We start from the raw sequence: 57,671 nt of genomic DNA on the forward strand, positions 1-57,671 counted from the left end.
AGTCTTACAGGCAGGTTGCCCACGTGTTACTCACCCGTCCGCCGCTAGACTCCGAAGAGTCTCGCTCGACTTGCATGTATTAGGCACGCCGCCAGCGTTCGTCCTGAGCCAGGATCAAACTCTCCAATAAGATGAGACTTCCATCGTGGGGTGTTTTCCCCCGCGATGGTTAGTCGAATCGATCGGGTATTTACGGGCAGTTTATCCGTTAGGATATTACTGCTCGTTAATAAGCGAGAAAGTTGATTAGCTCATTTGTTACGTTGGCTCATGTTCTTACTATATTAATAGAAGAAACACGATTAATATTGTTTGTTTGCACGATTTTGTTTGTTTAGTTTTCAAAGAACAATATATCACTTTAATTAGCGACAGCGAAATCAATCTTAACACTTCGACTCGCAGAAGTCAACTTCTTTTTAAAATTGACTTAACCGCCTCAGCGACGAATAATAATATAACAAATACCCTGCAGGTAAGTCAACTTCTTTTCGCAAAAAAGTTTAAATATAAAAGAAGTTTTTAAAAGTATCATACTCTAATAACTTTAGTGAAAATTGTTTTCCATAGATAGATCCTGTATATACGCCCAACAGAATTGATTTGAAGAGATAAGATAAACACTTTATATTTTAAATTCCATGTTTGTCCATTTCTTTAATGCTTTTTTAACATACTTTATATAACACTCTAAACCTACATTTAATTGGAGGCTCTTATGTCTAATCAAATTAATATTTTCAATCTGCACGTAAACGGTCTGGCACAAAATGCAAGCATTAATATAGGAAGAACCTTACACAATAGCCATACTGCAAACTTAAAATTATTTGGTGCTAATTTTTCAATGGGCAATTTTTCACCTAGTCATTCCCTGATTATTACGGTGATTCAAGATTCTGATATAAGTGATCAAGGTCAAAATGAAAATCCATCTTCATCAAGCAAAAGTCAATGAGGGTTATTGTCCGGGATTTTGTAATCACTCCTTTGCAAATTCCTTTTGCGAACAGTGACTGTTATTGTTCGCCTGGTGGACTTTTTTTAATAGTTTAACAGGAAAGAATGTTAAAGAAGCACAGAGCATAATTGAGCCCTGTGCATTTTTTATATAGCTAAATGCAGGATATCTCCATATTAAGCGTATGGTGACAGGAAGACAGAGCCCCTTTTCAGACGACAATGTACATTGTTATAGATATAATAGAACAGATTTGTTATAATATATATAGAACAGATTGGAGGGAAAGAACATGATTATTCGAATTGAACCTGATTCCGATATTCCCATTTACCAACAAATCACCAATCAAATAATTGAAGGAATCGCTAGAGGATCCATACAGCCAGGTGACTCCCTGCCGTCTGTGAGGGCATTTGCAGCTGACCTTGGCGTCAACATGCATACCGTTAATAAAAGCTATCACCAATTAGAGAATAAGGGAATTATCCGCATCGCTCCTAAATCTGGAGCAGTGATCTCGTCTCCACAAGATTTCAACGCATCCGCAAGCGATAAATTGAAAGAGGCATTTAAACCACTTATCGCAGAATCTATTGTTATAGGAATGTCCAATGAACAAATTCAGGAACTTGTCACTTCTATAATGGAGGATTTAAGGAAGAGCAACAAACATCTCAAGTAATAAGGAGGCGCATTTATATGACTTTGGCCATTTTTCTTATCATTGCATTTATTTTAGTAGGTATCCAAACCGCCGTTCCGTTTTTAGTCAAACGGACCGTTATATTTGGGGTCACCGTCCCAGAAAAATACCTAAAGAACGAAACGCTTACCTCTTATAAAAAGGGATATGCACTATTGGTTTCCCTTCTTTCATTTGTGGTTTTAGCCGGCTATCTTCTTTGGGCACTAATGAATAACCCTTCTGAACAACAAACTGTGCTGGTTGGGACGGTCATCCAATTTGGCATCATCCTTTACAGTCTTACCCTCTATTTTTTCTATCATGGAAAAACGCTTCAATTAAAAAAGAACAACAACTGGGGTGAGGGTCTAAAACAAGTAAAAATCACTGATTTATCCGTTCGTTCCCAGGATGAAATGCTTCCATGGTATGTATATTTACTGCCAATTGTAATCACAGTCGGGGTCATCGGATACACTATTCTCCAATACGATCTGCTGCCGAAGCAGATTCCAACTCACTGGGGAATAAACGGTGAAGCTGATGCCTTTACAGAAAAAACGCCTATGTCCGCAATCTTAATGCCGCTAACATTTTTAATTATGCAGTTCATGTTTTTAGGCATTCATATTGGGACGAAGAAATCCGGCATTAAATTAAGCGCCGTTAATACCAGCGCTTCGCGCATGCGTCAGCTCACTTTACGGAAAAATTCAAGCTGGTTTATGTTTATCATTAGTTTCTTACTGACGGTTATGTTTAGTTTCTTTCAATTAAAAACGATTCATCCTGATTTATTTGCTGGAATTACCATGGCAGCAGCACCCATCCTTTTCCTTGTCATTGCATTAGCGGGAACCATTGCCATTGCTGTAAAAGTAGGACGATCAGATAAACTTAGCAATGATGAAACTGAACTAGAAATAACCGATTTTGACGAAGATGCCCATTGGAAAGGCGGCCTCTTTTATTTCAACCGAAAGGATCCTTCGATCTTTGTTGAAAAACGATTTGGTGTTGGCTGGACACTCAATTTTGGCAACCCGATTGGTTATTTTATTGTCCTTGTACCGTTGGTGATCATCTTAGTGATATCTTTTTTGTAGGAACGGTCCATTTAGTGCCTGTCCCCCATTACTTTAGAGCAATAAAGTAGAGGGGGCTAGGCACTTTATTTTTTTCCACATAATTCTTATTTGTTTTGACAAAATAACAAATATACTGTAAATTAACATATGTACGAACAATAGGATTTAATTTTACTAGAATATTCGTGTTTGGGAGTGTAATTTATGGATAATGTATTTGATTATGAAGATATTCAACTGATTCCTGCTAAATCTATCGTTAACAGTCGATCTGAGTGTGATACGAGTGTCACATTTGGTGGATATACATTTAAATTGCCAGTTGTACCTGCAAATATGCAGACGATTATAGACGAAAAGCTTGCGATTTTCTTTGCGGAAAATGGTTACTTCTATATTATGCACCGTTTCCAGCCTGAAAAGCGGATTTCCTTCATCAAAGACATGCAAGGACGTGGACTGATCGCCTCCATTAGTGTCGGTGTAAAAGAGGGAGAATACGATTTCATCAACCAGCTGGCCGATGAAAAGCTAACCCCTGAATTTATTACCATTGATATCGCCCATGGCCACTCCAACGCCGTGATTAAAATGATAAAGCATATTAAGAAACACTTACCTACTAGCTTTGTCATTGCCGGAAATGTCGGAACTCCTGAAGCTGTTAGAGAATTAGAGCATGCTGGTGCAGATGCGACGAAAGTTGGAATTGGACCTGGGAAAGTGTGTATTACGAAAATTAAGACTGGTTTTGGAACAGGAGGCTGGCAGTTAGCTGCACTGAGATGGTGTGCTAAAGCGGCAAGCAAACCAATAATCGCTGACGGCGGCATTCGTACACATGGTGATATCGCGAAATCCGTTCGATTTGGAGCATCCATGGTCATGATTGGTTCTTTATTTGCGGGTCATGAAGAATCTCCTGGGGAAACAATTGAAAAGGACGGAAAGTGTGTGAAAGAATACTTCGGTTCCGCTTCGGAATTCCAAAAAGGCGAACGAAAAAATGTTGAAGGTAAAAAAATGTACGTAGAACACAAGGGACGTTTAATCGATACATTGATCGAAATGGAACAGGATCTTCAGTCCGCTATTTCCTATGCTGGAGGCAACAAGTTAAAAGACATCCGGACGGTTGACTATGTTGTTGTTAAGAACTCCATCTTTAACGGTGATAAAGTGTATTAAAAAGTAAATGCCAGTTCCCCTAGCTTGGTTACCAAATGAGGGGGACTGGCATTTTTGTTATTTTTCATTTTTTAAACCAAAGCTATGAACGGAAAGTACGGCTATACAGGGTGTACTTTTCAATCCTGTCGCGATTTGGTTCATATCCGATACCCGGAAGTTTGGGAATGGTAATCATCCCATCTTCAACGATTACCTCAGGATCGATAATATCTTCCTTCCAGTAATGGGCTGAGGCCGCTGTATCACCTGGAAGTGTAAAATTAGACAAGCTTGTGATCGCAATATTATGCGCCCTGCCGACCCCAGACTCTAACATTCCTCCACACCAGACAGGAATTCCATTTGCCTCGCATAAATCATGGATCTTTTTGGACTCGGTTAGGCCTCCGACACGGCCGATCTTTATGTTTATTATTTTACAACTACCGAGTTGAATCGCCTTTCTTACATCTTCAACACTATGGATACTTTCATCCAGACAAATCGGAGTCTCAATTTGCGCCTGCAGCTGGGCGTGGTCGATGATATCATCAAAGCCTAATGGCTGCTCAATCATGGTTAAGTTGAATTGGTCCATTGCCTTAAGAGTATCAAGATCATCTAGTGTATAAGCGGTGTTTGCGTCAGCCATCAATGGAATATCTGGGTACCGTTTACGGATCTCTGTTAAAATATTTACATCCCATCCTGGTTGAATTTTCACCTTGATGCGTTTATATCCCTCTTGCAGACTACCTTCTACCAAACTCAATAGTTCTTCGACCGAATCCTGAATCCCAATACTAACACCAACTTCAATCTTTTCTAACTTTCCTCCAAGAGCGGAAGCAAGACTTACTCCCTGCTGTTTAGCATAGGCATCCCAGATCGCCCCTTCCAGAGCAGCCTTCGCCATGTAATTTCCTCGAATATGATGGAACCGTTCGGAAACCTTATCCGGATGAGAAATCGGCTCTTTCAGAAGAAGGGGAATCAAAAAATCCTCCATCATATGCCAATTGGTTTTGACGGTCTCTTCCTTATATGTGGCATCAAGCGCAGCAACGGATTCGGCCCATCCCGAAATGCCATCCTTCGTTAGGACTTCCACTAAAATAAAATCTTTATCATATTCCGTTCCAACCGCTGTTGTAAAAGGGTGTAAAAGATCCATTTTCATATGTCGTAATACGATTCGTTGTATTTCCATTCTATCTATCCCTCATTTCGTTTAGGTAGTTTCTTAGTTAATACATAGTAATGAAGGTAAGGAAGATTACTCTTACGTAATGCCGTAACCGTCCATCCTCTGCTTAAATAATAGGAAAAAACCTCGCGTGTTTTCAGTCGCCAATCCAATGCAGTTTCTAAATCATTCGCCTTAATGGTTTGAAATTGATTAGGAACAGGTACATACAGGACATTCACATTCCATTCGTGATCAAGTAAAACAGCTTTTGGAACCGGGAAGCCCTGAGCATCCACTTCCACTTGAATCAAAAGGGGCACTTCTTCGCCTTTAGCAGAATCTTCCCTTGGCTTCGACGTTTCCCCAGCAATGTCCCATTCCACTAAAAAACGATCAGATGGTAAGCCTGCATTCAGAACGTCAGGCATTTCACCGTAACAATTTTCAATATACTGCGTACAAACTCCACCTAATTTGCTTAAATTAAGATATCCATTAACCGTTTCTAATGGATCATATGTCCACACAATTAATCGGTAGCCCTTATGAAGAGCTTCTTCTCGCTGCCTTAATTTTAACTTTTCACCGATGCCCATTTTTTGAAAATCTGGATGAATACCCATACTGTGTGAGCAAAGATAGATGGTTGTCCCATCAAAACCAGGAAAGCTATATTGAAATCCAATTAATCGTGCGCCAGAAAAGGCGCCAATCACCAGCCCGCCATTTTTTACAACGGCAATGCTATGATTCACTGGGACCGGATCTTCATCCGCCCAAATAAGACTTTCTAAATCTCTCACGGCTGTCAATTCCTCTGCCGTATGTAACATACGTATCGTAATCGGTTCTAATAAATCCATCTTGAATAACGCACCTCCTGCACTTGATTAGATGACACTTTTAAGAAAACTTTTTAAACGATCACTATTTGGATTGCTGAATAGTTGAAGTGGCGGTCCTTGTTCCTCGATGACACCGTCACACATATAAATCACTCGATCAGCTACCTCTCTAGCAAACTTCATCTCGTGAGTCACGATCAGCATCGTCATTCCTTCTTCAGCTAACCCCTTCATAACATTAAGTACCTCACTAACTAGTTCTGGGTCTAACGCAGAAGTCGGTTCATCAAAGAGCATAATTTTCGGATTCATCGCCATTGCCCGTGCAATCGCGACCCGCTGCTGCTGACCCCCGGAAAGCTTCCTTGGGTATACATCCTTTTTATCTTTAAGACCGACTCTTTCGAGGAGGACTAAAGCCTGATCGACGGCTTCTGCTTTAGACTTCTTTAATGCCTGAATAGGTGCTTCTATAATATTTTGTAAGACGGTAAGGTGCGGAAATAGGTTAAATTGTTGAAATACCATTCCCACTTCCCGTCTAATTTGTTGGATACTTCGCGGTGAATAGTTTAATTCCAGTCCATCAATCGTAATTCGACCAGAAGACAGGATCTCAAGCCCGTTCAGACAGCGGAGGAGCGTACTTTTACCCGAACCGCTTGACCCAATCAGAGCAATAACCTCGCCAGGATACACCTGTAAATTAATTCCTTTTAAGACTTCCAGCTGATGGAAACTTTTATGGACTTTTTCAATTTCAATAATAGGATGAAGATGATCTTTCACATGATTTGACACATTAGGTCCTCCCTTCACTATCGTTCGCTGATCGACAGCTTAAATTCTACTTTTCTTAAGAAAAACGAGAATATCGTGGTCATCACTAAGTAAAGAACGGCAGCTGTAATATAGAATTCAATAAATGCATAATTCGTTGACGCAAATCTTTGTGAAGTCATCATCAATTCTGATACGGTAACAAGCGACGCAAGCGAAGAATCTTTTAATAGTGTGATAGATTCATTTCCAATCGCAGGGATGCTTACTCTTAGTGCCTGCGGGAGAATAATTCTTCTCATAATGGTGGGATAACCCAGTCCAAGTGACTGAGCTGCTTCCATCTGCCCTTTTGGGATGGACAAGATCCCTCCTCTAAGAATTTCAGCAATATAAGCACCGGCATTTATTCCTAACGCCAGCACTGATGCGGTAAAGGGATCTAGTTCAATCCCGATTTGCGGAAGGCCGAAGTAGACAAGAAATAATTGCACCAACAGCGGGGTCCCTCTCAGGACCCAAATATATAAGTCGGCGAACAATGACAAAATCTTAAACTTTGAAATCTTCAGGATTACAATAATAATTCCCATCACTAACCCAAGTAGTAAGGAAAGAATCGAGATTTCAAGGGTAAGGATCGATGCCTTGAGTAAAAATGGAATGTATTCAGTTACAAGAGAAAAATCTAACATATCTTTCGCTCCTTATCGGATGTCTTTTCCAAACCATTTTTTACTAATTTCTTCGTATTTACCGTCTTTTTGCATTTCGGCGATCACTTTATTGATTTCTTTACGGAAATCATTATCTTCTTTACGGATCGTCATGCCCGCTAATTCAGTATTTAATAGTCCATCAATGGCTACTAAACTATAATTTTGATCGAGGATAATTTTGGCACCGACGCCTTGGTCTGTTGAAACACCATCAAGACGGCCATTTACTAAATCTTCAAAAGCAAGAAAATCATTCTTATACAGTTTCACATCGGCCCCAAGTTTGGTTACCTCTTCTGCTGCTGTAGTTGAGATCGTTACCCCAATCTTTTTCCCTTTCATGCCTTTTGGGTCTTTTATCGAAGAATCTTTTGGAACAAACAACTGATTACCAGTGGTAAAATAAGGGTCGCTAAACGATACTTTCTTCTTTCTTTCCTCGGTAATCGCCATATCTGAAATGATAATATCAAACTTTTTCCCCGTTAATGCAGGGATCATACTATCCCATGGGTTTGATACTAAAACGGCTTTCACACCAAGTCTTCTTGCCACTTCTTGAGCAATATCCACGTCAAATCCTTCTAACTCATTGCTTTTATTAATGTAGTTATACGGAGGGTACGCTCCCTCAAGGGCAATCTTTATTTCTCCCTTATCTTTAATCGACTTTAGTGTATCTCCTTGGGCTGAACCGCTAGCATCCTTGCTCCCACCGCACGCAGCCATGATCAGGACTAGACACGCTATACCCAAACCAACCATAAACTTTTTCATCATTATCCCCCATTACCGTTTATTTTTATGATTATTTGAAGCAGCCTTATAAACTAGACTTGATAATATTTTCGTTCCATAGAGGAGTGCTTCCTGATTAAATTCCATCTCCGGGTGATGAAGACCAGGGCGCAAGTCACAGCCAAGTCCAATCATGGTCGCCTTTATTTCCGGATTTTGATGGGTATAGAAATGAAAATCTTCACCCCCTTGTGAAATACAGTTGTCCACCACATTTTCGTCTCCCATAACTGTGGCCGCAGCCTCCTTTGCCATCTTAATCGCTTCTTTATTTAATCTTGCGGCTGGAACAAATTCTTCCACGGTGGCGTTTATTCTTGTCCCAGTAAGAGCACCTACTTTCTCTAGCAAATCTAATGCTCTGGACTGCAGCTCTTCCATGGCTTCATTTGTTGCTGCCCGTAAATCTAATATAAAATTTGCCGTTTCAGGAATGACATTGGAGGAATTTCCCCCAGCATGTAAGCCCGTCATTTTTATCGAAAAAGAATCATGGCTTCTTAGTCGAATGTTTTGCAAGGCTTGGATAACGTAAGATGCAGCTTCGATCGAATTGTTACCATCCTGGGGCCGCGATGCATGGGCTTGTTTTCCCTTAATAACACCGGATATGGTGGCACAGGAACTATGAACAATGGCAGGAGCGGCTTTCCCCATCGGAACTTCCATCCAGGGTCGAAGATGGACACCAAATAAGTAGTGGACACCTTCCAATGCTCCATCTTGGATCATTTGTAGTGCACCTTCGCCTTTTTCTTCTGCTGGTTGGAATATGAAACGAACCGGCTTTAATCCAGTTGGTTTACAAGCTGCAAAAGCCAAGGCAGTATGTAGTACCATCGTGCTGTGAGCATCGTGCCCACAGGAATGATTGGGTTGGACCTTTCCTTTCACTTCTTGTAATAAGGCATCCAAATCCGCACGTAAAGCAACGATTTCGTCGCCTTCACCTGGTATATCGGCAATAATCCCATAATGACCAGGGAAGGTCTTAAAGGATATCCCCGCTTTTGCTAACTCTTCCTGAATATAATGGGACGTCTTTTGTTCCTGCCAGCTGGGTTCAGCCAATTGGTGCAGGTCAGCATAAGTCTTTAAAATGGTTTGCTCCTGTTCATCTATATAATGAATAAGCTGGCTCATGAAATTTCTCCTCTCCTCACAAGTTTTCATTCAATAAATACATGGTAATTACTGTAAAGCTCCTCTAATTTCTGCTGCCGAGCTTGAATCTGATGAGAATCTTTCATCTTCATTCCGGCAATAATAAAATCCAACAATAGGATGGCTGGTGTGATGGAATAGGCGGCCGACTCTGAATCTTCCTCCGTGGTTAATGTAAGGTCAGCGATTCGACCAATGGGAGACAATAAACGGTCGGTCACGCAAATTAATGGAATCCCCTGTTTTTTGGCACACTCTGCAATATGCAGGGTCTCCTTCGAATAACGCGGAAACGAGATAATAAATAAAACAGAACGCTCACTTAAATCCCCCAACCGCTCGTAGATTTCTCCAGTTGATGGGCAGAGTGTTACTTGATCCCGAAGAGAATGGAGCTGAAATGAAAACCAGTGTGCCGGCGCATATGAAGCACCCATTCCCAAAATGAAGATTCGATCGGCATTGATTAATTCATTAACAACCTTCCATAATTCTGTTTCATTCAGTTGATGATTGGTTTGCCGCTGGGAAAGAATTTCCTTTTCCAGGATCTCTGTAAAGAGAGAAGTGTGCTCTTCCTCTTTCCTTTCTACTTGCGGATCTGAACTAAATGGATGCAAACTTTTGTTTACGATCTGCTGTTGAATGTAATTCTGCATTTCACTGAAACCATTAAATCCCAATGCGTAGGAAAGACGAATGACGGTGGTTTCACTAACTTCTACCTTTCGTCCAATCATCATCGCTGTGCTAAAAGCGGATTCATCCAGTTTCTCTATCAAATATTTGGCAACTTTTTTTTGCCCAGGTGATAAGGTATCATACTTTTCTTTAATAATCGTTTCAAAACTTTTCATAAGCCCTCCATACTGTGCAGTCAATACTTCATTTTTAAAAAATGTTGCAGGAACTTCTTTATTGTTTTTTATTATACTTCATTTCTTGAATATTTAGAAAGATTTTTTTATTAAAAACTACTTTTTTCGGAAAAATGAATTTGTATCAATTGTGTTTGAACAACTGGAAACCATGATTTAGTAGAAAGACAGGTTATTCCGCTCCATCCAATCACGTTCGTTTTATGATCAAAGTAGTTTGCAATGTAATTAAAAAACACCCACAAACGTTGATTAAACGCATTTGTGAGTGTTTTATATTTTATGGAAAGTTCTTGGGCCGATATTCTTTCATACCTGAAACAGCCGTTCAAGATCCTGCTTCTCGTTAACCGACAGTATGTTTTCAGCCAACGGAAACAGCACTTTCTCTTCCTTCGCGAAGTGTTGTGTTAAGGTAGCAAGTGCTTGGACAGCGTATACGGTAATCCATTCCGCAGCGTTAACATCAATGGTCAACCCTGCCTGTTTAGTTTCAGTAAGAAAATCCTCTAAATGCTGATCTGCCTTCTCATGTTAGATTCCATCTCTTCGATTGTTCTATCATTCTCTCCTAGATGGCGGGCAATCATTGGGAATAACCCTTCTTCCTCACGTTTGGAATGTGTCTTCAACTTAAAATTGAAAGCTGAAACACGATTGTACAATTCCTCAAACAGTTGAACCACAGCAGGTCCCGAATCATATTCTATATCTTCTGTGATCTCATAGATAAGATCCATATCTGCTCGGAGCAACATATGCTCGTCCAATAATTTTTGCAGTGGAGCACTCAATAGAATGTTTGAAGCCTCCATCGGAAAACCCCCCTCTTCTTGCCAACACCAATCAACCATGATGGCTACTCTACCTATAAAGAATACGACAAAAGTATCGATCATTGTGTGATGAGAATCATACAAATCGAGGTCTGGAAGGTGGGCAAGGTGATCAAATCAAATCAACATTCTTACCTACACGGTTTAACTCCACCATTCTTCGCATTTATTCTTTATGCAACGTACTTTCCAGTTATTCAGGTTGGATCACCACAAAGCTCAACCTCCCCTTGTTATTAGCACAGGAAATATTCATCGCTTTTAGAATCATCTCTTTCGGTTGTCAAAGATAGAAGAATCATCTAACCATGTACAGTAGAGGTGACTTTGGCCATTTCTAAACCTAATCCTAAGTGATATAATTTAATGTCGTAACATAAAATAAATTGTAATTTTATTGATATTTTAGTGGAGGGATGAATTTCTTTGGACTCTTCTTCGTTAAATAAAGAACGGACAGTAAGGCTCTTTCATTATTTAAAAGAGCTTTCATTATTAAAGGCACCATTAATACTCGATTTACAGCAATATGAAAATACCTTGTGGATTGGGGATATTCCTGATGAACCGGAGTGTTTATCCCCCATCAATCATACTGGAGTGAAAGACAAATGGGTGGAAGTTAAAAAACCAACCACACCTATTTTTCCTTGTCCACCGGCATCAATATCAGCTTGGATTGAAACCACTATTAAAATTGACAATCCAAAAAACGAACCGAAACTAAGAGAAATGATACCAAATCCTGATTCTGAGAACGCGGAATCAGAAGAGCCACAGTATCTTCACCTTAAAGATTACCCTGAAATTACAAGTAACTTTGACCTTTACATAAAGGACAAATGGCAGCCATGGCAAAGTGAAGCAATTCGTGTTGAAAGAATCCAAGAAGTTTACGAAAAACTATTTACCATATACCAAAAGCAAAAAAAACTAGGCGAGCAATTCGAGCTAGTCATTGGGGTTGGATTGTTGAATTGGCAGACAACTAACGCTAATAAAGTTCACCGCCATCTAGTAACAGTGCCTTGTACCTTCCAATTTGACTCCAATAATGGAGTGATTCGTGTTATACCTCCTGCCGAAGGAATTAAACCTGAAATCGAGCAGGATATGCTGGAACTGGAAGATAGACTAGATAATAAAGCGCTAGAACCAATAAATGAAAAAATGAATACTTTGCATGAAGATTTATGGAACAAAGAATTATTAGACACCATTTTGCGTTCTTTTGTCCAATCGGTGTCTGCAAGTGGTTATTATGATGAAGATGTTTTACATAGTGTTCGCAATGCTTCAAAAGACCCTGCTGTTTCTTTTAGTCCAGCCCTCATTTTACGAAAGAGAAATGAAAAAGGGTTCCAACAGGCTTGCAGCACGATCATAGAAAATACTAGCAACGGGACAATGGATATTCCACTTGGAATTGCGCGAATCTTCAACGAAATAGATGATTACCAGGATGGAGAATCTCGTTCTTCATCTCAAACAGCAGACTTAAGTGATTCTGAAATCTATTTTCCTTTAGAAGCAAACGATGAACAACAAAGGATCGTCACAAACTTAGAAACACGGAATGGTGTGCTTGTTCAAGGACCACCAGGAACTGGTAAGAGTCATACCATTGCCAACTTGACTTCCCATTTATTAGCTACTGGGAAGCGGGTTTTAATCACAAGTCAAACACCCCGTGCTTTAAAGGTTTTAAAGGATAAAATTCCTGTTGAATTACAAGCTTTGTGTGTCAGTTTACTTGGTGCTGATTCAAAGTCCTTTAAAGATTTAGAAAGTGTGGTCCAAGTCATTTCAAATAGAAGAGATTCCTGGAACCCTGATATCACATCAAAAAAAATCAATGATCTCTCCACTGATCTAAAAATAAGAAAAGAAAAAGATGCCCTTTACAAGCAAAAACTAAGGTCCATTCGTGAACAAGAAACCTATGAACACAATTTTCTCGATGGACGTTATAAAGGGACCGCTCAAACCATTGCAAATAAGCTAAACAGCGAAAAGTCCAAATATCATTGGTTAATGGACCGAATGGAGATGACCACTCCCCTTCCCTTAACCAATTCTGAAGCATTGGAACTCGTAGCTTTATTGAACGAGCTAGACAAGGATATCCAAGAACAAATTCAATTATCTATACCTGCTTCTGACCTATTACTTGAAGTCAGTGAATTTAAAAATCTAGTACAAAAAGAAATGGATTTACAAAATCAAATACAGCTGTTCGACCCACCTATTCAGGAGGGTTTAGATTTGTTCTTGGATATCTCTGCGGGACAAAGGTCGAATCTAAAGAAGCTGTTACTGAATCTTCGTCAATCCTTCGTATCCATTGATGAACTTAATGAAGAATGGGTGAACAAAGCAAAACTTGATCTGCTTGGTGGGAAATTCCCTCCTTGGGAAGAATTTTATAAGCAAGTCATGATGTATGTTGATTCTATCAAGGACCTTGCACAAATCCATAATCTTGTTGAAATTAGCGGGCAAGGAAATGTTCCATTAATCCAATTGAATTCGGATGTCACCTTGTTAAAACAACATTTAGTAAGTGGCAACGGGTTTGGCGTCCCATTAATGCGTCCAAAGGTGGTCAAGGATGCTTGGTATATCATCAAAGATGTGCGAATTGATGGTCGTAAATGTGATCAATTAGAATCCATCACACTTTTAGAAGAAACAGTAAAAGTGGATGTAACGATTAAAAAGGCTGAACAAATGATTGCTGAGCAGCTTCATATCCAATCCATTGACAAGGTATCTACGTCTCGAACCATGAAAATTGCACAGTTACAAAACATTCTAGAACCATTCACTCTTCTTTTTACAATGCAGGATTTAATTGAAAAAATAACAGAGACAAATGAAAAAGGAATCGTTTCAGTACATAATTTAAGTACTGATCAAGTAACTTTACTTCTTAGCCAACTGGATTTCCTTGAAATAAAGGAAGAATTAACTGGAATAGAACATTCTTTTATGAAGTTAATCCATAATATCGAGAGTTCAATTGATTTGAATTCGCAACATCCCATTACACCAGCACTGATTCAAGCTATTAAATCCAGAGACATTGCTGGTTATGTTTCAGCTGGTGTTGTCATCTCTAATCTAGATGAATACAGTCGAAAATTGGAACGTTGTGAAATATACATGCACAAGCTAAAAAAAGTAATGCCAAAGCTATACTCTCAACTTACGCACAAATTTGATTTTCAGGAATATCTAAAAAAGTTTAAACACTTTGAGGAAGCGGTGCAGTGGGCCAAAGTAGACAAATGGTTTCACGATTTTTCACAGACGAGTGAAAGCACGCTGAAAAAGGAACTGGAAGAAAATAATCGATTCATGAAGCAAATAACGGCTGAACTTGGTGCATTTAAAGCCTGGTATTCCACTTTATCTACTTTAACAGAAGGGCAGCGGCAACATTTGCTTGCCTGGACAACTTCCATGAGAAAAGTTGGTAAAGGAACCGGGAAAAACGCCCCCATTCATTTACGTGATGCCCAGTATCATATGTCGTATTGTCGTGACGCGATTCCGGCTTGGATTATGCCATTGTATCGCATCTTTGAGACATTCGAAATCAAACCTAACCTTTTTGATGTAGTAATTATTGATGAGGCAAGCCAATCAGGACCTGAAGCTGTCATTCTTCAATATATAGCCAAAAAACTAATTGTTGTTGGGGATGATAAACAAATCAGTCCTGAATATGTCGGAATCAAGCGTGAAGAAATTCAATTTTTACGAAAACAATATTTATATGACTTTAAGCTTGCCGATTTATTAGATATTGAAAACTCATTTTTCGATTTGGCGAATGTGTTATTTGGCGGACGAATTACACTTCGTGAACATTTCCGCTGCATGCCAGAGATTATACAATTTTCTAACCGAATTAGTTATACCCATACACCATTAATTCCTTTAAGGGAATACCCGCCAAATCGATTGGAGCCAATTAAGACTAGGCACATCCCTAATGGACACCGAGAGGGCTCTAGTCAAAAGGTAGTTAACAGACCAGAAGCAGAGGCAGTCGTAGCTGAAATTAAAGATTGTATTGAGAACCCTCTTTATAAGGGAAAATCGATGGGTGTGATTAGTCTACAAAATGAAGGTCAGGCCCAGCTCATCGAAAAAAAACTTCTACAAGAAATTGGACCTGAAGAAATGGAAAAACGAAACCTCATTTGTGGAGACGCTTATGCATTTCAAGGGGACGAAAGGGATATTATGTTTTTAAGTATGGTTGCTGCTCCTGGTGAAACAGCGATGAAAGCTCTCACTACCGAGAAAGACAAACGTCGTTTCAATGTAGCTGTTAGCCGGGCTAAAGACCAGTTATGGCTCTTCCATACCCCGACCGTTAATGACCTAAGAAATAAAGATGATATGCGCTATCAGTTAATCTCCTATTGCGAGAATCCTGAGAGAGAAATTCACACTACCAATCGAGAAAAATGTGAAAGTGACTTTGAGCGCGTTGTTTATGATCAAATTACAGCAAAGGGATATCGTGTAATCCCTCAATTTGAAGTAGCTGGTTATCGAATAGATTTAGTCGTTGAAGGAGTTAAAGGTCGAATTGCCGTGGAATGTGATGGTGATTATTGGCACGGTCCTGAACGATATGACTATGATATGAATCGCCAGAGAATATTAGAAAGATGTGGATGGAGATTTTGGAGAGTTCGGGGAAGTGAATATTATTACAATCCTGAAAAAGCACTCGATTCTCTATGGGACACTCTTAAGCAATATCAGATTGAACCGTCTGGAAAAATTGATTTAAACAGACCTCCAAAAACAATGACGATTTCGCTTACAAGAAAAAATGAGGTTCAGGATGTTCCTGGAGATAAAGCTGAGTTGGGCCAAAAATCAAAGGAAATAAACCAACCTATAACTCAAGCTACCGGAGAGGACCATTTGATTCAATCTACCGTTCATACTAAAGTAGAAACCCTAATAACTGATACAAAAGAAGTGGTTAACCAGAAACACCTAACCATCGCTGAAGCAGGTTTAAAGGCATATTTAGAGAACCTGGGATATGAAGTTATAGACCAACGAGATCATTATGGCGCCTTTTGGCTCGTAGGTGATATGGAACTAAACGAGCTTATCACAAAGCTTAAAGAACAAAATATTCACTTCTCCTATGCACCAAACGGAAGTATTTATACAAACCGCAGGCCGGGTTGGTATACAAATTACCAAGGATAATACAAAGGGCACACCTTTTTGGGTGTGCCTTCTGTATTGATTGACATTCCATTACAGAGTTCATGTCAACAATTATCTATTAGTTTATTAATCATTTCGATGATTGATTGATTTTTTTGATCTTTGAACAACTCTTCCATTTCATTAAAAATTGCTTCCTCATCATCCCAATCTTTTATGACTTTGGATTTTGAAAATATACGGGTAAATCTTGCAGTTTGCTGCTTTGATTTCGATGCAAACGGAAGTCCCATTGATTCAAGGGCAATAATGACTGCTTGCCGTTGATCGGCATATAATGGCCCCAGCTCTAATGTTAACTTTAAGCGATCATCCTTTAACCGTTCAAACCAAAAAGTGAATGTACTGTTGTGCCACCACCATTTTTCTCGTGTATTCCCATAGTTTTTTTCAAGTTCTCGAAAAGCTGGGATAACGAATGATGCGAAACGATTTTGTATGTGGAAATTATCCTCAGGGATATCATATACTTGAGCAAATTTTATAAACGCATCTTCGGGAATTTTATCTATAACTTGATTTGCCTGATAGATAATCCTTTCCAACTGGTCTTTTTGTTCCATCTCTACATCCATGTTTTCTATGGCAAGGGCAATCCTTTTAAACAGCGATTTGATATCGGTATCATGATATAAACTTTCCATCCCCTCGACAATTTCCTGCTTATTGGCCCAATCGGAAATAACTGTTGTTTTTGTAAAGATTTTCGTGTATTTCTTCCCCTCCAGTTTTGCAGAAGGCCGTATTTGTATACCTTGATTTTCAAGTGCAGTTAAAAGCTTTATCCTTTTTTCAAAAGGGGTGGGACCTACTTCTACATTAACCTTTAACCGCTCATCCCATGTCCGTTCGAACCAAATAATTAATCCATGTCCTAACCAATACCCTTGCTCAGGTTCTCCGATTACTTCTGCAAAATCTTGCCATTCGGGTAAAATGAAATTAGGTACTTGAATATGTACCTTATATGTGCCTTCAGGAATGTCCTCTATTTTTACAAATGTTAAAAAAGCCTCGCGAAGGACATTACTACCCATTTTAAAAATAAAATCAATCGTTTGTTTCTTTTTTTCATATATTTGTTTTAATACTAGTTGCTGCTTTTCGGTGCTTGTACCGATTTGCTCAAGCACCTTTTGATAACGCGGTTGTCTGAGCAGCTCGCTGTGCTGACTAAGGAAAACGACATCAATCGCTGCCTTATTCGCTTGGTAAATATCCAGGGCTAGTTGTATTGACTCTTCATCCTGGACAAGCTGTTCCTTCAATATCGCTGTATAATAAACCAAAAATTCATAGACGCTGTCGGAAATTGCCTCTTTATGTAATTCGATATGTAGCTTAATAATTTCTAACACATCATGATAGTCCACTATCCAGTAATCTGGATAGGAAGGCGTATCACTTGTCAGTGTCAAAAAAATAGGAACAATTGAATATCCATCAGCTCCGAACCGATTACGTGTATAAGTCAAATAATCCTCTAGCTGCCCACTAGATTCATTCGAATGAAATTTGTTTTCAATCACTATCACTAGCTTAAGTGATGGCACGACTACCAATAAATCAATGAAACGATTGGTGTCTGTTTTTACCTCACGAGAGACTTCAACATCAGAAAAAGAAGCATACAGGTAAGTAAACCAATCACTTCCTTCTATCTTCTCTTCATTTTCAACCCGTGTAACTAACCGTGATAGTAGTTTTTTTATGAAAAAACTACCCAACTGATGATTTTCATTTGGATCCAATAACCAAGCAAGAACATTGGAATGCCTAATTTCAAACTGGTCTACCCTTAACACCTTGAACGGATTAAATTGATTAAACTTTTGATGCAAGCGTGCAAATTCTTTCGAGTGATCAAGTTGTGCAATTGATTCAAATGAATAAGCCATAACTGGCATTCTCCTAACTTTACTGACATTATTAACAAATTTTCTATTTACCAAATGGATTTAACTTGCCTCCTTCCATCTCATCTCCAACAGAAGTAAGCTCACCTGTTAGTGCATTCAATAATTCTTGATCGACATCGACTTTCCAATAGCCATCTACTTTTACTAAATTGATTTTAACCTTATTAGTTACTTTTTTAGCTGAAGGTTCATTCACGCCTGCTACTAATTTATTCGTCATTTCTTTTTCTATCGCTTCATCATCTGCCTCTTCACCTGAAAAAGCTTGTGCTAAAGCTTCCTGCATCACTTCTTCAATAATTGTCCCAAGGATGATTTTCATATCAACCGTTTTGATTGTGGATTCCACTGTCGCTTTCTTATCCGCCTCTTTTACTTTGCCAACCGTAAAACTCATTTTTTTGAATAAGCCCAGCATAAACTTAGCTTCTTCATCTTTTGATGAGGTTAATTCTTTTAACGTTTTCTTTGTATCTGTATTGTTAACATATTTAGATGCTTTTTCCCATTCCCCTTTTTGAACACTTGTTAGGAATTCAGTTGTCACTTCATCTGGTGATGGCCCAAACAAATTGCATGCCGATAGTGAAAATGCAACAATTATTGTGGTAATAAAAATTAAAGTTTTTTTCATGTTAATTCTCCCCAGTTTTAGATTTTAAGTTTACTTTCATGGAATAATCATGATAAATGTCTTTTTCGTAATCTCCTGATGGATCGGTATAATCACCAGAAAATGTTAACTTAATCCAATTAATTTCTTCGCCGTGTCCTCGTTCCAAATAGAAGAAGATATCTCCTTCTTTTATGACGCCTTCGTTAATTTCTCCGCCAATATCATCACTATTCCACATATCAATCTCCACTTGTTCGCCCGTGCTTGTTGTTAAAGTAGCTTGGTCTGGATAAACATTAAACACCTGACCTGCAGTGGTATTTTCGACAAGCATATGGACAGCTACAACAGATTTACTAACCTTTTTCCCCTCTTCTTCAACCTCTGCCTTATCAGTAACCGCTACATCCGCTAAGGTTATCTTAATACCTTTTAATCCCGTATCAACCGCATTTATTCCTTTGTATTTCACCCATATATCTTCAACCGCCTTTTTGGCTTCTTCCTTCATCGTTTCCTTATTTGGTGTTTGCTCCTCGCCAGTCTTTGCTTTTGTTTCGTTCTCACTTGTTTTATCAATGCTTGAACAAGCTGTAAAAAGAACAGCTGCCATAACCGTTAACAAAATGATTGTAAATCGTTTAAAATTTTTCATAACTTTCTCCCCTTTTTCTTTATCTTCTATTGTTTCTTATCGAAATAAGAGCTGTGTAAATCGTCATTGCCTTACAAATTGAATTATACTAAAAAGGGTGTACCAAAAATGGCACACCCCTACGAATATAAATCTTTCATTTTCTTCACTTCATCTTTCATCTGCTGAACAAGGGAAGGTCTCTATTCAGAAAATTCGGGTCAGTCCCCCGGCACGTTAAAGCATTAACGCACCCGAGGACTGATCCCAAAGTCACAAAGTCATTTAATATAAGAAAGATCAAGGTTTTAAATATATTGAAATAGGTTATTATGGAGGATTCTATTTGGAGAGTTTTAGTTTTAGCTATTTTTCAACTTGTGAATTTCCCTGGAGTGTTCGGAAATCATCCGGTCATAATATTCAAGGTCATATTTTGTGGCCATAGAATTTTTTATTTCTTTCACATCATTTATAACAATGTCTACTTTCGTTTCCATTGCATCCATTCTTTCGTTTGTTTCGGAAATCCTTATATTCGTTTCTGCTACTGTATTAATTAATTGATGTATTAAATCCCCTTGTCTTTTTAGTTCAGTAGTAAATCTTAGATCCATGTCAGTTATCTTTTGGTCCATGCCAGTGATTCTTTAGTCCATCGTGTTTACCTTTTGGTCCAAGGAATCAAGTTTGTCCAAAATCAACTGGAGTGTTTTTTCCATCATTCTCACCTCCTTATTTGATTGCTTTTATTATAGCAGGTTTATGTAGATATTTGTCGAGGGGTTTCAAAGCTGTTCAATATGGATGGGAACATATACGTCTCAATCAAAAAAGTGCCTGACACCAGCCATATTATTGGATGGTGTCAGGCACTCTTTTATTTTTGCTTTTATTGCTATTTTTTAAAAGCTGCATCAAGGTACTCATTATGGATTTGTTCTTTATACTTAAATGCTTTCTGGATATAGCCTGCTTCGGCTAATGTGTCAATGGAATCTTGTTGTGCGTTAATTGATTCTTCTGTAAAAAGGATATTGGGTTTTTCGGCTGTGATGATTTTCTTAATTAGTTCTGCTGGAAGTTTGGTTGCACGTGAATATATTTCCGATGCTTCATCTGGATTTTCAATTTGCCAATCGGCTGCTTTTTGGTACACTCTTAAATAGGCTTGAACAATCTCAGCATGTTCTTTTGCAAAGCCTTGTCTTGCTATAATAGCACCAGGGGCAAATATTTTTTTATTAACATCTAAAGTTACTGCATTCCCTTTTTCAACATTATTTAGGTAATACGGATTCCACGCGGACCATGCGTCTAATTTTTTGGATTCGAAGGCCGCTTGGGCATCATCGGGTTGAAGATTGATGAGTTTCACATCATCCGTCGTTAAACCATTCGCTTTCAATGCTTTAATTAGATATACATGAGCCGTTGTCCCAAGAGGAACACCCACGGTCTTTCCCTTTAATTCCTTAATGTTCTTAATATCTCCATTTTTTTGCACTAAAATCCGAACATTCGATTCTCCTGTACCGGTTTGGGCAATCACTTCAAATGGAAGTTTTTTATCTAAACCTGCGATTAACGCACCATCTCCTAAAAACGATAAATCAACACGATTGGAAGCAAGTGATTCTAAAAGCGGGGGGCCGCTTGTGAATTCACTCCATTTAACGTCGGCATTCAGTGCCTTAAACTCTTCTTCGAACCAGCCCTTTTCCCGAGCAATGACTAGAGGGCCCATTTTTCCATTTAATGCAATATTCACTTTAACTGGAGCATTTTTTGCAGCTGTTTTTTCTGCGGATGAACCACATCCTGCTAATAAAAGTATCATGGAAATGACCATAAATAATCCAAATAAATGCTTACGATATTTTTTCATATTATAACCTCCTCGTATCACGTAGCTTCGCCCGCTGCATGTGTGGATCCTGACTATGATAGAAAAGAGGTTCGAGAAAGAGCGTAATCTCCTTATCGGAACCTCCTTTCCTGCCATCCGTTCGATCTTATTTTTTAACTATTAATTGGCTGACTTCATTTTCTTGGTTAACAGGTACGTCTTTTCCGACTGTTACACGTCGTACCACACGATGACGATCCCCGTAGTCTGCAACTGCATAATGTTGGGTGGCCAAGTTATCCCAAATGACCACATCCCCTTCCGACCATTTCCAGCGGACGGTATTTTCTAAACGAGTCACATAAGAATCAAAGATACTTAACAATCTTTCAGATTCGCTTGTTGTATAGCCTTCTAACCTTCCCGCAAATCCTCCTAATAACAAATGCTTTTTGCCGGTTTCGGCGTGAACATGTACAACTGGATGTCTTGTTTTAAAAACCGTTGATTCAAAAACATCACGATATTTTTTTGTCACTTCATTAACATCAATATCACTTCGTTTATACTGTGCATAATCAAATTCATTGGAATGAATTCCCCATAACTTATCAGCTAATTTTTTTAAGCCATCCGGAAGGTCTTCATACGCTGCATTCGTATTTGCCCAAACCGTATCACCGCCAACCTCTGGAATGGTTACCCCTCTTAATATGGAGTATTTCGGAACTTCAGGAACAAAGGTAACATCCGTATGCCAATGATTCGCTTTTGCACCTACCGCAGAGTCTAACTCAAAAATATAGTTCGTATGATCTTTTACTGGTACGGTCGGATGTGCATATGGTTCACCTAATAATGTTGCAAACGCTTCTTGGGATGCATCCGTTAAATGATTTTGCCCCTTAAAAAACACAACCTTGTACTCGTTTAGTGCTTGTTTAATTTCATTTAGGATACTTGATTCTAATTTCCCGCTTAATTGAACACCTTGAATTTCTGCACCAATTCTTCCTGCTTGTGGTACCACTTTTAATTGTTTTGTTTGAGAAGCTGTCATTTTTAAATTCCTCCTAGTTATCAAGTTTTATATTTTTTGAAATCCAGCGTAAACCTCTTTTCATTCGCCTCCTGACTCTTTATTTCCCACTTAACCTAGCGATATAGTCGGTTTAATTTCAGAAAAACAAAAAGAGATCCAACAAAGTGAGCTTGATGCTCTCTTTGTTAAATCTCTAGTCGACTAGTGGATTCTATCACTATTTATTTAATTGGACTAAATTGGCAAGTGGTTTGTGTATGAATGCATCTTATCAGGGTTCCAAATAGTCTGTCAATTACTTTTTTGATTATTCCTATAAATTTAGTTGGTTTTAATGTCTTGATTATTACTATTAACCATGTTAAATTGTTATAAATTAATTCATTCGAATGAATCGACTAGTCTACTGGAGATTCAGCGAAAAGACACATATGTCTTCTCGCTGAATCTCTTTTTTTATTTTAAGAAAGGATGATGAACATTATGGTAGCCACAGTAACAATTAATCATGTAAGAAAAACGTTTAACAGTGACAATGAAAGTATTAGAGTTTTAGAGGATTTTAATCTTTCCGTAAAATATGGTGAGTTTCTAACGATTATTGGTCCCAGCGGGTGCGGAAAAAGTACATTATTAAAATTGATTGCTGGACTTGATTTAGATTTTGAAGGCGAGATTATGATTGCTGAAAGGTCTGTGAATGGACCTTCTAAGGATCGCGGCTTTATTTTTCAAGAGCATCGTTTATTTCCATGGTTAAACGTAGAAAAAAATATTGCAGGTAACCTGTCATTAAAAGATCCGGATATACGTTCAAAAGTGGACCAGTTAATTTCACTTGTAAAACTTAACGGATTTGAAAACGCCTATCCGCGGCAATTATCCGGGGGAATGTCGCAACGGGTAGCCATCGCAAGGGCCTTGCTGAGGAATCCTGAAGTGTTATTGTTAGACGAACCGTTTGGTGCATTAGATGCCTTCACCCGCAACCATCTCCAAGAAGCGTTACTTGAAATATGGGAGGAAAATCAGACGACAATGATGCTTGTCACCCATGATATTGATGAGGCGATCTTTCTGTCCTCCAAAGTCGTCGTCATGGATGCAAAGCCAGGGCGAATCAAAGGGATTGTCCCTATTGATTTACCTTATCCAAGAAAAAGGATTAGTAAAGCATTCCAAGAATACAGAACTGTTATCTTGAAACTACTTGATCACCAAGTTAACGAAATAGAAGATTGGAGCATTTAACTAAAAAAAGGAAGGATGATATCAATGTCTACACAAACAATTGCACAGAACAAAGCCATTTCCATTAAGAAAAAGAAAGCAGCAAAAACAAAAAGTTACTCTATTTGGCGAGGATTAACGCTGCCTGTTGTCGTATTGTTTTTATGGCAATTGTTAAGTTCACTCGGAATCTTGTCCGAACAATTATTTTCTTCACCACTGCTAATTGTCAACCGCTTCATAGAACTAGTCCAGTCAGGGGAGATGGCTAAGCATTTGCAAATTAGCTTATTTCGAGCATTTCTCGGTTTTGCTATTGGCGGTTTTCTTGGATTATTAATAGGTGTCATTGTTGGCATGAACAAAAGGGCGGAGGAATATTTAAACCCAAGTATCCAAATGCTCCGCACTGTCCCACTGCTTGTGATTACACCACTATTTATCATGTGGTTGGGGTTTGGTGAATTATCTAAAATATTACTCATTGCTTTAGGGGCCTTTTTCCCTTTATATTTACAAACCTTTTTAGGCATTCGTAATGTAGATAAAAAACTATACGATGTTGCTCAAATCTTAGAGTACAGCCGAATAGAGCAAATCACTAAGCTCATGATTCCAGCTTCTTTACCGAATATTTTACTTGGTATACGCTTAGCTCTAAGCGCTGCCTGGATGTGCTTAGTGGTCGCCGAGTTATTGGGTGCAGATAGAGGTGTGGGCTTCATGATCCAAGATGCTCGTTCATTTATGCAGACAGACACTGTCTTTGTTGGCATTATCATCTTTGCTCTTGCGGGTAAAATATCCGACTCGATTGTCCGCTTTTTAGAACATCGGTTACTTAAATGGCAAGATAGCTTTAAAGCATAACCAAAACAATCCATTCACATCTATACCACTAACATAGAAAAGTCGGCTAAACCTACTACAACATAAAAAGACTACTTCCTATTCATATGGAAGTAGTCTTTTTTGTAGGCAATCTTTAAATTAAAAGTGGAGAAGTAATCTTCTACTTAAATAAATTAAATGCCATTTTTGTGTTGGATTCAAATAAATCCATAAAGCCTTTTTGTGCAATTTTAAATTGATTTAAAGCTTCTTCACTAGCCTTTTTTTGCAGTTCGATACTATTATTAATTGATTGTTGGAACTGCTCTTGTGCCTGATTTAATAAATTTAAACTTTCTTTATAAGGAGATGAGGTTAACTGTTGAACACGGGTGTTTAATTCATCCAGTTCATCATTCCACTTTTCGAAAGTTTGGCTTGTTTCTTCACCGTAAACTGTTTCAATATTTTCCTTTATGTAATCGCGAACTTCAGCAATTAGGTTTTTCTGTTGTTCCTGGATGGAATTCATGTCACCAGTAATTTTCTCCAATGATTCTTTTTGTGTTGCGAATGCTTGAAGCAAAAGATTTTCTATTTCTTTTTGAGAATCGGTCACCTTGTCCAAGCTGTTAGTCCAAATGTTGTAAAGAGATTCTCCAAAATTTGTTACGAACTCATTGTTAAATTCCATTATATAAAACCTCCAATTAATTTATAACCATATATGTAAATTACACTTATAAGAGAGATTTGTCAAATGAATATTCTTTAAATTGTTTAAATTGTTTACTTTTTTCTTCCTATATTAAATACCAAAGAAAAATTTACCATTATAGCTAAATTGGTATTATAATATAAATGATAAGAACAAAAAAACTTTTCATACCAAAGGAGGATTACATATGTCAAAAAATGTTCAACCTGGGGAATTTTATATTGGAACTGTAAGCGAAAACTGGACCGAGGATGCCCTTTTTTACGAGTATAGTACGGCTGCTGATCCAATTGGCAGTGGGATTATTAGTCCGATTCCTCCTAAAGAATTTGCACCTGAACTATATAATTCAGGAGAAACTCGTATTATATCATTGGATTTATCAAATGAGCTGAAAACCAAATATCCAGCAACGAGCCCATCCCTGCTCGCTCATTTTATCCGAATTAATGCAGGAGATTCGATTCAGACGCAACCAAACGCAACCAGTGAATTATACTATATTATTTCCGGGGCTGGTACAACCGAGGTCAATGGACAAACCATCAGTTGGAAAAAAGGTGACTTTTTAACACTTCCAGCCGGATTAAGTAGTCGTCATTTTGCGTCTGAGGATTCCACCATTTACTATATTTTGGATACTCCACTTCTTGATTACTTGGGAGCTAAAGCGACAGAAGCACGTTTTAAGCCGACACTTTATACGGCGGAACAGGCGAAGGCAAAATTAGATGAGGTAGCTAATGCACCCGATGCCCATTTAAAAAATCGTATCTCCATTCTATTAAATAATCAAAATTTCGAACAAACTTTAACCATTACACATGTTTTATGGGCTATGTTCGGTATTGTTCCTGTAGGCTCAAACCAAGCGCCTCACAGTCATAAATCAGTTGCCCTAGACTTTGTTGCTTATGCTGCACCTGGGACCTATACATTAGTGGGGGATAAGGTAGACCCTCTTACAAAACAAATTATTGATCCAATTCGAATTGACTGGGTAACAGGAAAAGCCTTCGTAACCCCGCCAGGGCTGTGGCACTCTCATCATAATGAATCAGGGGAACCAGCATTCATCATCCCAATCCAAGATGCGGGTCTACAAACCTACCTTCGTACTTTGGATATCCAATTTACACATTATGATGAGGAATAGGAGTATTCTAATAAAAGAAGAAAAAGTAGAATGAGAGTGGCTAAGTTTTGTGAGCGTAATATTAAGGTAACTGATGCGGACAAAGTCATTGACCTTCTTCGACTGCATTATCAGAATGATGTAGATGTTAGCATTGTAGACTGTTTTAGAAGGTGTTTAGAATGCAGGGTAAGACCATTCTGCCGTATTCAATTAACAACCATCGAGGCTGATGATGCTGAAAGCTTGGTAAATAAAATACTGCAAACGGTGAAAACAATTACGTAAGAAGACAATCGCACTCCGCGAAAAAAATCAAACCCAAGTGAGGATTAAATCACTTGGGTTTTTTCACGTTATTAAAATAGTGTCAGGCACCTTCTAAAATGGAGGTGCCTGACACTATTATCTGTCCACTAAATGAATTTTTCAAAATCCCTATTAAACAGATATTGATGAACGGTTATTTTCAATCCCTTGTATGCGCTCCTGATGGGTATACACATTAAATCCGTTCGCTCGGATAAAGCCAACTGCTGTAATTCCTAGTTCTTCTGCTAAATCTAGAGCAAGATTGGTAGGTGCAGATTTTGATAGAATAATTCCCACACCAATTTTGGCTGCTTTTAGTAACACTTCGGATGAAATTCGGCCACTGAAAGCAATGATTTTATCCTTAAGTGGTATACGGTTAATCAAGCAATAGCCAAATAGTTTATCGAGTGCATTATGTCGACCGATATCCGTTCGTGCTGCCACAATTCCACCTCTCGTACATAGAGCTGCATTATGGACCCCGCCGGTTTGTTGAAAATGTGAAGAGTTTTCCTGCATTTCCTTCATTAACTCACGGCATTGTTCTGGTGTAACCGTCAATTTGGTCATAACCGTTTTCGCGGTCTTTACATCGTTATGAAAGTAAAATTGCCGCCCTTTTCCACAACAAGAACCAATAAATCTCTTCGAATGGAAATCTTTTTGGATAGAATGTTTATTTACAAGATCAACATAAGCAAAACCTTTTTCTTCATCGATGTGGATCGATTGAATATCTTGGTAGACTCGTATCACACCTTCAGAGGCTAGGAACCCGACCACCAATTCTTTCAATTCTGAAGGGGTGCACACCATGGTGGCAAACTCCGTTCCATCTAATATAATCGTTAGGGCAGATTCAACGGCAATGTCATCCTCTTCCTCGATGAAGTTTTGTCCATTGTACTTGACAATATTTTGAGAAGTAGTAATTTCCTTTAACAAATGAAGTACCCCTTTCCATGGATTTTCTTACCCTTAACCAACCTCTGTTTCGAGATCAGCAATTGGCTTTTCTAAATATTGAGTATCTTTCCGTGCATGATATCGTTCTGCTTTTTCTACATTAACAGTGATGTTGTAATCCGGAATGCCGGCAAATTTCTCATAACGACCGCGCGGCAGCAAATAGTTCCCTTCTGGAAAATGAACTTCTAAATTTCCCTGTGCAATATCAACAAATTTAGCCGTACCTTGGAAGACGCCAAAGCCGTTATAAACAACAATGCCTTCATCTTCGGCAATGCTTAATTTTTGCCCATCCACAGGACTCATTAAAATATCGTAACGACCGGCACCGTTTAACGGGTCTACTTCTTTGTACACCATCGAGTTAAACTGCTTGCCACGGCGGGAGGTAATAATAAATTGTTCCGGTTTTTTATTTAAATCCGGGATATCAACCGGAATTAACATACCTCTGCTATCTGGAGTTGGACAAACTCCATCTTCACATAACCAAGCACCGCCCCACTGGAACACGTCTCCTTGCTTTTTCAAATGCTGGATTCCATCGTAATCAGGGTTTGCTTTGGCAATTTCCTCACGAATGGCCTGACCGTCTGCAAAATCAACCAATTGGGCTGTTTCTGGTTTCACACGCTTCGCAAGGTCAAGATATATCTTCCATTCTGCACGTGCCTCTTCAATCATGTTTTTGTTACCCGTAATTTCAGGAGAGAAGTACACCATCCGTTCTGTTGATGTACTCGTGCCGCCTCCTTCTTGCTCATAACGGGTTTTCGCCGGTAACACGATGACCACTTCTTTCGCATCAACTAACGTCGAAGTGTTTAAAATAATATCTTGATGAACACGAATCTCCAGTTCGGATAAGGCCTTCTCAATAAAGTCAGGGTCTGGCATCGTTTCTAAGAAATTACCACCAGAAAGGTAATATAATTTCACTTTCCGCTCATGATCTTCTGGAAGGACAATGTTTTCTAGGGTAACGCCAACGATATCCCCCTGCCAATTTGGCAGGTCAAATCCCCAAAGCTGTTCGATTCGTTCTACATTTTTTTCGTCCCAGCCTCCGCCAGGTAGAACAAATGGATCTGCCCCCATTTCTCCGCTGCCTTGCACACTGGAGTGTCCACGGAACGGCATAAGACCCGCGTGCTTTCGTCCTAAGTGGCCACGAAGGAGGGCCAGGTTTGCGACTTGAGAGATATTGTCCGTTGCAAAGGAGTGCATCGTCAGTCCAAGCGCCCACGCATATACTGCATTTTTGCTGTTTGCTAGAAGTTCAGCTAATTCTATGATTCTTTCTTTTGAAACGCCTGATGACTCGATGATATCTTCCCAAGATTGATCTTGGACCTTCTTCTTCAATTCTTCGTAACCGTTTACATGATCCTCTACGAACTCATGATTAATCGCCGAACCATATGCTTTTACTTCCATATCAAACCAATGCTTCATAATTCCATGCATAAAGGCAATATCCCCGCCGATATTGACTTGATAGAAATCATCGGCAATTTTTGTTCCGAATAAGGCGGACTCAGGGTTTGAAGGAATCCAATACTGATCCATGGCTGGTTCGCGGTATGGGTTAACCACAATGATTTTGGTCCCTTTTTTCTTTGCTTCAAGCATATATTTTGAAGATACAGGTGATGAGTTTGAAGCAACACTTCCCCAAAACAATAAGACATCAGTTCCAATCCAATCTAGATAATTGGCTGTAGATGCTCCCACACCAATCGATCGTTTTAAAGCTGTTTTACTGGGAGCGTGACAAATACGGGAAGCGTTATCAATATGATTCGTCCCAAGAAAACGCGCGACTTTCGCTGCCACATAATAGCTTTCGTTTGTAATCCCTCGAGCGGTTAAATAAAAAGCATATTGTTTTGGATCCAACTTTTTCATTTTTTCTGCAATGAGATCCATGGCGTCATCCCAAGTAATCCGTGAAAATTTACGTTCCCCTTTGCGACGAATCATCGGATAAGGAATCCGGCCCAGCTTACGAAGTTCCGTGCTATCATATTTCTTTAGTTCATCAATGTCTGCATGCAGGATTTCAGGTTGAATTGCAGGCATTGTATTTAATCGAAGCACATTCAAACGTGTGGTGCAAACGTGTGGTCCATCCAATGTTTGGTCATATAACCCAGACACACCAAGTGCACAACCGTCACAAACCCCTTTTGTAATAATCCGTGTAGCATAGCCGATATTATCTTTATTATCCCAAGCGATCTTCATCGTATCACGGATATGCTGCGGTTTAATCTTTCCTAATCCAAAAGGAATTGGGCTTACCCAGTATTTAGGAGCAGGTAACTTTGCCTTTTTTTGTGGTCCTGGATGTTGCGTTTTCCCCATTTTCATTTCCTCCTTAATTATGTCAATTGCTATTTATCGAATAAAAAACCACCTAAGAAAATATTCATCCGTTAAAACGGACAAATAGCTCTAGGTGGTTAGTCTTTAACAGGATCGCTGTCAAGTGCCAACAATAATATAGTTGAAATGATATTTTCATTAGGTTTAACTTTTTACGTTAAACTTTTCCTCAATATCTTGATCAAACACGAAGATTGACATCCCCATGTCGTCTTCAATATCAATATCCACAAAGACACGAATGAATTTTACACCCAGTAATTCTTCCATTTCCTGGGGATAGTTTTTTTTATAAATCTCCTTGACCATTTCAGTACGAGCAGATCGTAACATTTGTTTCCCATCTTCAGCGGAAGCAATAAATTTTTCAATCGGAGATAAATTACCTTCCAATTCACAAATTGCCCAGTTTTTGCAAAACTTTGTTCGAACTTGACTAGGGCCTTTCCCCATATGACGTTTTCTGTAGGCACGAACAATATTACTGAATTCTGCTTCATATTTATTCACATGACTCAACTCACTTGTTTTTACTCAATATTATCACTATGTTAATGATGTTTATTCTATAAGTATACTATATAACGGAATAAAAATAAAAACCATTGTAATAGATTCTTTGAAGATTCCTTAAAAAAGGCGGAATCCCATTTGAATCATTACAACGGTTCGCCTCAAACAGGTTCGCTGTTACGCACCAACTGTTATAATATTTTTCCCTTGTCATATGAGTTAAACCTTTTAACCGATCAACAGGTTCGCTGTTTCGTATTAAAAGAGACTCATATTTAATACATCGTAAATTTCACAAATTGTTCACATTTATCTTTTTAATCATAGCATGGTAGTGAAATCAGGACAATAGAAAATATTTAAATTCCTGTTAAACCTGAATACAGTTTTTAATAAAACTTTTTTTGTTGAAAATATGCAATTAGCAATGCCGAAAATGAATTGAATCTCTAATTGATATTTTTGACATTCGCTTTGCCCATTCATGGGACCAAATGGAGAAATATCCGCTTTTGCATCTTTAGTAAATGCAGATGTCATCCAGTTTGATCAACAGATTTCATAAAACAGCACCTTCTTATTTTATTCGTTTCATTCTTTTTTCCTTTTTGGCTTTCATGAGTTTTTGCTTTTTGACCATTTTCCTTCTTTCTAACTCTTTGGAACAATCTTCACTCCATGAAATTAATTCTTCATCAGACATTGTTGGTATTCTTTCAATTATTTCGTTCAATTTTTCCCATCTATTCATGTTTAAAAACCCCTTCAAAAGATTATGTTGATAGTCTTTGTTGGGTGTAACTTCTTTTATACAATTTTTCTTTATTCTTTTCTTTTTTCCCTTGACTAGTTCACTGAAAGTTATAGCGACCCTTGTTTTAGTGGATCAACGGTTTGGATAGAATCTTTCATATTGAAAAAAGTGGATGAGAATAAAAGATTCAAATTGGACCTTTTAAAAACTTCGAAATCATCTATGATTAAAGAACAGCTTCTATTGCAACCATTATATATTAAGGAATAAATACATGCGAAAGGAACTAATAGAAGAACGATTAACTAAAAAGGGGCAAAATTTATGGATCGTACCCAAGAAAAAAGCAAATGGAGAAGGAATATTTTATTAGATCTAAATACCAAAAATATAGCTGCGGGGACAGTTGCAGGAATATTCGTGATAACAGGACCATCAGCTCTAATACTAGAAGCCTCATCAAATGGAAATTTTAGTACAGCACATACCATCCTATGGATATTTGCCGTTTATGTATTTGGAGGCTTATTAGGAATTTTCTTACCATTATACTATCGAATTCCTATTGTCGGGGGTCACTCCTTAACAGGAGTTGCATTTCTTGCCACTATGACAAACCAGTTTACTTTCAATGAATTAATAGGGGCATACATAGTTTCAGGGCTGTTGTTGTTACTCGTTGGATTACTAAGTTTTTTTTCAAGATTAGTGAATTTGGTACCTAGGGAAATTATTTCGGCAATGCTGTCAGGAATGATTATGAAATATATGGTGAATTTTATTATTTCCTCAACCCAACTTTTTCTAGTTGGGGGTATTTCTCTGATCACTTTTTTTGTTTTTAGTAGATGGAAGACAAAAATTCCTCCTGTGATTGCAGCAATTGTCATCGGGACGATTGTATTATCCCTAACCTATCCCATAAATATAGGCAATTTGGTTCCAGGAGAGTTTTTTCCACAAATTCAACTACCAAATTTTAATACAGCTAGCTTTCTTTCTGTATCAATACCACTTGCATTACTAATTTTAAGTAACGATGTGGCAGTTGGGATAGGTGCATTAGAACAAAATCATTATCATACTCCCATAAATCGAATTGTTTCCTTGAGTGGAGTATTTTCTGTGATCTCGGGCTTCTTTGGGGGGCAATCGGCAAATATCGCCGGTATGGCAACCGTCATTTGTTCGGATGAAGAGGCAGGTCCGAAGGAAAAAAGATTCATGGGAGCAGTTGTTTCAGGTGCTCTCTTATTAATCTATGGTTTATTTTCATGGAAACTCGTTCCTTTTATTCAAGCCTTACCAAAAGAATTTATCTCCATCATTGTTGGATTTTCACTTCTTGGAGTGTTCAGCAAAAATATCCATCAAAGTTTCTCTAGTCCATCAATGAAAATAAGCACAACATTCGCCTTAATTATTGCATTATCCAATATTACAATATTAAATATAAGCTCTCCTATTTGGTCCTTATTAATAGGTACTGTGATTGCTAGATATATTGAAAAGGATACAATGGGAAAAATTGAGAATGATGGAAAAAGAACTGCTTAATTCATAATTAATATTAGTAACCTTTTTCGAAATGAACATACATGAATCTAATTCTAATGCGCCCCAACTAAACCTTAATCCTTTTTACTACTTCAGTATAAAATGGTACACATAGAAACAGAATTCATTGTACAATGGCTATAATGAAATGGAGGTCATAAAATGAAAAAAGTGATTATTTATTCCCAAGAAACATGCCCGCCTTGCCATGCGGAAAAATTATGGTTTAAAGAAAATGGGATTGAGTTTGAAGAAAGAGACATACGGAAAAACGACCAATATTTGCATGAACTGATTGGACTTGGGGCTGTTGCTACCCCTGCAACCGTTATTAAAGATGGGGATAAAGAAGAAGTAATCCTAGGATTTGATCAAACGAAATTGGCTGAAATATTAGGAATATAAAAAGTACGAAAGAAAAAACACTGTATGATCAGCGATTGTTACTGTCATCAGTGTTTTTTGTCTTCGTATTTTAATTTATAGCCCAAAATGTTGATTTGCCAGCTCTAAAAATTTCTTGTGATCAATGGTCTCTTTAGAAAGAATTCCATCTTCCCATTGGGTAAATGTGGTATCAGTTAGGGTAATATTTCCGTTTTTGGTTAGTCGGGTGATTAATCGATGTTTGTTAAATGAGGATTTCGGGTGTTCGGAAATAATCGTTTGGATTTCATTCAGATTCGCATCTTCAATAGATCTCTGCGAATCAAAAATATAGCCTATTTTCCACTCAGTATCCTTATTGTTTAGTTTCATCTCTAAACAATAATCCCCTAGTTCATGATTTACTTTTCTAACCCTAAACTCTCCATTATCAGAAGTAACAGTCTCACCCGATAAAGGCACAGGTTTTAAAGGTAAATTCCCCCCAAAGCCTGTGTCAATTAAATACGTCTGTCCCTCGTGATTTAAAAGTACCGTTACATGCGTCCTTCCAAGTTGAATATACTCTTCAGCAGCATGATTATAAACAACACCGTCTGTTAGGACTGCGTTAAAGCCATTTTCTATGAGATAAAAATAAAAAAGCGGATTTAATTCGTAACAAAGGCCGCCTTCGTTTCTTGCCACAATTTTATTGATTACGTTTTCCTTTGTAATCTTACCTGTTTTGTTTTCAATAATTGATAAATTTTCAAATGGGATGTTACGTGCTGTTTTTTCAAGAACCTCCGGTAACTTTTCAAAGGTAATTTTTTCGATATTGGGCATACCTATTCTTTTATGAAATAAGGTTGTAAGGTTTTGCATATCCTTCTCCCCCCTGTACTTTTTTTGCACTCCACAGCTTTTTAACTGACCACTAGAAACGTCCCGGTGGTACTCGATCCAATAACAAGTCCGAAGGTGAACTTGCGTATAGATACAATCGATGCATTGGTCTTGTCATGGCTACATACAACAATTTAATATCTAACTCTTCATCACTGTACTTTTCATCTAGAGCAACAATCAGTACCGCATCAAACTCCAATCCTTTTGAAAGGTATGAAGGTAAGATAACCACGCTGCCCTTTTTCATATCTTCTTTTTCTTCTAATAGCTGTATTGGAAGATTGCTATTTTCCAGCATGTTATGTATTCGTAGGCACTCTTTGTCGGTTCTTCCAATAATCGCAATCGAGTTCAACTCTTCCTTTTTGATCATCTGAATATCATCTTCAAGGATTTGTTTTACTTGTTCTAAATTTGCAGGATCGATTTTCGTAAAGCGGGGTTTGTCCCCATGGCGGATAACTGGTTCCACTTTTGGCAAGTCTTGATTCATAATGGATAGTATGTCATTGGCTAACTGCATGATCTCGACCGTGGTTCGATAACTCTTTTGTAATGTTTGATAATTCGCAGTTGGAAATATTTCCTTGACTAACGGTTCCCAGCTTTTTAACCCTCGATATGAGTGAATCCCTTGCGCTAAATCTCCCACAATCGTAAATAATTCTGTTTCAAAACCCGCTCTAAGTGCGGCAAATTGAAAATAACTATAATCTTGGGCTTCATCAATGAAAATACTCTTCATTTTATATGGTTCTTCGATTCCTTCTAATTTTGCCTTCATATAGAATAACGGGGCATAATCCTCCAGTTCTAGTGCTTTTTTATCAAAATTTCTTTGACAATATTTACTTAACGCTCTGCATTCTTTCTCTGAAAGTGTACGTGCATACTTTTGTAAAAGTTCAGGCGAAGTCATCAGTTCCTTGTATAAAGTAAAAATATCTTTCTTAACAAAAGGAGCCATATAATTTTTTATCGCGACCTTCGACTCCTTCTCCACAGAACTGATTCTTTTTTCTTTTGAATCCATGAAACTGATTACTTTTTCCTTCCTTTTTTCTGATTCCGGCCGGCCGCTAAAAAGGAGTTTTTCTAAAGCCTCGTCATATTTGTTATTAATTTTAGAAAGAATCAGTGATTTTTTTAATCTTAGATCATTTGCTAAGATATTTTTAATTTTATCGAGTCTCTTATAGATAGGTAAGTATTGAAATTCTTGGATAAATAGTTTTTTGAGTCTCCCCCCTCTTATCAAGCGGGACTTTTCAATCATAAAATCCTCGGAAGGGGCCAAATTAAACTCAATTTCTTTTAAATAATGGTCGATGACCTCCTTAAATTCCAGCGATCCTTTATAACTGGAAACCCATTGAATCATGTTTGATTTTTCGTTTCCGTTAATGAGTGCCATTAATTTTGAATTAGGAGAGATTAATTTCATTTTCTTCCCTAAGCACTTACTCATAAATTCAATATAAGTCGTTTGTTTAATCTTGTTTACCCCGAGATCAGGAAGGACCGCGGAAATATAATCAATAAATAATTTATTAGGTGCAAGAATCATCAATTTTTCTGGAGGAAATCGATATCCAGAAGAGTATAGAAAGTAGGAAATTCGATGGAGAGCAATGGTTGTTTTTCCACTTCCAGCAGCTCCTTGAACGATAATGGGATGTTTAAGTGAGGCTCTAATGACTTCATTTTGTTCATTTTGGATGGTCGCCACAATCTCGGTTAAGCGATTATCTGCTTTTCCTGATAAGGATTTTTGTAATAATTCATCATGCGTGGTTAAATCGATATCTCTAATATCTTTTAAAAATCCATTCTCAATTTCGTACTGCCTCTTTAGCGATAAATACCCACTTTGCGTTTCTCCGTAAGCATCATACGTTACATTCCCAAGACGGCCATCATAGTAAACATTGGCAATCGGTGACCGCCAATCGACAATAATAGGGATCTGATTGACACGGTCAAACAATGAGGCTTTTCCAATATATAAAATCTCTTCGTTAGTGTCACCGCTGCTCGTAAAATTGATTCGAGAGAAGTACGGTTTGCCGATGATGCTCTCTAACCTTTCCAATTCACTCTCGGCTAATTCTAAAAATTGAGCATTCGTCAGGAGGGTCATGTAGCTTAAACTACTATCTGACGTATCCAATTCCGCGAAGGCTTCTTTCAAATTCTCCACGAACTGTTCTTTATTCCCCTTTGACATTTCCAACACGCTTTTAATAAATTCCTTCGTAAACTCTAAGCGTTCCACTTCTTCTTGATAATCTTTATGTTCCCGAACTGATTTTTGTTTGTTTGAACTCATTCTCTTAATCCGTCACCTCTCAATAGAGTTTATAGGGATGGAACACGCACAAAAAGAAACATCTACAATTTTTTTTGCAGATGCTTTCTTTCACAATGGAGTTATATTTTACCATTTGGTAAGTGATAATACAATATTCTTGTTTACCCTTTGAAATAAAGTAAAGCAATGAGGAAAAGAATCAATCCTATTAAAAAAATAGGACCAAGACCGGTACTGTATACAAAGTAAATTCTAATATTCAGAAGCGCATGGACAATCAGAATGGCCAATAAGCAAACCAGTATTACAATGGTTAATTGTACATTTTTATTTCGATTTCGATTCAAGGAATTTACTCCCTTCTTAAAGCTCTACAGGGACAGTTAGTTTTTTATATAAATATTTTACAAGAGCTTGAAATATTCCTTTCGATACTCTCCGCCATATTTTCTTAAATTGAAAAGAATTTCCACTTTTCACAACCGAATATGATATAATTGTGATATCACTTTTATATCACTTATTCACGATGGAGGGAACGTAATGAAGGAAAAATCAATTTTTAAAATGAATGGGTTTGCTGCACTGGTCATTGCTCTTTTTTGTATTGGCTTTGGCATCTTTTTAATCGTAACTGGAACGATCACAGAGAAAATTACTGGCGTCATCTTCATAATTTTAGGGTTAATCCTTGCAACAAGTTTGACCATTGTTCAGCCTAACGAAGCAAAAGTATTAACTTTCTTCGGTACCTATCTGGGTGTCATCCGAGACCAAGGATTATGGGCCACCATTCCATTTACATTCAAAAGAAGTGTCTCCTTACGAGTAACAAACTTTAACAGTGAGAGATTAAAAGTAAATGATCTTGAAGGAAATCCCATTGAGATTGCTGCGGTTGTTGTATATAAAGTAAGAGATGCAGCAAAAGCATTGTATGACGTTGAAAACTATAATAAATTTATCCAAATTCAAAGTGAGACTGGTCTGCGTCATATTGCAAGCAGATATGCCTATGATTCGTTCGACCATGCTGAAAATCCATTAACCCTTCGTCAAAATAGCGATGAAGTCGCGGATGTGCTTATGTATGATTTACAAAAAAGATTGGATGTAGCTGGTGTGGATGTCATCGAAGCAAGAATCATGCATCTTGCCTATTCTTCTGAAATTGCTTCTGCCATGCTGCAAAGACAACAAGCTCAAGCTGTATTATCTGCTCGAAAAGTGATTGTCGATGGTGCCGTAGGACTTGTCAAAGCTGCGATCGACCAACTCGCAGAGCAAGAAATCGTTGAACTGGATGAAGAGAAAAAAGCGCAGATGGTCAATAACCTGATGGTCGCCATTGTCTCTGAAAAGGGAACGCAGCCCATTATTAATACAGGAAGCATCTATTAAGGTCGTGTAATAAATGAGCAAACGAAAATCATTTCCACTTCGGATTGATCCGAAGTTATATGAAGTGCTGGAAAAATGGGCCGAAGATGAAATAAGAAGTGTTAATGCCCAAATCGAAGTCATCCTAAAAGAAGCCGCTAAAAAGGCCGGAAGATTAAAAAAGGAATAGTTGGCACCGTTTTTTTAGAAAATAAACCCCTAATTTTCTTAGGCTAAGCAGAAAGAAAATTAGGGGTTTGATGTCTTTAAATGGGAAATGTAAGCTGGGGAAAATACCTTCTTAATAAGCGTATGCTATACTCATCTAACCTGAGATTTTGTACCAAACTGACCGGTTACATCATCCCCGATAACGTCTACCAAATGACTTTGGACATACAGCATCAATACGAGCCAAATCTTCAGAAGTAAGTTCGATATCTACAACCCTTACATTGTTATTGGCTGCCGGTTGGCAGTTTGTCCTTAATCGAGTAACCAGCAAAAGTATAATAAACGGAGATTTTCCGGTTATATGCAGAATGGAGCTCGTTTCGGGGTAAATAAGGGAAGGTTTTCCGCTTATGCAAAGCAAAATCCCCTATTTTCGAATTTTTCGAGTTAATAGGCGGAATTTCTCCGTCTATTAAAGCCTTTTTTAATAATATTTCATAATTAAGCGGAATTTTTCCGTCTATTTATCAACCCGGTCGCTTCACTTGATCCCCCAACCAATAAGTGCGAACCCTCTTGATCCTAGATGCGAGAATCAGCAGCTTTTGATCGACCAGCTTATAAAGATCAATAAAATTGCTACTTAAAACAGCACTGAATGTACCGACTAGTTGATAATTCCATGGAAAGAATAGAATTGGTTCCTCTGGTCATCAATAAATTCATTAAAAACCTAAAACCCATACTCTATTTTCTTTTACTGGGATTTTAGTTATAATATATCTATATAATCGCATAAATTAAAATGACCGCGGGTGCTGGTAACACCGAACGGTCATGCAATAGCAGGTTCCGATGCAAGGGAATCAGCATTAAGTGTCAGTAATCCACCTTGGGCAGCTAACTTTAGGGTGGATTATTTTTTTTGATTAAATGATAGAACTGCAAGGATAAGGCTACCAAATCCAAACATAATCATAAAAGTTTCAAATACTGTCAATCAGCATCACCCCCTTTCTGATGGGAATGTGCCAATCACCCTTGAGAAATCCTACTCTATTGCTCTTTTATTTTATCATGTAATCCTAAAAATAGGAACATATGTTTTGTTCCAAAGGTGAAATAGGTCCTTACGTCCGAAATCATTCTTTGTCCCAACGTTAAAATGGTAATAAATACCTAGGTGATAATTGAAAGTTGCTTTCACTTCGTTTGAAAAAATAAACACCATCCATAAAAATGGATGGTGCCTGACACCCAATTACTCATTTTAAAAATTTATAGAAGTCTAATCTCTGTGTTGCATTCTCTTTAATGATGATATCTACACCGGTATCAACGACTTTTTTAACATTTTTACCTTTTGTTACTTTCAATGCTGTTTCAACGGCCAGATATCCCATATCATAAGGGTTTTGGGCCACTGTACTAGATATTGTTCCATCCTTGATTAACTTCAGCATATCGGGTATGCCGTCTGCTCCAATGACTGGAATGATAACACCTTGTTCCTTCAATTCCTTTATTACAAGCAATGCGGAGAGGTCATGAGTTGCAAAGACCCCCTTAATATCAGGATGTTCACGCAATATCTTTGTCATTTCTTTTTTTATGCTCTTGGGATCAGGCGATATCCCTACTGTTTCAGACGCTACAATGATCCCTGCATCTTTTAAAGCTTTTTTTGCTCCATTTATCCGTTCTTTAAATACGGAGACGGACAAATCTCCACCGATAATGGCCACTTTATTTCCAGGCTGAAGCTGTGAGGCTAAAAGGGCGCCTGCTTTTTTTCCTAATTCTTCGTTATTGGTTCCGATATAGGAAGTTTTGTTTCTCCATGGAAAATCGTTATCTACTAGTAATACAGGTATTTTTTTGTTTTCAGTAAACTTTTCCAGTATAGGTATAACTGTGGAATCTGTAGGTGAGACAATCAAGACATCGGGATTTTCTTCATAGGTCTTTTCTAATAATCTACTTTGTTCTATAGCAGATTCATTAACAGGGGCAATGACTTTCCCATCCATCCCAAAGTCACTGAACGCTTTTTCAGCTCCTTCTTTCATAATTTCCCAATATTGTGAGTTTAAATCTTTTAATACAACAACAACTCTCGGTCTCTTATCTGCAAATGAATTAGAAATAAACATGAAAATAATGACAGCAATAACTATACCAACAAGAAATACTAGTCTTCCATCTTTGAACACTATATCCTCCCCTCTCTTTTCATATAAGAAAAGAAACAATCACTGATTAGGACTGGCACTTAGTTGAAAGCGGATTGAGAAAACAGTCCCCTCATCCCCGGTTTTTATATCTATTTCGGCATGATGTCGTTTGGCAACACTGTAGCAGATCGCCAAACCTAATCCAGTTCCTGTCTCCTTTGTTGTAAAGAAAGGTGTTCCTAATTTTTGTAGGACTTCCGGGCTAATGCCATGTCCTTGATCTTTTATCTCTAAAATGACGGCCTGTTTTTCTGTATATGTTTTGATTGTAAGTTTTCCGTTAGACGACATGGCATCCAGCCCATTTAGAGCAATATTTAGAACCAGTTGACGAATTTCTTTCTGATCGATGAATATATCCGGACACTGATTTAACTCCAGCTTAACATGTTTGCTAGCCCGAAAGGCTTCTGCTTGAATTAATGGAGATAATGCTTCAAGGATCGTATTTAAGTTTTGCTTTTTCTTCACACTGACCTTGTTTTTGGCTAGATTAAGAAATTCTGTGATAATGGAGTTCGCCCTTGTTAATTCTTCTAACATCAAATCAATGATTTCTGTTGATAAATTTGCGCTGTCATTCCTTGATAATTGTAAAAACCCTTGAACAGTAGTCATAGGATTTCTAATTTCATGGGCGATTCCTGCTGCCATCTCACCGATTAAATTCAAACGGTCTAAGCGAGACATCTCTTTCTCTAGGTGAACGGTTTCTGTAATATCTGTTAAAACAATGAGTGTACATGGTTCAGGATGGATATCAATCATTTCAGTCGATAATAGTCCGTCGCGAATATCGCCGTTTTTCGTCTTATAGCTAATTTTCTTATTACGAATTTTCAAATCTAGATTGATAGGTTTTCCTGTGGATTCATCGATAAAATTCTTAACATTTATTTTGTGATTTTCCAACTCTTCCATGCTATAACCTGTAAAGTTTAACCAACTAGTATTTACTTCAATAAAGGTTAAATTCTTCTGAGAAAAAATCGCCATTAAACAGGGACTAGATTCAAAGATTTTACGAAATCTTTCTTGGGAACGGTACAGATGGCTGGCAATCCTTTCTCGTTCCTCTATCTCATTTTGCAGCCTCTCATTAGCCCTTAACAGTTCTTCCGTTCGTTTTTCTACCATTTGTTCCATATTATTGAATTGAAGTTTCTTAATCTCTTCAATCTGCTTTCTTTCTGTGACATTTCGAATGCTGCAAACAAAGAGGTGTTGCTTTTCAATGGTGGTTTCACCAATTAGAATATCCGCATAAAAGTGACTTTCATCTTTCCGAGCAGCTACCGATTCTATCACTCTTCCTACAGATTCTTTTATTGAAGTGAAGAATGAAAACGAAGAAGCCTGGACACCCGTTCCCATCCACTCTTTAAAAAGCCCCACTACATGGCTGCCGGTTAATTCCTCAGGACTGTATCCAAACATGCTTTTTACAGCAGGATTTACTGATAATATAAACCCTTGATCGTCAAACGTGAGGATCGTATCAACAATGGTTTCACCAATTGCCTTAGATAATGCCTCTGTCCGACGTAAATTTAAGGTGGTTCTATCTAGCCTTTTATTCATTTCATTCAGTTCAACTATACGTTCTCGATCGGTTTGAACGATATTTTCTTGATGATTTTGATGAATTTTTACAAATTGTTCAATTTTATATTTCAATGTTTTGGGATTAAAGGGTTTCATAATATAATCGATGGCCCCGACTGAATACCCTTCATGCACATGTTCCATATCAAAACTAATGGCTGTTATAAAAATGATGGGAATATGTCTGGTTTTTTCTCTGGCCTTAATAAGCTTCGCTGTTTCAAAACCATTTAGCCCAGGCATTTGTACATCCAGTAAAATAACAGCAAAATCTTGTTTTAGCATACACTTTAACGCTTCTTTACCTGAATTCGCGCTAACCAAGTGATAATTGGGAGATGTAAGTACAGCTTTCAATGCTAATAGATTTTCAGGATGATCATCCACCATTAATATATTTACCTTATTAGAATGGGGACTAGTTAACTTTTCGATAGAGTTTTTCTGATCCGTCAAATTCTCCGTAACAGTGTTCATAACTTGTAAATTTTATCCCCTCTCTTATACCCAACCCAAGAAACCCTGCTGGGCTTAGGCTTTTATATAGTAACGTGTGGACATGATTTTGAAGATCCTTATTAAAATAGATTAAGACATTACGGCATATAATAATATCAAACTCGTTAAATGATTGGTCTGTTACTAAATTATGCTGGGCAAAGACTACATTTTTTTGCAAAAAGGGATGGAAAAATACTTTATCATCTACTGCCTTATAATATTCCGAAAAGGCCCTTTTCCCGTCTGCCTCGATATAATTTTTAGTGTAGAGCTGCATCCTGTCTAATGGAAAGGTCCCTTGCTTCGCCTTTTCTAAAACACATTTGTTAATATCAGTAGCAAATATTCTCGTTTTTTCGTAAATCTCTTCTTCATGCAAAAGAATAGCCATCGAATAGACCTCTTCTCCTGTAGAACAGCCAACATGCCAAATTCGAATTTCAGGATAATCCCTTACTACCGGGATGATCTTTGTTCGGAATGTCTTAAAAAATGAAGGATCCCGAAACATCTCTGTTACATTAATCGAGAAATCCGAAAGCAATTCCCCCATAACAACTGGATCACGAAGTACCTTTTCCTGAAGCGCAGATATACTAGGCAGATTTTCCTTACGAACACGATGGTTAATTCTCCTTTGGATGAAAGGAAAGGCATAGTTTCGAAAATCATAACCATAAAATCGAAATACGGCTTCAAGTAGTAAATCGATTTCTATTCTTTCTATCTCATCTGTATCCATCTGTAGAATATTAGGTTTCTTTATCAAAATCTCTACCCCTCCTTACTATACAACCATACTTGCATTAAGGAAAATAACTGGTCTAAGTTGATCGGCTTACTGATATAATCCGTTGCTCCCGCCTCTAAACATTCTTCTCGGCTGCGTTTCATTGCCTTAGCCGTGAGAGCGATGATTGGTATGGTTTGAAATTCAGTCATTTGACGAATGCGCCGCATTGCTTCAAACCCATCCATCTCAGGCATCATAATGTCCATTAAAACGAGGTCTGTTTCTGGGTTTTCCTTTAATACTTCAATTCCCTCACGGCCATTTTCTGCTACAATGATATCCATTTCAAACTTCTCAAGCGCGATGGTTAAGGCATACACATTTCGTATATCATCATCCACAATGAGAATTTTCTTGTTTTTCAAAGAAGAAATCCCCTCTTGTTTTATTGGGCCTTCTATATCTTTCAGAGAATCATCCTCATAAAGACTTATGGCGGCTTCTTCAAAAGCAGTATTTTCTACTATATGGCTGTTTGTTTGAATGAATGGCAAATATAAAGTGAAGGTGCTTCCATATCCCTTCGTACTACTTACCTCTATATATCCACCTAATAGCTGGGCCATTTCGCGACTAATGGATAGTCCTAATCCAGTCCCGCCATATTGACGACTTGTCGTTCCATCTGCTTGTTTAAAGGCATCAAATATCGTTTTTTGTTTGTCTTTATCAATGCCGATGCCTGTATCAATAACGGAGAAAGCAAGCATCGCTTGCTCTCGGGAACCTCCCTCAATAAGCTCCCCACTGACGTCTTTTCTTTCCCTCCGTATATCTAATGATACACTGCCACGTTCAGTAAACTTAAACGCATTAGAAAGGAGGTTTTTTAAAATTTGCTGTAACCGTTGTTCATCTGTATAGACAGTCCCTGCTAAACTCGGTTGCATCTTAATTGAAAACTGTACATTTTTTTGAATCGCAAGAGGGGCAAATTGTCTTTCGATAAAATCTTGAACATCATGAAGATTTACCTCTTTTGGATTTACATCTAATTTTCCTGACTCCACTTTCGCCAAATCTAATACATCATTGATTAATAGAAGTAAATCATTACCAGATGAGTAGATGGTGCGGATATACTCCACCTGTTCAACGGTAAGATTTCCATCCCCATTTTCAGCAAGTATTTGCGCTAAAATTAGTAAACTATTAAGTGGCGTTCTTAACTCGTGTGACATATTGGCTAGAAACTCGGATTTATATTGTGAGCTGAGCTCTAATTGTTGCGCTTTTTCTTCAAGATCCTCTCTCACCTTTTCAATTTCCCTGTTCTTTTGTTCAGAGGCTATATACTGCTCCTCAAGTTTTTCATTCGTCGTCCTTAATTCCTCTTGTTGTAACTGCAGTTCTTCTGATTGAGCTTGGAGTTCTTCTGTCAATGCTTGTGATTCTTGCAATAATCTTTCTGCTTTCATATGGCTCACAATACTGTTTATTTTGATACCAATATTATGAATAACTGCTTCCAATAACTTTACCTGCAGGGGACTAAAAGACTCAAATGAAGCAATTTCCATGACAGCTTGTACTTCATTTTCAAATTGAATCGGTAAAATCATAATATTTTTGGGTGATCCTGCTCCTGTGCCTGATCCTATTTTTACGTAATGGTCTGGAACATTGGTGAGTAAAATAGAACGTTTTTCAAGGGCGCATTGTCCGATAAGTCCCTCTCCAATACGAAACCGCATATAATCTTTATTATCATCTAGCGAAGCATAGGCCGATATCTTCTTTAAATACTGCTCTCTCTCTTCCACTTCCTTAACATAGAAAACTCCGCAACTTGCTCCCACCATTGGAACAAGCTTAGTAATTAATAATTCCGCTAACATAGAAACAGTTTCTACTTCAGGATAGATGGTGGCTATTTCAGCAATTTTCGCATTGAGCCAACTTTGATCTTCTGCTTCTTCTTTTAATTGTTTCTCTAGTTTACTTTGTTCCTCTAGGGCATGGGCCATTTTATTAAATGAAACAGCAATTTCAGCCAATTCACCTTTAGAGGAAATCTTAATTCGGGGTAATGAACTAAAATCACTTGTGATCGCACTTTTCATCACTTCTGTTATTTTGTTAAGATTATTTGTGATACCTCTAATAATCCAAATCGTGAACACAATCCCAATACATAAGGCAATGGCAAGATAAATGTATATGATGGTGACAGCCCAGTTGTATGTGTCTTTAGATCTTAATAGTTCATCTTTCATCTTTTGTTCTTGCAATCCATAGAGAAGATCGGCAATTTGAATCATTCTTTGACTAATCAGTTCAGAATCCGTCCAAAAATCAGCCGGAATTTCCATTTCCCTATTTAGTTTTTTGGCTGTCAAAGCCTGTTGACCCATATATAAATACTGGTCATGCAAGGTTTTAAATTTTGCAATCAGTTCCTTCGATTTCTCCTGCTTGTCCATTTTTTCTAGTGATTCTATCGCAGATTGCAATTTTGTATGGGAATCTTCCCAAGAATTCGCTGCATCTAATTGGATATCTTTACCTCGAACAGTTAACATCGAGGTTAGTTCTAGACCTATTCTCGAAGTCTCGTATTTAATCTCGGAAGCCATTTCGATTCTTTCATTTAAATCATTTACAACAATGTTCATATTAACTGTCGTTTGTTTGAGCATGTTCATTAAAATAACCGCGATGATAAAAAATAACACTAGTAATGACCCAATGCTTGTATAGAGCTTTGTTTTAAATTTCATAAGACCTCCTTAATTCCTAACGTCTTTTAACTGTTTAATTGTTTATCGAATTATATTTATTGGAAAAAATAGAATATTTCAATCGCTAAATCTTTCTATTAAACTTACATATTTTTTAATTTTACTTTATGTCATTATTATCGTCTAGATAATCTTTTAATTATAGGTTGTGTTATACTTGTCTGTTGATTTCCGAACAAGCGCTGCGCTGTTGAAGAGATTTTTGGGAGTTAATTAAAACATTCGAAAATATGATTTATTTCACATACAAATAAGTCCTGATATTTTAGAATATTCTTTAAAAATAGAAATCAGGTGAAGGAATGACTTGGATAAAAGGAAATTCAAATGTGAAACAGTTGATCGATTCATTAAGTTCGCTGGGTGTGAAATGCCTTTTTGGCTGTACAGGCCAAGAGGCTTTGCTTTCGAAAAACACAAAAATTCGTTATGTTCAGATGCAGCACGAACAAGCGGCGGTTCATGCTGCTGATGGTTTTGCGCGGGCTACAGGCAGACCTGGTGTCGTCCTGCTAACAACTGCTTCAGGAATTACCAATAGCATAACAGGAATTGCAACGGCCTATTGCGACTCGGTTCCGTTGGTCATCATTGCCGGGCAAATAGAGGATCAAACCCTTCATACCAATTGCGAAGCGTTTCAGGAATTAAACATTTCCGGACTTACCATGGCAATATTGAAGCACACGTTAAAAGTAAACTCTACCGAATGTATTCAAAAAGCTCTTAAGTATGCCGTAAATATTGCTGTTGATGGAAGACCTGGGCCTGTTTTACTTGAACTCACTACAGATACCTCGTTGAATGAAACAAAGAATCACCGTTTTGTTCAAACAAAAGCTAGACGGGAATCCTTAGAAAATTCAATCGAAATGGCCAAGCGTTTAATTGAAACGGCTAGAAAGCCAGTGATTTTCGTTGGGGGCGGGGTTATTGCTTCAGGAGGGGCAGATTCCTTAAGAGAGGTTGTAAAACTGACTCGTATCCCAGTCGTCAGCTCGCTTATGGGGATTGGTTCCATCGAAGCAAGTAACCCGTTTTACCTAGGGATGCTCGGAATGCATGGGACATTTGCAGCGAATAAAGCGGTCCATCATTGCGACCTGTTAATTAGTATTGGGGCACGTTTCAGTGACCGGGTAACAGGAAGAATTAGTGGCTTTTCACCCTCGTCGAAAAAGATTCATGTCGATATCGACCCTGCTGAAATCAATAAAATCATCCCTGTTGATTTACCGATTGTCAGCGATGCCAAAGAGTTTCTTAATAAATTGAAGCATCAATTAGATGATCGAAAAATTAATGAAAATGCAGGAAATTGGATCAGTGAAGCGATGGAATGGAAACGGACGGTCCCTCGTTTTGATCGATCCAATAGTGTCCTTAGCCCCCAGTCAGTTATTCGGCTGTTAAGTGACCATTCCACTAAGGATACTGTGGTCGTAACCGATGTGGGCCAGCATCAAATATGGACTGCCCATCATTATGCATTTACCCGGCCGAGGACTCTGATTACATCTGGCGGTTTAGGGACCATGGGCTACGGTCTGCCTGCGGCGATTGGTGCTGCGGCTGCTATACCGGGAAGGCCTGTCATTTGTGTCTCAGGCGATGGCAGCTTTCAGATGAATCTTCAGGAATTGATTACAGCTGTAAAGTATCAGCTGCCGTTAAAAATCGCCATTCTAAATAATGGCTATCTTGGCATGGTGCGTCAATGGCAAGAACTGTTTTATCAGCGCCGCTATTCACAGGTTAAAGTGTGTTCACCGAATTTCGCTCAATTGGCTCAGGCCTATGGTGTAGCAGGGTTTAGCGCCCAGACTGAAGAAGAAGCCAAGCAAGTCATTTCGGAGGCATTTCAGAAGACCGGACCCGTTCTCATCGAATTTAATATTATGGAAGAAGAAAACGTCTATCCAATGGTGCCCCCTAATCATAACAACCATCAAACCATCCTCTCAAGATAGAAAAAACGCCAGCCCATTGAAATAATTCAATGAGCTGGCGTTTTTAAGATTATAAAATGAAGATATGTTCATTTTATATTTATTAGACATTAAATTTTTCTTTTTCAACAATATCCTTAACAATGTCTTCAATAGTTACATTTCCGAGTACCTTTTCCATTGCTAATTGAGCCGTTGTCAATATAGGAGTAATAGAATCTTGAATGTTCCTTCCCACAGGGCAATTGGGGTGTGAGTTTTCATGGACACTAAACAATTCTTTTTCCTGGACTACGTCTACCGCCTTATAAACGTCAAGCAATGTTATATATGATGGTTCCTTTGCTAGTTTTGCTCCTGCAATACCTGGTTGTACGACAATTAACCCAGCTTTTTTTAACATCCCCATAATTTTTCTTATCAAGGTGGGGTTCGTGTTTACGCTGTCTGCTAAAAATTCCGATGAGCTGGTCCCCTCTTTATTTAATTCAATAAGAGCCAATATATGAATACCCACGGAAAATCGGCTGCTGATTGACATTTCATTCACCTTCTTACTATTTGATCACAATTATTGCATAATACATGTATTTAATTTGATTACAGCTTATTATACCTTAAAATTCATAAAAAATAAAAAAGGTAGATAAAATCGTTGACAAAAATCTTGGATGTATCTATTATGAATACAGGTATTCGAATTAGATACAAGAAAACATTGATTTTAGGTAAGCTATTAAAAATAATTGGAGGTAACGATCAATGAAAATATTAGTTACTGGCGCAACAGGGAAATTGGGGACAAAAGTGGTCGAGGCATTATTGAAAAATGTACCAGCAAATCAACTAGCTGTAAGTGTTCGTAACCCAGAGAAAGCAGAAGGATTACGGGCTCGTGGAGTAGAGGTTCGTCAGGGAGATTTTGATCGCCCAGACACATTGGATGCCGCTTTTTCAGGAATTGATCGGCTATTAATGATTTCTGCAGACGGGGACAATGAAACCAGAATTAGACAGCATACGAATGCAGTTGCTGCAGCAGAGCGTGCTGGAGTTAAATTTATTGCTTATACTAGCCTAGCCAACGCAGCAGAAAGTAAAAACTTCCTTGCTCCAACGCATAAAGCAACAGAAGAAGCTATATTAAAAACAGGCATACCTTATTCATTCTTACGGAACAATTGGTACTTAGAGAATGAAAGTTCAAGTATTCAGGGCGTACTTGCAGGAGCCCCTTGGGTTACTTCAGCAGGATCAGGAAAAGTTGGCTGGGCATTGCAACAAGATTATGCAGAAGCAGCAGCAGTGGTCTTATCAGGTACAGGGCACGAAAACACTATTTACGAACTTTCTGGCAAGTTATTGACCCAGGAAGAAATGGCATCAGCAGTTGGAACTGTATTGGGTAAAGAAGTCCCTGTGCACCAAGTCGATGATTCCACTTACGCTGACATTATGAAAGGGGCTGGCGTACCAGAATTCCTGCTTCCTTTTCTTGTTGATATCCAAAAAGGCATTCTAGAAGGTACACTAGCAGTGGAGAGCAACGATTTTGAGAAACTTCTTGGACGTCCTGCTACACCAATTAGTGTGGGCTTAACTCAGATCGTTAAAAGTATCTCTTAAACAGGTTATTTGAAACTAATTAAAAAACCGACCATTCACGATTAAAGAGTGGTCGGTTTTTGCTTTAAGTGATTTCCAGTCATTTCAGATCGATTTTACAAAATCAATAAATGTATCAACTTTACTATCTAAGAAACTAAGTGTCCCTTCATCCACCAACTGACCTGTTTGATCATCAAACTTCTGACTCGCTTGGCCAATCAATATTTCATTTCCACCTGGCGGCAGGATCTTAGCCTGAATACCAGGTGCTGCTAGAATCTCACGTAAGTGCATTTGAGCACGAACCGTTCCGAGCTTGCCCATGGTCACTCCTAATGCCATCACAGGTTTACCAATGAAAACCTTGTCTACTCTTGAAGCCCAATCTAACGCGTTCTTTAACACACCAGGAATGGACCAATTGAATTCTGGAGTAATAATGAGAACCCCATCAGCACTTGCGATTGCCTCCTTAAATTCCTTTACAGATTGTGGTGGGTTATTCTCCTCGTCTTGGTCAAAATATGGGAGAGAACGGATATCAGCGATTTCAATCTCCATTTTATCCTCGTAACGGTCTTGGATTGTTTTTGCTAGATGCATGTTATACGATTCTTTTCTTAAGCTACCTACAATTGCCACAATTTTCATGATAAACCTCCAAAGTATTATTAATTATCATATTTTTCACTATAGTTAATCGTAAATATTTCTACAACATTCTTGCTTGCGGAAATTCCAAATAATGTATTTATTATCACTTCAGTTGTAGATTGCTGCTAAGTTCCAGCTCACTTGAATCAATATTTTGATACTCAGTTTCTAATTCACTCAAAGTCCATTCATAGAGATGTTTATTATTTTTTTTGTAAATTCCGAACCTAATGAGTTCATTTATTAAATATTGCCTTTTTTGATGAGCAGAAATTCGTTTGATTTTTTTCATAAAGAAGGCTAACAACTCCTTTCCACAAATGCAATTATAAATGACAATTTTTAATAATTTGTCGATTGAGCGTGTATTTAATGACTTTTAAAGAAATTGTCAGTCACCTTTAATAAAAGACAAAAAGTTGCCTTTTTTGTTACGATTGAAATTAACTTTTAATCAAATGTAATGTGATCGCAAACCTTAAAAGTTTTATGTATAGTACCCAAAATTAACCTTTTAACACAAATATTTTTCTACAAATAGGAATTGTAATATTGATTTACCGTCTTAATTTGTCCTTTAAAGAAGGAATTTTCCATTTCTTCATGAAATTTGAGGATTAATGTAGATAAGTTTTTTAACGTAATTGCAGGAGAAATACCTCTCGGTACAAAAATAGTAAAGAAGACGAAACGGATGTCTAACGAATAAGTTGAAAGGTGGTCATTTTGCTTGAATATGGAATTAACCCTACAACAGATCGTCGAAGGTCTACCAAAGTCTTTATTAAATGCAACGGATCGGGATTTGGAAGGCTTCCAAAAAATTATCGAAGAAACAATAAAATTAAGAGAAGGACATCGAAACTTACAAAAGATGGTTAAAAGCTTCTCAACCTCTACGATTCAGCGAAGCTAAAATTAAATATACTAATCAATGAAGAAGGTGAAATTCACCTTCTTTTTTTTCGCTCTTTATTAAAAGACATTTTCAAACGAAAACAATCCGGCTCAATTCTGAGCCGGATTGTTTCAATTATTTAAGGGGTGTAAACTGTGTGACTTTAAATACATCAACATTAATATATGCACTTTTTGCAGCTTTAGTCTTTTTGCCCGTTGCTACAATTTTTATTTTATGTGCTTTATTGGCAAGATTTTGCTTCTCAAAAACTTTCGCTTTGTACTTGTGGCTTGTAGAGTACAGGTCGATTCGCTTTACTTTTACACCGTCAATGTAAATATCAGCTTTTCCCATATTCTTATATTTTAACGCATAAAGTGCAATTCCAGTTCCAGTAAATGAGTATTCAAGTGATCCAGAATTCCCCTTTGTTTGATGAATCGTGCCTCCGGAAGCTTTCGTATACTTCGGTTTAATCCAAGAACCTGAATATTTAATAGTAGAAACTGTATTTTCAATTGATTTCGTTGTTTGAACCGAAACAGTTATGCTATATTGACCGGACCCTTTTATAGCAGCGGGGACGATATAATACAGTCCTGATTTCGTTGGTTTAAATACGATTTTTTCAACGGATGCAGTACCATTTGATTTTTTCAAGGCAGATGTACCATAAATAGTAGATGTGCCTATATTGAATAACGAAAGGTCAAAATTGGTCCCTGAAGGTCCCGTTAAAGTAATTTCATAGGTTTTTCCCTGATCTAATCGTTTGGACCAAACATCATTAACATCTTTAGTTACCGTATTTAAACTTCCTTTTACGGAACCTGCCATTGGTAAACTTCCTTTGATATCATCATCGTAAACGTAAGAGATAGCCGGTGAAAAAGGAGTTTCCATTTTATCATTTGTATTAATGACTACCGCGTAGTTATAGGATTTTCTTGGCATTGCAGTGGTATCCGTAAAACTTGCTCCAGCTACAGACTTTGCAATTTGTACGTAGTCTGCTTGTGAGGTCTCCTTGCGATAAATGCTGTAGGATTGGGCCCATTTTACAGCACCCCATGAAATAACAGGAGCTTTCTTGTTCCTATCATACGACGCTTGTAAGGTAACAGGATTACTACTCACGATTAACTTATCTAGATTAATCCCGGAAGCACTTTTTCTTGAAGCAGGATCGCTTTTTCCGGTCCAGACAATTTTTACCGTGTGTCTGCCATAGGATAAAAAGTCTTTTTTATAGATTGATTGTTTTGCTTTAAACGCACTTGCATAAAGCGATGGAGAGGCAATTTTTGTACCGTCTATATAAATATCGGCAATCCCTTGTGTTGGATCTTTAAATCCTTGCCACTCAAAGCTGTATCCCACAAAAGAGAAGTTAACTTCCCCTTTTGTATTTAGAGCCATTGCCGATTCCCCTGAATATTCTGGGTTAAATACAGGCATCCATTCCCCCAAGAAAGTCATGGAGTTTGAATCATCTTCATATGATCCTCCAAAATTACCAGTGTATAACTTATAGTCTCCTGCACCTTTGTAGGCGTAAACATTAACAAAATAAATTCCTGTTTTAGGTGCAGTAAATTTAATTGATTCATTGGATGTATTTACATTCTCTGAGAAGGCAACCATTCCATTCGTATTATTTATACTCATGGCTGATTCATCGTACACATATAAATCAAAATCGGTACCTGTTTTGCTATTTAGAGAGAGCGAAAGTGCCTCCCCTTCTTTTAAGGACAATGCGAACACATCGTTTTTATCTGTTACCGCATTCAGGGTGTCGTTTGTAACGCTTTTTTCCAACGGAATTCCTGGAGTTTCACTATCATCAAAGTGATCAAGATTCACAGTACTTACAAGTTTCCCACTTTTCACAAATCCTTTTAGTGCATTTTGGTTCTTTCCTTTTGTACTAGTATACAGCTTTAACATTTCTGGTGACATGCTTGGACGTAATCCAAGTAGCATAGCCGCGGTGCCAGTTGTATGAGGCGCGGCCATAGACGTTCCGCTATAGTAATCATATGCCTGTGTATAATCAGAAACATATTTCGTGTTGATGATTGTTTTATTTAGATCATTGGAAGTAACAAAATCAGCAAAGTAGTAAGGCGTATCAAATCTATCCACATCATATTTACTATTTTCATAGATACCACCAGATAAACCTTCAACATCCAAACCTGGTCCTATATCCGCAAAAACATTTAAATGCAAATAATCCTTAACGAATGGGGATTTCTCTTGACCAGAAAGTGCATTCTGTCCAGTTAATAGCAATTTCCCGCCACCAGATAGGTATGTTTTTAACAGATCGGTATCTTTGGGTGTTAAGGTGGTTCCATCCTCAGAGAAGAAACCTAGACCGTTTCCTGTAAACCAAATGACCCCATCATAGGCAGATAAGTCACTACTGTTCAGGTTATCAGATAGAGAAGAATTAGAACTAACCTTAACCGTTTGGACTGAAGTATGATTAGCCGTTAGTTTTTGATAAATAGGCAAATAGTTTTTAAATAAGGCGCGAAGTTCAGGCTCGTCCTTAAATATGTCTGCCAGATCACTTTCATCATCTTGGACAAGAAGAATCTTACTAGACGAATCCCCCAATTCTAAATAACTTAAGGCCTTGTCAAAAGCTTCTTGTCTTTGTGCCTCGGAAATTTTTTCGTACCCGATTCCATCAAAGATCGCCTTATAGTTGTCCCCGGCGACTTGTGCTGATGCGCCTGGCTGAGTAATATTCAATGCTTTTGTCAGTTCATCCAATGGGAATTTAGGGACTGTACTTAAAATGTCCACGCCAGGTGCAGCCACATCCACAGATTCGTAGCCATAATTGGAGAAGGGAGCTAGGATTCCCTTGTTATCGACTGCAGCAACCGATAATATATTTGCACTTTCAAAGCTTGCAGGATATGCTCCACCCTCATCATTATCCAATCCATCATTCCCTGCAGCGGCGACAAATAAAGTACCGCTATTTGCGATGGCTTCTTCGAGTAATGGGTCGTATTCTTCCCCGCCCCAGCTGTTATTGGTTATTTTTACGCCCATCGTTTTCGCATAGGCAATGGCCTCGATGGCATCCGCTGTTGTTCCCCCATCAGGACCTAAAAATTTTATCGGTAAGATTCTCACGTTTGGAGCGACACCCACAACTCCTTTATTAGTAGTTTTAGGGTCTGTTCCCTCTAGAGCAGCAGCAATCGTCCCGGAGACATGTGTGCCGTGTTCATCCCCATCAAGTGGATCATAGACCGTGTTATCATCATTATAAAAATCCCACCCATGGATATCGTCAATATAACCATTGTGGTCATCGTCTACATTTGGTGCACCATTTAACTCTTTTGTGTTTGTCCAAATTTCCCCTGCTAAGTCAGGGTGATTGATATCCACGCCCGTATCAATGACACCGACCACCACTTCTGGTAGGGATGAACCAAATTTGTTCCATCCTTCAGGTGCATCTACATCTATATCTTTTAATCCATTTATCTCTTTTATAGGCTGTCCAGAATTCTCCAAGCCCCATAATTGATCATAATAGTTAGGAGCGTTATTGATGTCAGAAGGATAATATTTGTAGTTTGGTTGTACGGATTCAACCGTTGAATCTTTTTTTAGAGTATTTATGTATTCATTCGTACTCTGACCAGCAGGGATTTTTACAACCTCTGCATTTAGAGATTTAAATTTTTTCGTTGATTTTAGTGAAAACTTCTTTTGAAGTGTACTGATTTCCCCACTAGTCACTTTTTTCTTATATTTAATAATTAACTCGCCAGATTCGTATTTATTTTTACTCTGTGAATCTTCCTTTTGCAATTTCCTCTTAATCTCTGTTACTAGTTTACTCTGTGTCTTCTGGCTAATAGAAGCTTTGTTGTTCTTTGTCTCTACTTTCTTCATTTGGCTTTTTCTGAGCATTTTACTAGAGTTAATCTGATTATCACCCGTTATGACCTTTGTTGGTCCTGTTTGCGCTGCCACATGCCCTGTTCCTGCGAAGATGGTTGATGCTAACAAAAAGGCAGATACCGGTAAAGATATAAGTGTTTTTTTCTTCATTCATGCACCTCTTCTTACTAGATTTATAGAAAATATTATCTATACTAGAAGAATTATACAATATTTTCCTATCAATATATAGTATATATTTCATACGACAAATTTCTTGCTAATATGTCGAAAATAGTACTATAGTATTATTTTTAAATAATAAAAATCCGGCCCCATTACTGAGCCGAATCGCTTACGATTGCTTTAATTCTAACTTTCTAGCGACTAGTGACAAGGCGTAATTCACAATAAAGTACATGAGCGCCATGATGATAAAAACAGGTATCACATACGAGCCCTTTTGCGCGTATATGATTTGTCCGTTGTGTAATAAATCCGGCAAGGCAATGACGACAGCTAACGATGTATCTTTGAGCAGTGAAATAAATTGACTTACGATGGGTGGAACCATCCTTCTCAGCGCCTGCGGCAGGATGATGTACCGTAATGTCTGGATGTACGTCAATCCAGATGCCCGTCCTGCTTCAATCTGGCCTTTTTCAATCGAATTTAAGCCGCCTCGGATAATTTCTGATATCATCGCAGATTCAAAAACAGTCAAAGAAGCAATGGCTGCCGTCGATATCTCCATTTCAAGTCCAATTTCCGGCAAAGCGAAATAGGTAAAGAAAATAATGAGCAGCAACGGCAGGTTCCGAATGGTCTCGACAACTAGAGCCAATAATTTAGAAACCACGGGAATCCGCGCATATCTTAACGTCCCAATGAGACCGCCAATCACAAAGCTGAGCACTATGGAAATGGCTGCAACCTTTAGAGTGACCGCAAATCCCTCGAGTAAAAATTTAAAATGGTCCAGGGTATATACTTCAACGAACGGTGCTAGAAATTCCAACTCTGCACCTCCTTAATGACTTCGAGCCATGCGTTTTTCTAAAAATCCTACACCAAGACTTAAGGGGATTGTTAAAATTAAATAAAAGAAAGCAACAAGAATATAGGTATCAAAGGTGACGTATGTCTTTGCCGAAATTAGATCCCCTTGATACATTAAATCTCCTCCTGCGACAACGGCTAATAAGGATGAATTTTTCACTAGATTGATAAATTGATTGCCAAGTGAAGGGATGACGATTTTAATAGCTTGAGGAAGAACCACCAGTCTCATTGCCTGGCCATAACTCAATCCTGTCGAGCGGGCGGCTTCCATTTGTCCTTTTGGGACTGACATAATTCCAGCACGGATCGCTTCTGCAATGAAAGCAGCCGTATAAATCGTCAGACCGATCGTTCCAGCAGTCATCCCTCCAAAGTTTCCAGCCAAATAAGTGAAAAAGATAATCACCAGCACAGGGATATTACGGATAAATTCAACATAGGCCGTGCCCAGCCAGTTAAGGGGTTTGACTGGAGCCATGCGCAGGACAGCGATCAATGTCCCCCCAATGAAACTGGATAGTAGGGCGATTAGGCTCGAGATAATCGTTATTTTTAATCCTTGTAAAAATGCATCAAGATTATCGGTTAGTATCGAGAAATCCAGCAAATGTTCACCTCCTCATAAAACAGGATGAGGAGGACCATACTCTTGAAAGCAGGCTGCTACCCATCCTGAAGAGAAACTGTGTATATATGGTTTAATTTTTAATCCATTTATTCTTAATTTCATCGTACTTGCCTGAATCTTTTAGACTTTTCAAGGCTTTATTCAATTCATCGACAAGTGCTTTATTACCTTTTTTCACAGCGATTCCGTATGGCTCCTCTGTAAACGTTCCTCCAACTAGCCCATATGACGGATCTTCTTCGGCCATACCATAAAGGATGGCATCATCCGTTGTCAGGGCATCCCCTTTACCAGCCTTTAGGGCGGTAAAAGCTTCCGCATAGTTTTCGAATTCAAGGACCGTTGTTTCAGGAGCTTTTTCACGAATATTGATCGTCGAGGTCGACCCTTTCACCGCAAGCACCTTGGTTCCTTTCTTTAAGTCTTTGATGCTATGGATCTTACTTCCTTTTTTCACCAGCAAGGATTGTCCGGCATCAAAATAGACATCGGTGAAATCCACTTCTTTCTTCCGTTCCTCCGTGATGGTCATCGTAGCAACAACCGCATCCACCTTTCCATTATTCAGAAGTCCGACCCTAGTTTTCGATGTTACTTCGACGTACTCAGGCTTCACATCTTTGCCAAACATTTCTTCGGCGAGGGCTTTAGATAGATCAATATCAAACCCTTCGACCTCACCAGTTGATGGATTTTTTAAGCCAAACAAACGAGTGTCATTTTTAACACCAAAGACAATCTTTTTCTCTTCTTTAATCTGAGCAAGGACATCCTTGCTGCTCCCTTTAGAGTCCTTGTCCCCGCCGCAGCCGGCGAGATACAAGGCAGCCATTGTGGTTACTAACGCCATTTTCATGAAATTTTTTGTTTTAAACATTTTTCCTCTTACCTCCAATTAATGATTTAAGATACGGCTGAGAAATAGACGCGCCCGTTCTTCACGCGGGTTTGCATAAAATTCAGCCGGAACTGCTTCTTCCAAAATCCGCCCCTCATCCATAAAGACGATTCGGTCGGCCACCTCCCTGGCAAAGCCCATTTCATGGGTGACCACCACCATCGTCATGCCTTCCTTGG

The 57,671-nt window shown here is 38.2% G+C and carries 52 protein-coding genes and 1 rRNA gene (1 of these 53 running past the window's edge); 16 read left to right on the forward strand and 37 right to left on the reverse strand.

What is annotated here, in order from left to right; translation table 11 throughout:
• Positions 1-130, reverse strand: a 16S ribosomal RNA gene (locus tag M3610_RS21375); the annotation flags it as partial.
• 588 nt (positions 131-718) lie between these two features.
• On the opposite strand from M3610_RS21375, the gene M3610_RS21380 reads away from it, so the two are divergent.
• The 4 genes from M3610_RS21380 (at position 719) to guaC (ending at position 3,925) form a co-directional block, all read left to right on the forward strand.
• Positions 719-958 (forward strand): spore germination protein, encoded by a 240-nt coding sequence (locus M3610_RS21380; RefSeq protein WP_251462353.1) that lies wholly within the window; start codon positions 719-721, stop codon positions 956-958.
• 295 nt (positions 959-1,253) lie between these two features.
• The gene (locus M3610_RS21385) at positions 1,254-1,646 is read left to right on the forward strand and encodes a GntR family transcriptional regulator (RefSeq protein ID WP_251462356.1); all 393 of its coding nucleotides are present in this window, start codon (positions 1,254-1,256) and stop codon (positions 1,644-1,646) included.
• Positions 1,647-1,663: 17 nt separating this feature from the next.
• Complete coding sequence (locus M3610_RS21390; protein WP_251462358.1) at positions 1,664-2,755, forward strand: DUF1648 domain-containing protein; 1,092 nt, start codon at positions 1,664-1,666, stop codon at positions 2,753-2,755.
• 186 nt (positions 2,756-2,941) lie between these two features.
• Entirely contained in the window at positions 2,942-3,925 is a 984-nt protein-coding gene (gene guaC / locus M3610_RS21395; RefSeq protein ID WP_251462360.1) for a GMP reductase, read from the forward strand.
• An 82-nt stretch (positions 3,926-4,007) separates the two neighbouring features.
• Here the strand turns inward: guaC and menC are convergent, their stop codons facing one another.
• The 8 genes from menC to M3610_RS21435 form a co-directional block, all read right to left on the reverse strand.
• A complete protein-coding gene (gene menC, locus M3610_RS21400) occupies positions 4,008-5,117 on the reverse strand; it encodes an o-succinylbenzoate synthase (protein WP_251462363.1) in 1,110 nt (369 codons plus the stop codon).
• A gap of 5 nt (positions 5,118-5,122) precedes the next feature.
• Complete coding sequence (locus tag M3610_RS21405) at positions 5,123-5,959, reverse strand: GNAT family N-acetyltransferase (RefSeq protein WP_251462366.1); 837 nt, start codon at positions 5,957-5,959, stop codon at positions 5,123-5,125.
• A gap of 27 nt (positions 5,960-5,986) precedes the next feature.
• Positions 5,987-6,742: an amino acid ABC transporter ATP-binding protein gene (locus M3610_RS21410; protein WP_311315847.1), complete on the reverse strand. Its 756-nt coding sequence runs from the start codon at positions 6,740-6,742 to the stop codon at positions 5,987-5,989.
• Positions 6,743-6,759: 17 nt separating this feature from the next.
• Positions 6,760-7,416 carry an amino acid ABC transporter permease gene (locus M3610_RS21415; RefSeq protein ID WP_251462369.1) on the reverse strand — a complete coding sequence of 219 codons (657 nt, stop codon included), beginning with the start codon at positions 7,414-7,416 and terminating at the stop codon, positions 6,760-6,762.
• 12 nt (positions 7,417-7,428) lie between these two features.
• Positions 7,429-8,220, reverse strand: coding sequence for a transporter substrate-binding domain-containing protein (locus M3610_RS21420; RefSeq protein WP_251462373.1), 792 nt, complete (start codon positions 8,218-8,220; stop codon positions 7,429-7,431).
• A 9-nt stretch (positions 8,221-8,229) separates the two neighbouring features.
• On the reverse strand, positions 8,230-9,381 hold the full coding sequence (locus M3610_RS21425) for an amidohydrolase (protein ID WP_251462376.1): 1,152 nt from the start codon (positions 9,379-9,381) through the stop codon (positions 8,230-8,232).
• Between the two features lie 26 nt (positions 9,382-9,407).
• Positions 9,408-10,259, reverse strand: a complete 852-nt coding sequence (locus M3610_RS21430; protein WP_251462378.1) for a MurR/RpiR family transcriptional regulator — start codon at positions 10,257-10,259, stop codon at positions 9,408-9,410.
• A 530-nt stretch (positions 10,260-10,789) separates the two neighbouring features.
• Positions 10,790-11,095 (reverse strand): hemerythrin domain-containing protein, encoded by a 306-nt coding sequence (locus M3610_RS21435; protein WP_251462380.1) that lies wholly within the window; start codon positions 11,093-11,095, stop codon positions 10,790-10,792.
• Positions 11,096-11,542: 447 nt separating this feature from the next.
• Between M3610_RS21435 and M3610_RS21440 the strand changes: the two genes are divergently transcribed.
• On the forward strand, positions 11,543-16,363 hold the full coding sequence (locus M3610_RS21440; RefSeq protein ID WP_251462383.1) for an AAA domain-containing protein: 4,821 nt from the start codon (positions 11,543-11,545) through the stop codon (positions 16,361-16,363).
• 65 nt (positions 16,364-16,428) lie between these two features.
• On the opposite strand, the gene M3610_RS21445 is transcribed toward M3610_RS21440, so the two are convergent.
• The 6 genes from M3610_RS21445 to M3610_RS21470 form a co-directional block, all read right to left on the reverse strand.
• Positions 16,429-18,282 carry a PDDEXK-like family protein gene (locus M3610_RS21445; RefSeq protein ID WP_251462386.1) on the reverse strand — a complete coding sequence of 618 codons (1,854 nt, stop codon included), beginning with the start codon at positions 18,280-18,282 and terminating at the stop codon, positions 16,429-16,431.
• A gap of 43 nt (positions 18,283-18,325) precedes the next feature.
• On the reverse strand, positions 18,326-18,937 hold the full coding sequence (locus M3610_RS21450) for a DUF4878 domain-containing protein (protein ID WP_251462389.1): 612 nt from the start codon (positions 18,935-18,937) through the stop codon (positions 18,326-18,328).
• Position 18,938: 1 nt separating this feature from the next.
• On the reverse strand, positions 18,939-19,574 hold the full coding sequence (locus M3610_RS21455) for a hypothetical protein (protein ID WP_251462392.1): 636 nt from the start codon (positions 19,572-19,574) through the stop codon (positions 18,939-18,941).
• Positions 19,575-19,915: 341 nt separating this feature from the next.
• Positions 19,916-20,191 (reverse strand): hypothetical protein, encoded by a 276-nt coding sequence (locus M3610_RS21460; RefSeq protein ID WP_251462395.1) that lies wholly within the window; start codon positions 20,189-20,191, stop codon positions 19,916-19,918.
• 260 nt (positions 20,192-20,451) lie between these two features.
• Positions 20,452-21,441 (reverse strand): ABC transporter substrate-binding protein, encoded by a 990-nt coding sequence (locus M3610_RS21465; RefSeq protein WP_251462398.1) that lies wholly within the window; start codon positions 21,439-21,441, stop codon positions 20,452-20,454.
• A gap of 127 nt (positions 21,442-21,568) precedes the next feature.
• Positions 21,569-22,462 (reverse strand): TauD/TfdA dioxygenase family protein, encoded by an 894-nt coding sequence (locus tag M3610_RS21470; protein ID WP_251462402.1) that lies wholly within the window; start codon positions 22,460-22,462, stop codon positions 21,569-21,571.
• A gap of 465 nt (positions 22,463-22,927) precedes the next feature.
• Between M3610_RS21470 and M3610_RS21475 the strand changes: the two genes are divergently transcribed.
• Together M3610_RS21475 and M3610_RS21480 are read left to right on the forward strand one after the other, a co-directional pair.
• A complete protein-coding gene (locus tag M3610_RS21475; protein ID WP_251462405.1) occupies positions 22,928-23,695 on the forward strand; it encodes an ABC transporter ATP-binding protein in 768 nt (255 codons plus the stop codon).
• A 24-nt stretch (positions 23,696-23,719) separates the two neighbouring features.
• Positions 23,720-24,544 carry an ABC transporter permease gene (locus M3610_RS21480; RefSeq protein ID WP_251462408.1) on the forward strand — a complete coding sequence of 275 codons (825 nt, stop codon included), beginning with the start codon at positions 23,720-23,722 and terminating at the stop codon, positions 24,542-24,544.
• Positions 24,545-24,686: 142 nt separating this feature from the next.
• On the opposite strand, the gene M3610_RS21485 is transcribed toward M3610_RS21480, so the two are convergent.
• Positions 24,687-25,199, reverse strand: a complete 513-nt coding sequence (locus tag M3610_RS21485) for a hypothetical protein (protein ID WP_251462411.1) — start codon at positions 25,197-25,199, stop codon at positions 24,687-24,689.
• A gap of 211 nt (positions 25,200-25,410) precedes the next feature.
• Between M3610_RS21485 and M3610_RS21490 the strand changes: the two genes are divergently transcribed.
• Together M3610_RS21490 and M3610_RS21495 are read left to right on the forward strand one after the other, a co-directional pair.
• A complete protein-coding gene (locus M3610_RS21490; RefSeq protein WP_251462415.1) occupies positions 25,411-26,379 on the forward strand; it encodes a cupin domain-containing protein in 969 nt (322 codons plus the stop codon).
• Positions 26,380-26,409: 30 nt separating this feature from the next.
• Complete coding sequence (locus tag M3610_RS21495; protein WP_098573239.1) at positions 26,410-26,646, forward strand: DUF1450 domain-containing protein; 237 nt, start codon at positions 26,410-26,412, stop codon at positions 26,644-26,646.
• 153 nt (positions 26,647-26,799) lie between these two features.
• Here M3610_RS21495 and fdhD read toward each other — a convergent pair whose 3' ends face one another.
• From fdhD to M3610_RS21515, 4 genes are all read right to left on the reverse strand, one after another.
• Complete coding sequence (gene fdhD / locus M3610_RS21500) at positions 26,800-27,618, reverse strand: formate dehydrogenase accessory sulfurtransferase FdhD (RefSeq protein WP_251462418.1); 819 nt, start codon at positions 27,616-27,618, stop codon at positions 26,800-26,802.
• 33 nt (positions 27,619-27,651) lie between these two features.
• The gene (locus M3610_RS21505; RefSeq protein WP_251462421.1) at positions 27,652-30,009 is read right to left on the reverse strand and encodes an FdhF/YdeP family oxidoreductase; all 2,358 of its coding nucleotides are present in this window, start codon (positions 30,007-30,009) and stop codon (positions 27,652-27,654) included.
• A gap of 165 nt (positions 30,010-30,174) precedes the next feature.
• Complete coding sequence (locus M3610_RS21510) at positions 30,175-30,540, reverse strand: Na-translocating system protein MpsC family protein (RefSeq protein ID WP_098573230.1); 366 nt, start codon at positions 30,538-30,540, stop codon at positions 30,175-30,177.
• A gap of 580 nt (positions 30,541-31,120) precedes the next feature.
• A complete protein-coding gene (locus tag M3610_RS21515; protein ID WP_251462426.1) occupies positions 31,121-31,294 on the reverse strand; it encodes a hypothetical protein in 174 nt (57 codons plus the stop codon).
• A 327-nt stretch (positions 31,295-31,621) separates the two neighbouring features.
• Here M3610_RS21515 and M3610_RS21520 point away from each other — a divergent pair, with 327 nt between their 5' ends.
• Both M3610_RS21520 and M3610_RS21525 read left to right on the forward strand, forming a co-directional pair.
• Positions 31,622-32,854: a benzoate/H(+) symporter BenE family transporter gene (locus M3610_RS21520; RefSeq protein WP_098573224.1), complete on the forward strand. Its 1,233-nt coding sequence runs from the start codon at positions 31,622-31,624 to the stop codon at positions 32,852-32,854.
• Between the two features lie 162 nt (positions 32,855-33,016).
• Positions 33,017-33,259 carry a glutaredoxin family protein gene (locus M3610_RS21525; protein ID WP_251462429.1) on the forward strand — a complete coding sequence of 81 codons (243 nt, stop codon included), beginning with the start codon at positions 33,017-33,019 and terminating at the stop codon, positions 33,257-33,259.
• Positions 33,260-33,334: 75 nt separating this feature from the next.
• On the opposite strand, the gene M3610_RS21530 is transcribed toward M3610_RS21525, so the two are convergent.
• The 3 genes from M3610_RS21530 to M3610_RS21540 all read right to left on the reverse strand — a co-directional run bounded on the left by M3610_RS21530 (position 33,335) and on the right by M3610_RS21540 (position 36,790).
• On the reverse strand, positions 33,335-34,108 hold the full coding sequence (locus tag M3610_RS21530) for an arylamine N-acetyltransferase family protein (RefSeq protein WP_251462431.1): 774 nt from the start codon (positions 34,106-34,108) through the stop codon (positions 33,335-33,337).
• Positions 34,109-34,160: 52 nt separating this feature from the next.
• Positions 34,161-36,461 carry an RNA polymerase recycling motor HelD gene (helD, locus tag M3610_RS21535; RefSeq protein ID WP_251462434.1) on the reverse strand — a complete coding sequence of 767 codons (2,301 nt, stop codon included), beginning with the start codon at positions 36,459-36,461 and terminating at the stop codon, positions 34,161-34,163.
• Positions 36,462-36,604: 143 nt separating this feature from the next.
• A complete protein-coding gene (locus M3610_RS21540) occupies positions 36,605-36,790 on the reverse strand; it encodes a hypothetical protein (RefSeq protein WP_098573213.1) in 186 nt (61 codons plus the stop codon).
• A gap of 196 nt (positions 36,791-36,986) precedes the next feature.
• Here M3610_RS21540 and M3610_RS21545 point away from each other — a divergent pair, with 196 nt between their 5' ends.
• Positions 36,987-37,844, forward strand: a complete 858-nt coding sequence (locus M3610_RS21545) for an SPFH domain-containing protein (RefSeq protein ID WP_251462436.1) — start codon at positions 36,987-36,989, stop codon at positions 37,842-37,844.
• Between the two features lie 13 nt (positions 37,845-37,857).
• On the forward strand, positions 37,858-38,013 hold the full coding sequence (locus tag M3610_RS21550) for a type II toxin-antitoxin system antitoxin (RefSeq protein ID WP_098573206.1): 156 nt from the start codon (positions 37,858-37,860) through the stop codon (positions 38,011-38,013).
• Between the two features lie 268 nt (positions 38,014-38,281).
• On the opposite strand, the gene M3610_RS28075 is transcribed toward M3610_RS21550, so the two are convergent.
• The 6 genes from M3610_RS28075 to M3610_RS21570 form a co-directional block, all read right to left on the reverse strand.
• Positions 38,282-38,413 carry a hypothetical protein gene (locus tag M3610_RS28075; RefSeq protein ID WP_285851434.1) on the reverse strand — a complete coding sequence of 44 codons (132 nt, stop codon included), beginning with the start codon at positions 38,411-38,413 and terminating at the stop codon, positions 38,282-38,284.
• Positions 38,414-38,913: 500 nt separating this feature from the next.
• Positions 38,914-38,997, reverse strand: a complete 84-nt coding sequence (locus M3610_RS28530; RefSeq protein WP_373561686.1) for a putative holin-like toxin — start codon at positions 38,995-38,997, stop codon at positions 38,914-38,916.
• Between the two features lie 265 nt (positions 38,998-39,262).
• Positions 39,263-40,210 (reverse strand): sugar ABC transporter substrate-binding protein, encoded by a 948-nt coding sequence (locus tag M3610_RS21555; RefSeq protein ID WP_251462439.1) that lies wholly within the window; start codon positions 40,208-40,210, stop codon positions 39,263-39,265.
• A 39-nt stretch (positions 40,211-40,249) separates the two neighbouring features.
• Complete coding sequence (locus M3610_RS21560; RefSeq protein ID WP_251462441.1) at positions 40,250-42,313, reverse strand: PAS domain S-box protein; 2,064 nt, start codon at positions 42,311-42,313, stop codon at positions 40,250-40,252.
• Positions 42,255-43,079, reverse strand: coding sequence for a CheR family methyltransferase (locus M3610_RS21565; RefSeq protein WP_251462529.1), 825 nt, complete (start codon positions 43,077-43,079; stop codon positions 42,255-42,257). Before M3610_RS21565 ends, M3610_RS21560 begins: the two co-directional genes overlap by 59 nt.
• A gap of 32 nt (positions 43,080-43,111) precedes the next feature.
• Positions 43,112-45,850 carry a hybrid sensor histidine kinase/response regulator gene (locus M3610_RS21570; protein ID WP_251462456.1) on the reverse strand — a complete coding sequence of 913 codons (2,739 nt, stop codon included), beginning with the start codon at positions 45,848-45,850 and terminating at the stop codon, positions 43,112-43,114.
• A 323-nt stretch (positions 45,851-46,173) separates the two neighbouring features.
• On the opposite strand from M3610_RS21570, the gene ilvB reads away from it, so the two are divergent.
• Positions 46,174-47,841 carry a biosynthetic-type acetolactate synthase large subunit gene (gene ilvB / locus M3610_RS21575; RefSeq protein WP_251462459.1) on the forward strand — a complete coding sequence of 556 codons (1,668 nt, stop codon included), beginning with the start codon at positions 46,174-46,176 and terminating at the stop codon, positions 47,839-47,841.
• An 82-nt stretch (positions 47,842-47,923) separates the two neighbouring features.
• On the opposite strand, the gene M3610_RS21580 is transcribed toward ilvB, so the two are convergent.
• Entirely contained in the window at positions 47,924-48,361 is a 438-nt protein-coding gene (locus M3610_RS21580; protein ID WP_251462462.1) for an Rrf2 family transcriptional regulator, read from the reverse strand.
• 221 nt (positions 48,362-48,582) lie between these two features.
• Here M3610_RS21580 and M3610_RS21585 point away from each other — a divergent pair, with 221 nt between their 5' ends.
• Complete coding sequence (locus M3610_RS21585) at positions 48,583-49,446, forward strand: SDR family oxidoreductase (protein WP_251462465.1); 864 nt, start codon at positions 48,583-48,585, stop codon at positions 49,444-49,446.
• An 84-nt stretch (positions 49,447-49,530) separates the two neighbouring features.
• On the opposite strand, the gene M3610_RS21590 is transcribed toward M3610_RS21585, so the two are convergent.
• Complete coding sequence (locus M3610_RS21590; RefSeq protein ID WP_251462467.1) at positions 49,531-50,079, reverse strand: NADPH-dependent FMN reductase; 549 nt, start codon at positions 50,077-50,079, stop codon at positions 49,531-49,533.
• Positions 50,080-50,185: 106 nt separating this feature from the next.
• Complete coding sequence (locus M3610_RS21595; RefSeq protein ID WP_251462470.1) at positions 50,186-50,374, reverse strand: Fur-regulated basic protein FbpA; 189 nt, start codon at positions 50,372-50,374, stop codon at positions 50,186-50,188.
• 438 nt (positions 50,375-50,812) lie between these two features.
• On the opposite strand from M3610_RS21595, the gene M3610_RS21600 reads away from it, so the two are divergent.
• The gene (locus M3610_RS21600) at positions 50,813-50,998 is read left to right on the forward strand and encodes a hypothetical protein (protein ID WP_144548516.1); all 186 of its coding nucleotides are present in this window, start codon (positions 50,813-50,815) and stop codon (positions 50,996-50,998) included.
• A gap of 117 nt (positions 50,999-51,115) precedes the next feature.
• Here the strand turns inward: M3610_RS21600 and M3610_RS21605 are convergent, their stop codons facing one another.
• The 5 genes from M3610_RS21605 to M3610_RS21625 all read right to left on the reverse strand — a co-directional run.
• Complete coding sequence (locus M3610_RS21605; protein ID WP_251462472.1) at positions 51,116-55,075, reverse strand: S8 family serine peptidase; 3,960 nt, start codon at positions 55,073-55,075, stop codon at positions 51,116-51,118.
• A 184-nt stretch (positions 55,076-55,259) separates the two neighbouring features.
• Positions 55,260-55,922 carry an amino acid ABC transporter permease gene (locus tag M3610_RS21610; protein WP_251462474.1) on the reverse strand — a complete coding sequence of 221 codons (663 nt, stop codon included), beginning with the start codon at positions 55,920-55,922 and terminating at the stop codon, positions 55,260-55,262.
• Between the two features lie 12 nt (positions 55,923-55,934).
• Complete coding sequence (locus M3610_RS21615; protein ID WP_251462477.1) at positions 55,935-56,573, reverse strand: amino acid ABC transporter permease; 639 nt, start codon at positions 56,571-56,573, stop codon at positions 55,935-55,937.
• 91 nt (positions 56,574-56,664) lie between these two features.
• Entirely contained in the window at positions 56,665-57,471 is an 807-nt protein-coding gene (locus M3610_RS21620; RefSeq protein ID WP_251462480.1) for a transporter substrate-binding domain-containing protein, read from the reverse strand.
• 18 nt (positions 57,472-57,489) lie between these two features.
• A protein-coding gene (locus M3610_RS21625) for an amino acid ABC transporter ATP-binding protein (protein ID WP_251462483.1) crosses the window boundary here: on the reverse strand, positions 57,490-57,671 show its 3' end. It continues 547 nt past the right edge of the window; only the last 182 of its 729 coding nucleotides appear in the window; the start codon falls outside the window, past its right edge; the stop codon is at positions 57,490-57,492.

The organism is Neobacillus sp. MER 74 (genome assembly GCF_023714155.1).

Coding starts and splice junctions, on each gene's coding strand:
- M3610_RS21450 (WP_251462389.1), bottom strand. CDS start 18,937: ATGAAAAAAACTTTAATTTTTATTACCACAATAATTGTTGCATTTTCA.
- M3610_RS21580 (WP_251462462.1), bottom strand. CDS start 48,361: ATGTCAATCAGCAGCCGATTTTCCGTGGGTATTCATATATTGGCTCTT.
- guaC (WP_251462360.1), top strand. CDS start 2,942: ATGGATAATGTATTTGATTATGAAGATATTCAACTGATTCCTGCTAAA.
- M3610_RS21525 (WP_251462429.1), top strand. CDS start 33,017: ATGAAAAAAGTGATTATTTATTCCCAAGAAACATGCCCGCCTTGCCAT.
- M3610_RS21380 (WP_251462353.1), top strand. CDS start 719: ATGTCTAATCAAATTAATATTTTCAATCTGCACGTAAACGGTCTGGCA.
- M3610_RS21480 (WP_251462408.1), top strand. CDS start 23,720: ATGTCTACACAAACAATTGCACAGAACAAAGCCATTTCCATTAAGAAA.
- M3610_RS21390 (WP_251462358.1), top strand. CDS start 1,664: ATGACTTTGGCCATTTTTCTTATCATTGCATTTATTTTAGTAGGTATC.
- M3610_RS21465 (WP_251462398.1), bottom strand. CDS start 21,441: ATGAAAAAATATCGTAAGCATTTATTTGGATTATTTATGGTCATTTCC.
- M3610_RS21430 (WP_251462378.1), bottom strand. CDS start 10,259: ATGAAAAGTTTTGAAACGATTATTAAAGAAAAGTATGATACCTTATCA.
- M3610_RS21595 (WP_251462470.1), bottom strand. CDS start 50,374: ATGAAAAAAATCAAACGAATTTCTGCTCATCAAAAAAGGCAATATTTA.
- M3610_RS21520 (WP_098573224.1), top strand. CDS start 31,622: ATGGATCGTACCCAAGAAAAAAGCAAATGGAGAAGGAATATTTTATTA.
- M3610_RS21420 (WP_251462373.1), bottom strand. CDS start 8,220: ATGATGAAAAAGTTTATGGTTGGTTTGGGTATAGCGTGTCTAGTCCTG.
- M3610_RS21455 (WP_251462392.1), bottom strand. CDS start 19,574: ATGAAAAATTTTAAACGATTTACAATCATTTTGTTAACGGTTATGGCA.
- M3610_RS21605 (WP_251462472.1), bottom strand. CDS start 55,075: ATGAAGAAAAAAACACTTATATCTTTACCGGTATCTGCCTTTTTGTTA.
- helD (WP_251462434.1), bottom strand. CDS start 36,461: ATGAGTTCAAACAAACAAAAATCAGTTCGGGAACATAAAGATTATCAA.
- M3610_RS21590 (WP_251462467.1), bottom strand. CDS start 50,079: ATGAAAATTGTGGCAATTGTAGGTAGCTTAAGAAAAGAATCGTATAAC.
- M3610_RS21405 (WP_251462366.1), bottom strand. CDS start 5,959: ATGGATTTATTAGAACCGATTACGATACGTATGTTACATACGGCAGAG.
- M3610_RS21545 (WP_251462436.1), top strand. CDS start 36,987: ATGAAGGAAAAATCAATTTTTAAAATGAATGGGTTTGCTGCACTGGTC.
- M3610_RS21425 (WP_251462376.1), bottom strand. CDS start 9,381: ATGAGCCAGCTTATTCATTATATAGATGAACAGGAGCAAACCATTTTA.
- M3610_RS21530 (WP_251462431.1), bottom strand. CDS start 34,108: ATGCAAAACCTTACAACCTTATTTCATAAAAGAATAGGTATGCCCAAT.
- ilvB (WP_251462459.1), top strand. CDS start 46,174: ATGACTTGGATAAAAGGAAATTCAAATGTGAAACAGTTGATCGATTCA.
- M3610_RS21620 (WP_251462480.1), bottom strand. CDS start 57,471: ATGTTTAAAACAAAAAATTTCATGAAAATGGCGTTAGTAACCACAATG.
- M3610_RS21460 (WP_251462395.1), bottom strand. CDS start 20,191: ATGGACCAAAAGATAACTGACATGGATCTAAGATTTACTACTGAACTA.
- M3610_RS21560 (WP_251462441.1), bottom strand. CDS start 42,313: ATGAACACTGTTACGGAGAATTTGACGGATCAGAAAAACTCTATCGAA.
- M3610_RS21585 (WP_251462465.1), top strand. CDS start 48,583: ATGAAAATATTAGTTACTGGCGCAACAGGGAAATTGGGGACAAAAGTG.
- M3610_RS21485 (WP_251462411.1), bottom strand. CDS start 25,199: ATGGAATTTAACAATGAGTTCGTAACAAATTTTGGAGAATCTCTTTAC.
- M3610_RS21550 (WP_098573206.1), top strand. CDS start 37,858: ATGAGCAAACGAAAATCATTTCCACTTCGGATTGATCCGAAGTTATAT.
- M3610_RS21475 (WP_251462405.1), top strand. CDS start 22,928: ATGGTAGCCACAGTAACAATTAATCATGTAAGAAAAACGTTTAACAGT.
- M3610_RS21435 (WP_251462380.1), bottom strand. CDS start 11,095: ATGGAGGCTTCAAACATTCTATTGAGTGCTCCACTGCAAAAATTATTG.
- M3610_RS21385 (WP_251462356.1), top strand. CDS start 1,254: ATGATTATTCGAATTGAACCTGATTCCGATATTCCCATTTACCAACAA.
- menC (WP_251462363.1), bottom strand. CDS start 5,117: ATGGAAATACAACGAATCGTATTACGACATATGAAAATGGATCTTTTA.
- M3610_RS21470 (WP_251462402.1), bottom strand. CDS start 22,462: ATGACAGCTTCTCAAACAAAACAATTAAAAGTGGTACCACAAGCAGGA.
- M3610_RS21515 (WP_251462426.1), bottom strand. CDS start 31,294: ATGAATAGATGGGAAAAATTGAACGAAATAATTGAAAGAATACCAACA.
- M3610_RS21495 (WP_098573239.1), top strand. CDS start 26,410: ATGAGAGTGGCTAAGTTTTGTGAGCGTAATATTAAGGTAACTGATGCG.
- M3610_RS21445 (WP_251462386.1), bottom strand. CDS start 18,282: ATGGCTTATTCATTTGAATCAATTGCACAACTTGATCACTCGAAAGAA.
- M3610_RS21570 (WP_251462456.1), bottom strand. CDS start 45,850: ATGAAATTTAAAACAAAGCTCTATACAAGCATTGGGTCATTACTAGTG.
- M3610_RS21415 (WP_251462369.1), bottom strand. CDS start 7,416: ATGTTAGATTTTTCTCTTGTAACTGAATACATTCCATTTTTACTCAAG.
- M3610_RS21505 (WP_251462421.1), bottom strand. CDS start 30,009: ATGGGGAAAACGCAACATCCAGGACCACAAAAAAAGGCAAAGTTACCT.
- M3610_RS21490 (WP_251462415.1), top strand. CDS start 25,411: ATGTCAAAAAATGTTCAACCTGGGGAATTTTATATTGGAACTGTAAGC.
- M3610_RS21565 (WP_251462529.1), bottom strand. CDS start 43,079: ATGGATACAGATGAGATAGAAAGAATAGAAATCGATTTACTACTTGAA.